Below are 57,671 nucleotides of genomic sequence, written 5' to 3' on the forward strand. Positions count from 1 at the left end.
GTACTGGCGGCGGCACTGGCGGCGGCACTGGCGGCGGCACTGGCGGCGGCACTGGCGGCGGCACTGGCGGCGGCACTGGCGGCGGAACAGGTGGCGGAACAGGTTCGACAACCACCCCACTGGTCACCGGCCAGATTGCCGGCACCCTTGGCACCACTGTGGGCAATGTCGGTACAGCGGTCGGTAACCTGGGTTCGACGTTGAATGGCGTACCCATCGTCGGCGCAACTGCTGGCGGCCTGGTCACCTCGGCAGGCACCGCCGTTAACAGCATCGGCACTGGCGTAACCGCCGGCTTGGGCTCACTGGGCACCAACACCAACTCCTTGGGCACCACGGTGGCAGGCGTAGGTAATGGCGTGGCCGACCTGGGCGGCGGCCTCTCGACCACCGGCCAAACACTGTCAACCACTCTCGGCGGAATACCTGTGGTCGGCGGCGCGACAGGCGGAGTGGGCACTGCGGTAGGTGGCGTCGTGGATAAAGTCGGCACCACCGTCACCATGCTCGGCGATACCCTCAGTACGGCCAGCACCACCGGCCCGCTGGGTTCGTTGACCAACACCTTGGGCAGCAAAGTCGTGGTGCCTGTGGTGTCGCTGGTGGAAAACACCACCGGCAACCTGGGTAACGCAACCGGCCTGGGCACTCCACTCAATGGCGTACTGGATAAAGTCGGTTCGGCTGTCACTGGCCTGGGTACTCAAGTCGCCAGCACGGGCGGCACGGGCAACCCGGTCACCGGCGTTGTCGGCACCGTACTCACTGGCGTCGGTGGCACACTGGATAAATCAGGTGGTTATGTCGCCCCAACCGGTGGCACCTCGGCTCCCGGCATTCCGGAACTGGTGGGTGGCCTGGTGGCTAACGTGGGTACCGGCCTGAACGTGGGCAATACCAACGGCACAGTCAGTGCAACGGGTGTGACCGGTGGTGCAGTCGGCGGCACCGTTGCGTCGCTGGGCACTGTGCTGGGTGGCACAGGTGTAGCAAACACCGCAGCTACCGCACCGGTCGCCACCGTAGCGGCCAATGTCGGCGCAGCGCTCAACCCTGTGACCAGCGGCGTCACCAACCTGACCCAAACCATCGGCACCACTACCGGTGTGGGTGCTCCGGTCAATGGTCTGGTGACTCAAGTCGGCGGCGCTGTGAGCAGCGTGGGCACTAACTTGACGGCAGCCAATGCCAACCCGATCACCAACGCGGTCGGCACCACCGTCACAGCGGTCGGCGGCACCGTCGCCTCGGTGGGTGGCCTGGTAACCGGCGGCGCGACTGGCGGCACCAGCGGTGGTTTGCTCGGCGGCCTGAATATCGGCACCACCGCCACAGCAACTGGCACTGCCACCACCACGGGCGGCACTACGGCCACAGGCGGTCTGGGCGGTTTGTTGAATGGCCTGACCGGCAAATAGAAATGCACCTGGCCGATTAGACGGCCTCCCCTACAGCGCCTACGCTTGGTTGAGACGAGAGACCTTTAATAAGTCTCTCGTCTTTTTTATGGGCAGCGACACCTGTGAACAGTCGCCGCCCTCCCGAACCGCGTCCCAGAACCCGGCGGGCCCGAAGCGCTGCTGCAGTTGACCATGGAGTGTCCTATGCGCGTGTTGACCCCGTTGTTATTGCTCACCCTCAGTGCTTACGCCCAGGCCGAGACCCTTCCCAGCTTTCTCAACAGCAACGACACTGTCCGCACCCTGCCGGTACCCAACCTGCCCGCGGACGCCTACCGACCACCCACGTCGAAAACCCAAGTACCCGAGGCGCCGCCGACTGCAGGCCAGCCGCTGTTGATGGACACCAAGGTCACTATTCGAAAGTTGCAGATCGAAGGAGGAACGGTCTACCCGCTCGCCGAGACGGCGCAGGTATATGCGCCGTTGATTGGACGTGAAACCAACCTTGCGCAACTGATTGAAGCGACCCGTGGCATCACCCGCCGTTATCAGGAGGATGGCTACCTGCTGTCCTACGCCTTCCTGCCGCAACAGAACTTCGAAAATGGCCTGGTCCGCGTGGTACTGGTGGAAGGCTACATCAAGGACTATCAACAAACCGGCGACATTGGTTCGGTGTCGGCCTACGTCGATAAACTCGCGCAAAAGCTCCTGGCCGAACGCCCACTGACTCGCAAGACCTTCGAGCGCTATACCACGCTGATGAGCCGCATCCCCGGCCTCAGCGTACAAGCGCAAGTACCGCCGCCAGGCACCACCGATGGCGCCACGCACATGCAGATCCAGGCCAGCCGCAAACCTTTCACCACCAGCATGAGCCTGGTGCAGAAAAGCCGTGGCGGCACGCAAGCGTTGCTGAGCGCCACCAGCAATTCCCAGACGTCCATGGGCGAGCAGCTCAGCGTCAGCGGCCTGTTCCCACCCGGCGAGGACAAAGAGCATTACTACCGCGTGGACTACAACCAATTCATCAATGCCGAAGGCACCCAACTGGCGCTCGCCGCCGAGCGCTATCGCGCCGACCCCAGCAGCAGCGTGCAACTGGACGGCGGTTTCGAACTCAAGCCGCACCAGTCCATCGACCGCTACTCCATCGGCCTGAGCCACCCGTTCATTGCCTCGCCGACCGAGTCCTTCACCCTGGGCACACGCCTGTACGCGGTCGACCAGACTACGCGCTATAAACTGGTGGGTTACCCGCTGCGTTTCGACATCGAATCCAACCTGCGCGCCCTGGCCTTCGAAGGTGATTGGCGCAAAGCCGACGCGCGACGCCTACGCATCATCAGCGGTGGCCTGTACCAGGGCATCGATGGCCTGGGCGCCAAGGCCCGCAGTGACCTGGACGTGGCTAAACCCGACCTCGACTTCTTCCGCCTGCGCCTTTCCGGCGTGCAAAGCGACAAGTTCTTCGACAACTGGCAAGGCGTACTTTCCGGCGCGCTGTACTGGAGCAACAACACCCTGCCCGACAGCGAACGCGCCACGTTCGGGGGGCAAAATTTCGGCCGCGGCTACCCGGACGACCAAGGCTCGGGCGACAAGGGCTGGGGGGTGGCGTACGAGGTCAACTACAGCTTCAACCGCGCCGGCAACTGGGTGAAAATCCTGCAACCCTACGTCGTAGTCGATCGCGCCAAATCCTGGTTCAACGACCTGCCGGTCAAGGCCAACGACATGTCGTCGGCGGCGGTAGGTTTACGCTTTGGCGACAACAAGTACTACAACATCGCGCTGGAAGCGGCCAAGCCAATGTCGGATATCGCCCTGGACAGCTTCAATCGCAGGCCTCGGTATACGCTGAGCTTCAGTTATCAGTTGTGACGAGGGCACCTGTAATCAATGTGGGAGCTGGCTTGCCTGCGATGGCGCTCTTCGGGTCGACCCTACAATTGGGTTGGAATGAGTACATATCTCGGTTACCTGCCATACCGCCTTCGCGAGCAACCCCGCTCCCACAGTTGGGTTTCGGAGTGTCAGGCAGTTAGTCGTTGACTGTTCGGCCATCATCGCAGGCAAGCCAGCTCCCACATTTAATAAGCGGTGCAGGCCCGTTACCGACCAGGTGTAGAGAGGGGAAACAGGCTGTTGAGGGTATCGAGCAAGCGCACCAGGTAGATCGGCTTGCGAAACAAGTCCAGCACCTGCAAGCGCAGCATATCGCTGACATCGTCCATTTCTGCATGGCCAGACATCACGATCACAGGCAAATGCGAGCGTGAGGTATGTTCGCGCAGGCGCTTGATCAAGGAGATACCACTTTCCTCGGGCATGCGCAGATCGGTGATGACCAGGGCGATATCAGGGTGAAGTGTCAATTCTTGCAAGGCGAAGGTGACGGAGGTCGCGGTGAAACAGACAAATCCCTCGTTTTCGAGGGATTCGGCCAACTCCACCAGCGCATCCTCCTCGTCGTCCACCAATAGGATTTGTTGGCGGGATGACGAAGGGTGGGTCATGGGCGGTACCTGATAAAAAGAATCACCGGAACGAAAGAATACCGCAATGACGGCTAAGTCGCCGCTGGCAGCGCATCGGACACTTGCTCGAAGATGCCTTTTATCTTATCGCCAAGCCCAGTACCAATACCGACGATCACCAACGCAACTATCGCGACGATAATCACATATTCAATAGCCGACGCCCCATCTCTGCGACGCAGGAATAACTGAGCGTGAACATAAAATTTCAAGAACAGGTCAAGGATCATGTTGAGATCTCCTTCATGCGCCACAAAGCGCCGATACAGCTGGCCCGCACAATGATTGCCGTGTGCCACTAGAGCATTGTCAACAAATTTAACACTCACAACTGTAAGAATGAATTAATCATAAAGTATTAGTGGCTCCATGCGCCCTGCAAGTCCGTTGTTTAAAGGCCCGATTCTAAAAACATCGATAAATTTTTCGTTCGGTAATGGCATTTCGTCCTAGCTGAGCTACCTTCAAATAGCCAAATCGTTAGTTGTTCATCACAGCCCAGTTGCGAATTTAACTCGTTTGGATTAACGGGAATAAAAGTAGTGCAACAGGATAGGGAGCGCCGTCATGAACAGTCGCATCAGCATGGTCCTGGCTGGCTTGCTGCTTATCGGAGCCCTGGTGGCAGGGTATTGGGGCCTGGTGCTCAGCCGTCCACCGGCACCTGCCGTAGCACCCTCGCCACAACCTGTCATTTCCGTGGAAAAAACCGTTGCGGTCGTGGAAGACCAGACCCGCCAGCCCGTCGTGGTACTGGTGCACGCGGTTGCGCCTTTTGTGCCCCTCACCGCTGCCGATGTAGCCGTGGAAAAACTGCGCACCGTGCCGGCAGGCAGCCTGACCAGCGTTGACCAGGCCATCGGTCGTACGCCTTTGCGGGCCCTGGGTGCCGGCACCTGGCTCAATGATGAAAGCTTCACCGCCGGCGGCCCCCTGGCCCGCATGATTCGTGCGGATGAACGCGCGCTCGCCGTCGCCGTCGACGAGGTCATCGGTGCCGGTGGCCAGTTGAGCCCCGGCGACTACGTGGATGTCTTGTTGTTCTTGCGCCAGGACAATGCCAATGCCGAGCAATCGGCGCAGGTGGTCATCCCGGCGATTCGCCTGCTCAGCGTCGGCGACCAACTGGGTTTGGCCAACGACGGCAGCCCGGCAGTACCGCCACCCGCCACCGCCGAAGAACGCGCCCAGGCGGCTCAACGTCGCACCGCCGCGCGCAGTGTGGTGCTGGCGGTGCCCGAACAATTGCTGAGTCGGTTGATGCTCGCTTCCCAAGCCGGCACGCTGCGCCTGGCCGTGCGCAGTGCCGACGAACAATTGCTCAGCCGCTACTGGGCCGGTGAAAGCGACACCCCGGACAAGGTGCAAAGCGCCAACCGCGACCTCTACCAATTCACCCAATTGGCCCTCAGCGGCCCGCCGAAAAAAATCACCCCTGCGGTGGCCGTCACCGGCCAGCGTCGGGGTATCGAAGTGATTCGCGGCGCGGCGGCAGCACAACCTACCCCCTGATTGAACAAGGATGCCTTGAATGAGCCAACGCTACGCTCAATTGGCCTTGGCCTTGATGCTGCCGTGCCTGCCCCTGGGCATGGCGATGGGCGCATCGGGCAGCTGCAACGCCCTGGGCCAATTGCCCGCCGTGATCGAGGTAGGCGAAGGCTTGCAGACCGAGCTGCAGTCGCCGGTAGCGATTACGCGCCTGGCTATCGGCGACCCGAAAATTGCCGATGTGCGGGTCAACGGCGACCGCCATTTCCTGCTCACTGGCGTCGGCAGCGGCGCTACCAGCCTGATGGTGTGGACCGGCTGCTCGACCACGCCGCGCCAGAGCATGGTGTTCGTCAAGGGCAAGGCTACTTCGGCGCTGACCAGCCAATCGCTGTCGCCCTCCGAAGACCCGACGCTGCCCAGCCAGGTGCAGACCGATATTCGCTTCGTCGAGGTCAGCCGCACCAAGCTCAAGGAAGCCAGCACCAAGATCCTGGGCATGGGTAAAAACTTCTTCCTCGGCAGCCCCGACTTGCTGTCCCCGTCAGAGGGCATTTTCAAATTGCCGGTGAGTGCCGACAACTTCAACATCGGGTTTGGCGGTGGCCGGGTCAAGGCACTGATCAACGCCCTGGAAAGCAGCGGTTTCGCCTATACCCTGGCGCGCCCGAGCCTGGTGGCCATGAGCGGCCAGAGCGCGACCTTCCTGGCCGGCGGCGAAGTGCCGATTCCGGTGCCCAGTGCCGGCAGCGATACCATCACCATCGAATACAAGGAGTTCGGTATTCGCCTGACCCTCACGCCCACGGTCATCGACCACAACCGCATCGCCCTGAAAGTCGCCCCGGAAGTCAGCGAGCTGGATTACAGCAACGCGATCCGAATCCAGAATATCCAGGTGCCGGCCCTGACCGTCCGGCGCACCGACACCAGTGTGTCACTGGCCGACGGTGAAAGCTTTGTGATCAGCGGCCTGATCAGCAGCACCAACCGCTCCACCATTGCCAAGCTCCCGGGCCTGGGCGATATCCCGATCCTTGGTGCGTTTTTCCGCGACTCCAATATCCAGAGCGAAGAGAAAGAACTGCTGATGATTGTCACGCCGCATCTGGTCCAGCCACTGGCTGCCAATGCGCAGTTGCCGTCGCTGCCCGGCGAAAAACTGCGCACCTATGACCCGAACTGGTTCCGCCTGTTCTTCCTGGAAAACGGCAACTTCGACCGTCGCAGTGGACTTTCCCAATGAGCGATAGCCTGAGCCAGACCTTCCTGGCAATCACCCGTAACAGCACCGACCTGGAATGGCTCCAGGGTGCCCTGGCCCCTCTTGGCCAAGTGATCAACGTGGGCGGCGGCAGCCTGGATGAATTGCTGGCACTGGTGGACGTGACCTTCGCCAACCTGGTGTTCGTGGGCCTGGACCGCGAGCACCTGGTAGCCCAGAGCGCCTTGATCGAAGGCGCCCTGGAAGCAAAGCCGATGTTGGCGGTGGTGGCCTTGGGCGACGGCATGGACAACCAGTTGGTACTCAACGCCATGCGTGCCGGTGCGCGGGATTTTGTCGCCTATGGTTCACGCTCCAGCGAAGTGGCCGGGCTGGTGCGGCGCCTGAGCAAGCGCTTGCCGCCCAGCGCGCCGAACGCCCATCTGGGCGGCCTCACCGTGCTCTACGGTGCCCAGGGCAATACCGATGGCGCCCTGCTGGCGAGCCACTTGGCGATGGTGGTGCAAAAGAGCGGCCAGCAGACGCTGATGCTCGACCTCGGCTTGCCCAGGGGCGACAGCCTGGCACTGCTGGGCCTGGACAGCACCTTCAATTTCGGCGACTCCTTGCGCCACCTGCGACGCCTGGACGCCACCCTGATCAACAGCGCGTTCACCAGCACCGACGACGGCCTGCGGATCCTCGCCTACGCCGCCAGCGATGACCCCTTGGAAATGACCAGCGCCGCCGAGCTGTACATGTTGCTCAGCGCCTTGCGCCAGCACTTCCAGCACATCGTGGTCAACCTCACAGGGCAAGCGGACAGCGAAGCCCTGCGCACCTTTGTCAGCCACTGCGACAAGCTGCTGTGGTGCACCGACCAGTGCGTACTCGACTGTCGGCGCAACCTGGCGATGCTGAACCTGTGGCGCGAAAAAGGCATGAAGCTCGACCATGCCAAGCTGCTCGTCGATCGCTACGTCAAAGGCTGCGCCCCCGGCACCGAAGCCCTGGAAAAAAGCTTCGGCCTGGAGTGCATCGCCGTGCTGCCCCTGAGCCCCGAAGTGCGCTTGAACGCCAAGAACCAGGGGCAAAGCCTGTTCACCCTGGCCCCCCGCGAAGCGTTGACCCAAGCCCTGCGCCACCTGGGCGAGCGCCTGGCCAAACGCACCGAAGGCCTGGATAAACCTTCGACGCGCTGGTTCGAACGCCTGCTGGGAGCGAGTCGATGAACGGCGAAAAACTCTTCGGCGCTCCGGCCCGTGGAAGTGCCGCGCACAACGACCACGACGGCCTGAAACTGGTGCTGCATCGCTACATCATCGATGCCATCGAAGAGTCGGGCCAGAACCTGCTGGAAGGCTCGCGCCAATCCCTGGCGCAATTTGTCATCGACAAAGTGGCCGAATACATCACGCGCATGCACCTGGCGATTTCGCGCTATGAGATGGAGCGCCTGGCCGAGGAAATCGTCGATGAGCTGACCGGCTTCGGCCCGCTGGAAGTACTGCTGCGCGATGTGTCGATCACCGAGATCCTGGTCAACGGCCCGCACAGGGTGTTTATCGAGCGTGACGGAGTACTCCACCAGAGCGACCTGCGCTTTATCGACGCGCACCATGTAGAACGCGTGATGCAGCGCATTCTCGCGCCCCTTGGAAGGCGCCTGGATGAGTCGTCGCCGATGGTCGATGCGCGCTTGCCGGATGGCAGCCGGGTCAATGCGATCATCCCGCCGATTGCCCTGGACGGCCCGTGCCTGTCGATCCGTAAATTTCGCAAGGACATGCTCAAGAGCAGCGACCTGGTGGCGATGCAAACCATCGACCACAACATCTTCGAGTTCTTCCAGGAGGCGGTGGGCAAGCGCTGCAATATCCTCATCAGTGGCGGCACCGGCACCGGCAAGACCACGCTGCTCAATATCCTCAGCCAATTGATCAACCCCCACGAACGCCTGGTCACCATCGAAGACGTAGCCGAGCTGCAACTGGGCCACCCCCACGTGGTGCGCCTGGAAACCCGCCCGCCCAATGCCGAGGGGCATGGCGAGGTCAAGGCCAGCGACCTGATTCGCAACGCCCTGCGGATGCGCCCGGACCGCATCATCCTTGGCGAGATCCGTGGCGTCGAAGTGCTCGACGTGATGACGGCCATGAACACCGGCCATGACGGTTCCATGAGCACCGTGCACGCCAACAATGCCCAGGACGCGTTGCTGCGCCTGGAAACCCTGGTGGGCCTGACCGGCCGGGTGGTGGCGGAGAAAACCCTGCGGCAGATGATCTGTGCCGCACTGGATGTGGTGGTGCAACTGACGCGCCTGCCCGATGGGCGCCGTTGCGTCAGCGAGGTGGTGGAAGTGGTGGGGGTGCGCGACGACGTGTATGTCACCAACACCCTGTTCCGCCTCGACCGCCGTACCGGTTTCGGCTTTCTGCGCGAAGCGCTCAACCCGGCCGGCGACAAGTTGCGGCGCGAATCGGCATTGCCGTTGTAGAGAGGGCTCATGACCGGACTTGTCTTGCTGCTCATTTGCATCCTGCTGATCAGCCTGTCCGTCTGGCTGTTCCAGCGAGGGTTGCGCCAGGCCGGCACCGACCGGGTGCTGGAGCGGCTCAGCGACGGCCAGCCGGTGCCCCAGGAGCCGAACGGCAGCTGGGTCGCGCTGGAGCGCATGTTCCAGCGCGCCGGCCTGGGCAAGCCCACCGACCGCCTGGGTTTGTGGCTGAGCGGCTGGGCGCTGGGCATGTTGCTGGGCTATCTGCTGGCCGGCGGGCTGGGACTGTTGGCCATGCTGATCCTGCCGCCGCTGCTGCTGCGGGTGTATATCGCCTGGCGCTACCAACGGCGAGTGCAGCGCATGGTCGAACAATTACCGCAGCTGCTGGACCACAGCGTGCGCAGCCTCAAGTCTGGGCGCACCCTGGCGGACGCTGTGCTGGGCGCGATCGACAGCACCGAAGCGCCGCTCAAGCAGGCCATGAGCCGCATCCAGCGCAACGTGCAAATGGGCGTGAGCCTGCCGGAGTCGGTCAGCGACTTTGCCGAGTTTTACGAGCGCGATGAATTCCGCTTGTTTGCTCTTGGCCTGAAGGTCAACCACCGCTACGGCGGCAACGCCAGCGAGCTGCTGGAAAACCTGATCAAGATGATCCGCGAGCGCGAACAGGGTGCGCGCCAACTCAAGGCCATGACTGGCGAAACACGCATGACCGCCTATGTGCTGGCGGGTTTGCCTATCGTCATGGTCGGCTACTTCCTGATGGTCAACCCGGGCTACCTGATGAGCATGTGGAATGACGGAACCGGGCGCCACCTGCTGCTGGCCGCGGTGGCGCTCGACATCTCGGGCACCTTCGTCATGTGGCGCATGTTGCGGAGTATTTGAGATGGCCATCCTGATTTGCATCCTGTTGTCGCTCGCCGCCGTCGCCTTGATCGTCGGCAACCTGCTAGAGCAAAGGCGCCGTCAACGCCTGGTCAGCCAACGCCTGCAAGGCCAACTGACCCGCGAGGACAAACTCGGCAGCCTGATGCGCCAGTTGGGCGCCAGCGCCGTGGCCCAGCGCTCGGTCAGCCTGGACAACGAAACCCAGACCCTGCTCAACCGAGTCGGTTGGCGTAAAGCCAACCAGCGCTCCATGTTTGCCGCTTTCCAGATCGGCGTGCCCATCGTGTTGCTGGGCTTGACCCTGCTCGGCCAACAGCTGCTGTTTCCCCATGCCGGCTCACCCTGGATTGCCCCGGCGATTGCCCTGGGCATCGGTTACTTGCTGCCCAAACGCATCCTCGCCCTCAGTGCGAAATACCGCCAGGAGCGTATCGCTCGGGAAATCTCCACCTTCATTCCGTTACTGCGCATCCTGTTCGAATCCGGCATGGCAGTTGAGCAATCGCTGCGGGTGTTGGGCACCGAAGCCCAGCGCTTGCTGCCAGACCTGACCCATGAACTGCGCCTGATCCTGGCAAGGGTCGACTCGGGCCTGGAACTGTCCGAAGAGCTGGGCAAGACCGCACGCCTGTTGGCCGTGGATGAGTTCACCGACACCTGCATCATCCTTCAGCAGTTGATCCACCAGGGCGGCGGCGCGATGAAATCCTTGCTGGCCCTCAAGCAGTTGCTTGACGACCGCCGCCTGACCCGCCTGCAGGAATACATCTCGAAGATGTCCGCGAAGATGTCCGTGGTGATGATGGTGTTCCTGTTTCCCGCCTTGCTGATCGTGCTGGGGGGGCCGGCCATGATCGCCATCTCCCGAGCCTTGAATAACTTTTGAGGAGCCTGCCATGAAACCACTGATCGTCGCCTTGAGCCTGCTGATGCTGGGCGGTTGTGCCAGCAACGGCCAGGTTCCGTGGGCCGGGTTGCTGGCGCCGGGCAGTTGCCCCAAGCCCAGCTCGGACCAGGAGCTGTCGCTGAACCTGGCCGATGACATGGCCAACGAAGGCAAGCTGCACGCCAGCCTTGCCAACCTGCAGAACCTGCCCAGCGCCCTGCCCCAGGTTCGTCAGCGCCAGGCCCGTGCCTATCGCTTGCTAGGCCGTCCCGACGCCGAGCCGTTGTACCGCAGCCTGCTGGGCACCTGCCTGGCCGCCGACGGTGAGCACGGCCTGGGGCAACTGGCGTCGGCCAAGGGCGACAACGGCCAGGCCATGGCTCACCTGCAACGCGCAGCACGGCTGGCGCCCACCGACGAAAAAATCCGCAACGACCTGGGCGTGGTGTACCTCGATCAACGGCGCCTTGAAGACGCGCGCTTTGAATTCATGACCGCCATCGAACTCAAGCAGAGCGATCAATTGGCGGCGGTCAACCTGGTGACCTTGCTGATCTATCAGGACAACTGGGAGCAAGCCGCGAAAGTGGTCGGCCAACTCGGGTTGAGCCCTGATCAGGTGACCCGAGCCCAGGCACGGGCGCGACACCTCAAGGACGCTGGCACGGCACCGCAGCGTCCAGTCAAAGATCAGGTAGCGGCGGTCAGCGATACGCTGCCGGCCTCTGTGAAATAAGGAGTCGATGATGAAATTCCAATACCTCGCCGGCCTTGCATGCCTGGCCCTGCCCCTCCTCGCTTCGGCCATCGAAGCGGGGCCGTCTTCACCCCGGCAGGCCGAAACGGAAAACTGGATGGCACTGCAACTGAGCGGGCGCGCAGCCTCGGCCACCCCCCAGAAAACCACGCCGGCAGAACGCGAACAGGCGCTCAAGCGCTGGCTGGACAGCAACAAGCACCCGATTCCGGAGTTCTTTGATCAGAAAATAGGCGGCACTGCGCAAAGTGGAAGCAAGTAAAGCTACTGTGGCGAGCAAGCTTGCTTGCGCTGGGGAGCGAAGCGCCCCCAAGAAAAGCCGACTCCAGCTGCGCTGTCGAGCGGGAGCAAGCTCCCTCGCCACAGAAAGATGGCTCCTGCAAGGTTTGCTTGGGCCTTTAGTGCGCAGTCACCCGCTGGCGCATCGCCGAGTTGCTCGGTGACAACGCCAGCGCCAACTGCGTGCGGTTGTGCATATGGGTCAGGCGCAGCACCTGGGACACGTACAGCTTGACCGTGTTCTCGGTAATCCCCAATTCACAGGCAATCTGGTAGTTGGTCTGGCCCTTGCCCACCAGGCGAGCCACATCCAGCTGGCGCGGTGACAGCTGATTGAAAATCGCCGGGATCTCCAACGGCCCGGCTTCATCGGCCGATGGGTCCCCGTCATGGTCCTGGAGCGTCGGGTTGCGACGCACTTTGTCCAAGTCCATATACAAGTCGTTGATGGATTCGGACAGGTACTGCAACTTCTGGTTGAGCGTGCCCAACTGCAGGTCTTTCTGCCGCTCCTCCAATGCCGCTTCCTGGCGCTTGAGGCCCTCGAGCAATTCATCGAGGTTGATCGGCTTCTGGTAGTAATCAGCGATGCCCGCACGCAGGGCCTTGATCACATCCTGCTTGTCGGCGCGCCCGGTAAGCATGATCGCTTCGAACGCGCGATGTTTGCCGGCGATGCGTTGCAGCGCCTGCACCAGCTCGATGCCGTCCATGTCCGGCATATGCAGGTCACACAGCACTAAACCGATCTGAAGGTCTTCCTTGAAACGCTGGACAGCTTGCTGGCTGGACTCGCACGGGACACAACGGTACCCGCTGCTTTCAAGAAATTCACAGAGTTCCTCCACGATCAATGGTTGATCGTCGACAACGAGCACTTTTACTGCAGACGTAAGCTTGTTCACGCGCTACTCCATGCCTGGCAAGCCAAATGATGACCTATCCTTTCTGACGAAAACTCCTACACAACTACTCATTAAACGTAGACGTACTTTCCGACTATGTACATAGCATTAATCAACTCGTGCGACTGATGGATCCAAAACCAGCTGCCGGCAAAACCTGTCAAAACGAAGGGCGCAAAGGGCTGTTTTGTTGACGCTTGCCCTGCCCGCTCAACGCGATTTGAGCTAAGCCATTGATGCATAAGTGTCCAGGCCACCATGACGATGCCGGCACCGATCAACGCCCCCAACAGGTAGTCGATATTGGAGGCCAGCCCCAAGGCGGCTAGCAACTTCACATCCCCCGCGCCAAAGCGGCCCAACGCATAGCCCGGCAAGGTCAGTACCAGTGCCAAAGCCAAGGCCAGGCCGCCCTCGCTGCGGGGCGCGCCCAGCCAGGTCGTCCCCGCCCACAGCAGGTAGATCAACGCCAGCAGGCCTACGCCCAGGGTCAGCGTATTGGAAATTTGGCGCTGGCGAATATCCTGCACAGCACATACGCCCAACCACAGCACAATCACTAGCGTCTGGATCACGTAAAAAACATCCCTTTTGGCTGAATGATTCTATGCTGATATCAAGTACTCGACTCAGGGTAGACGCAGTCATGAAATCGAGCCTCCCGAGAAAGCAAAAAGGCGCTGCGGCGATCGAGTTTGCCTTGGTCTTCGTGATTTTCTTTGCAGTGTTCTACGGCATGCTCAGCTACAGCTTGCCGCTGCTGTTGATGCAGTCATTTCACCAAGCGGCAGCCGAAGGGGTCCGCCGCAGTGTGTCCCTGGACCCCAGCACCGCAGGCTATTCGGCCCTGGTGGTGCAACGCGCCAAGGATGCCGCCCAGGCCCAATTGAACTGGATCCCCGGCTCATTGAAATTCTTGCCCGGCTATATCACCGCCACCTACACCAATAATTTGCTGACAGTGAAGATCACCTACCCCTCGGCCAATATCAAAGCGGTTCTGCCGGCCCTGGTATTGCCCGGGGTGGGCACCGTACCCAACCTGCCCACCAACCTCACTGCTACCTCGAGCCTTCAGTTTTGACGACGGGGGATAAATTGTTCGCACGCCTGCGCGGGCGCACCAGCGCCCTGGCCTTGGACGCGCCAGCAACCCCCGCGCCGGGCCTGCAACTGCAACTGGACAACCTGGGTGGGGTGCTGAACATCTCAGGCACCTTGAGGCCTTTGCTTGCCCAGCATCTTGCCAACGCGCCCAACCCGCCCTTGCAGACCTTGCTGTGTGCCGACAGCGCGCGGAGTGTCGAGGGCACGCCGCAGGAGTGGCAACGACACGGCCTGGACCTCGACTTCCAGGGCGCTGCTGGCCAGGTCCTGCATACCCGCGGCTGGATCGAGCCGGAGGGCGACGGCTGGGCCCTGCACCTGCTGGACATCACTGACCTGCTGGCCGACCGAGTACGGGTGCAGCAACGCGAACAGAACCACCAACTCGCCGCCCTGATGAGCGAACAGCTGCGCGTGTGCAGCCCCAACCGCCTGCCCGAGGTGTTCAGCGAACACCTGCGCAGCGTGGCCCAGCGTTGGCGCATCCCCTGCGTCGCCATGGCACTGCTCGACGAAGATGACCAGGGCTGGCGCATCTACAGTCACTACGCCGCTCACGACGCCCCGGCCTTGTGGCAGACCGGGCAACACCTGGGCACCAGCCTGGACAGCATCAACGGCAACACACCACTTAGCCTGGACATTGCCCAGGGGCGCAGCGACAACCCGCGCCTGCACAGTGTATTTGGCAATGCCGACGGCTTCCTGGTGCCGTACCGCGACAGCCATGGCGCCGCCGCGTGGCTGCTGTGTGGCTTCTATAACGGCCAGGCACACCACACCGGCGAGCGTGACTGGCTGAACCTGTGCGCGGCACTCGCCGCGCCGCTGCTGGGCCGTCTGCGCGAACAGCGTCACCACCAGCAACTGGAACGGGTAGAAGCCCTGCAAGGCCTGCTCGGCACTGGCTGGTGGGAACTGTTGCCCGCCACCCAGGAAATCCAACTGGCGCCACAATTGCTGCGCAACCTGAGCCTGGACGAAGGCCCCACCCGCCAACCCCTCGGCACCTGGCTCGAACTCATCCACCCCGCCGACCGTCAGGCCCTCGACAGCCGCCTGCAAGACCTGCAAGCCCTGGGCAAGCCACTGCTGACCAACGTGCGCCTGCAACGCACCGAGTCCGAGCAGTCGCCCCTGTGGTACCGCATACAAGGCCAAGTGCTGGGAGCCGGCAATGAACGGCGCTGGGTCGGCTTCATGCTCGACATCAGCGACATTCAGAACCAGCAACTGCAAGCCGCCGCCGCCCATGCGCGCCTGGACAACCTGATCGCCAGCTCACCGGCCGTCATCTATGTGCAGCGCTACGTCAACGGCGCGCTGCACCCAGCGTTTTTCAGCGCCAGCCTGTTACCGCTGCTGGGCTGGACCTTGGCCGATTGCAACCACGACACCCTGGCGGCGCTGATCCACCCCGACGACCGAGAACGCTACTTCGAACGCACCCGCCAGCTGCTGCGCGAAGGCAACGTGCGCAGCCGCTACCGCCTGCGCGACAAGCAAGACAACTACCACTGGCTGCTCGACGAAGCCAAGCTTTTGCGCGACGACCTCGGCTTGCCGGTGGAAGCCGTGGGCCTTTGGCTGGACGTCACCGAGGCGACCCTGGCCGCCGAGCAGGTGCGCCAAAGTGAAGAGCGCTACCGCATCCTGGTGGAAGACTCGCCAGCGATGATCTGTCGCTACCGTCCCGACCTGATCCTCACCTTCGGCAACACGCCGCTGGCCAATTACCTGGAATGCCGGCCCGACCAATTGCCAGGCATCGACTTGGGCCAGTGGCTGTCGGATGAACAGCGCGCTGCCTTTATGCAACGCATTCAGCAACTGACCCCGGAATTCCCGGTGAGCACCGCGGAAATCAGCCTGCAACTGCCGGGGCGCGAACATGCCTGGTGGGTGTGGTCGGACCGTGGCGTCTTCGATGAACAAGGCGCTCTGATCGAAGTGCAGGCCGTGGGCCGCGACAACACCGAAGTACGCCGCTCCCAGCAGCAACTGACCCAAAGCGCGAAAATGGCCACCCTCGGCGAAATGGCCACCGGCCTGGCCCATGAGATCAACCAGCCGCTGAACGTGATGCACATGGCCATCACCAATGTGCTCAAGCGCCTGGGCAATGGCGATGTGCAAATCGACTACCTTACGGAAAAACTGCAGCGTATCGACGCCCAGGTGCAACGCGCGGCACGGGTGGTCGACCATATGCGCGTGTTCGGCCGCCGCTCGGAAATCGAGCAGCAACCGTTCGACCCCGCGCAGGCGCTGGAGGGCACCCTGTCCCTGCTCAGCGAAGGCCTGCGCGGCAAAGGTGTAGACGTGCGCATCAGCCCTGCGGACTTCTCGGTGCAGGTCAAAGGCTATGTCGACCAGCTGGAACAGGTGCTGATCAACCTGATGGTCAATGCCCGCGACGCATTACTCAGCCGGCGAGAAAAAGACCCTGCCCTGCGCCCCTGGATTGCCCTGCACAGCGAGCACGACAGCCGCCATGTGCGTATCTGGGTTGAAGACAACGCCGGCGGGATCGACCCGCGCCTGTTGGAGCGGATTTTCGAACCGTTCTTTACCACCAAGCCAATCGGCGTCGGCACCGGATTGGGGCTCTCGGTGAGCTATGGGATTGTGGAAAACATGGGTGGGCGCCTGAGCGTCACCAACGGCGAGGCCGGCGCGAAATTCTGCGTCGAGTTACCCATCGCGCAGAACTCAATCAGCTAACCACGATGCGAAGCGAGCCGCTCTTGCTCTTGCTCTTGCTCTTGCTCTTGCTCTTGCTCTTGCTCTGCTTTTGATCTTAGGCGCCCCGTCAAACCACGCTGGCCGGAATTCGACAGTGATTTGGGGGGTAAACCGGCAGGGATGCCGGTTTAGCCGCCCCGCGCCATGGATGGCGCGTGGCGGCGGCCCCCCAAATCACTGGCGGATTGCGGGCACACCGAGCCTAGGCGAGGTGCCGAGTGGTGGGGCAAGAGCCTTTTGCTTACTTTTGGGCTCTTTTCAAAAGTGAGCCGCTGTAAAAGCGGAACCCTAAGTGGCCGTTACCGCAGGAATGGATATGTACACGTTCCAACTGTGTTGACTGCCAGGCCGCCTTCGCGAGCAAGCCCGCTCCCACAGTTGGATCGCGGGGGGTCAGGTAGATAGGCGTCGGCTGGCAGGCCGCCATCGCAGGCACGCCAGCTCCCACATTTGGAACTCGGGGAGTCAGCTAAATCACCAGATAAGCCCGGCCCATATGGCAAGAGAGATTGGCACCGACTTCGGCATTGCCCAGGTTGATGCCCAAGGCGCTGAGCAAGGTGTTGACGACAGGGTCGAGAATCGGTGACAGCACATTCTGGATCAGCCCCACCACCGCCGTGGTGATGGTCGCCAACAGCCCGGCAACCCCAGCCAACGCGCCACTGGAGACACTGCCGCTGGGCGGTGCATAAGTTACCTGCAAGCCATTAAGGGTCGCCGCCAGGCTGCCGACGATATTGGCGGTGCCCGGCGCGAACTTGTAGGTGGGCGGCGCATTCATCTCGGCCACCGGCGCAAACACCATCGTGCTGGTTTGCGCGGCAATGGTGGAGTTGGCTTTCAACAGCAAACCACCCCCCACATTGGGTGTACGGTTGGGGCTGCACAGCAGCGTCAGGACCACACAGTAGCGCTGGCCAAAATCGATCAGCCTGACCGGCTGCACATCGACTGCTGCGGAGGAAGAAAAAGCCGCCACCGGATCCACTGTACCGACCGCCAGGGTCGCCAGGGACGTAGTGGTTTTCACCGTCAAGGATTTGGAGGCCGGCGAGTCGCAATTGAAATCCGTGACATGGGTTTGCGCACTGCCGGCTTCGATGTAAATGGCCAGCGATGTGGTGACATCGACGTCAGCCACATTGCAGGCCACCAGGCACAACACACCGCCAACCACCGCCGGCAGGTTGAGGTTCAACAAGCCCTTGACCACCTGGGACACCGGCGTGCCCAGGCCCGTCAATATGGACGCCACGCCAGAGACCGCCTTGATGATCGGCGCCTGCACGGTCACCAACGTGCGCACTTGCGCGGTGCGTACAAAAATCTGATCGGTCGGAGGGGTATTTTGCAAGCCCTTCTTGGCCAACACAGGATTGCCAATCGCTGAAAGCTGCGGCGGTTCGATGACCTTGGTCTGGATCGACACATTGCCCACCAGCGGAATCGCGACCTGCGCCGCCGCACTCACCGCATTCTTGCTGCTGGACAACTGCGCCACCGCTTCCAACAGTTGAAACAATTGCACGTTGCTATTCAGCGCCGCCGTCGGCGTGCCGGTGGCGATGTCAATCAGGTCACCCACGGTCAACAGCTTGCTGTTGGGCGCAATGGCTTGAATCGAAACCACGTCATTGACGACCGCTGTGACCGCCGCACCGTTTTTCTGCAAAACCTTCACAGCAGCGTCGATCAGTTGAGTAGCCGAGACTGCGGTACTGAGCAAGGCATCGTAGTCACCGGCCTTCACGTTCAGGTTGATCGCCAGTTGGTCCAAATAACTGAGCAGGTTGACGTTGGTCTGCAGCAAGCCGTTCCAACCCGCCGCCGTGAGCGAAAGGTTGCCGCCGAGCAGATTGCCGATGACCAGGTTGAGCAGCGGGGATTTGCCTGAATCGACGCTGGCCAGGCTGCTGCGGATCGACAACTGCGCCACGGGCGGCGGTGTCGCCGCGACGGCGGTGGCGCTCAAGTTGATTTGCGGGGTAATCGGCGCACCACTGAACAGGTTCCACAGCCCATTGGCGACGCTGGTCGTCACAGTGCGGGAAGCCATCACGCGGATAGCGTCGCTCTTGGTGGCATCAGCGGTAAACACACGGGTGTTCAGAGCATTGGTCGCCAGGGTGCCGCATGTCACCGCCAGGGTGCTGCCATTACCGACCACAAAACCGTTGCGCGCCGCATTTTGCGTGGCATAGGCGTTTGCGGTGGTGTTGGTACCGCATTGGCCACCGAGACTGGCTGCCTCCAACGCCGAGGTATCGGCGACGGATTGCAGCTTGCGCTTTTCCAAATACAAGCGCCCGCTGTCGACCGCCAGCAACGTAAACACCAAGGCCAAGGCCAAAGTGCCTGCCGCCATCAAGCCAATTGCACCACGCTGTCTGGAGCCGAATCGGGGAGACATCGAAGCACTCCTGCGCTAACTCTCCGTTGCACTGGAGTGTAGACAAGGCTTCGGCAGGTTGCTGGCAACTCGCCACATTGGCGACTGGCGGAGATGCCCTGATACGCCCTGATACTGTAGGAGCGAGCTTGCTCGCGAAAAACCTACAGACGCCGCGTTGATTCAGGAAGTACGCGTTATCGTTGACGTTTTTCGCGAGCAAGCTCGCTCCTACAGTGAGCGATCAGCGCGGCGGGTAGTTGGAAAGGATCTTGGTCACGGTGCTGCGGATGGCTTTGTTGCGTTCCTCGGGGTTCGGCGTGCTGGCCATCATCTGTTCGTCGCTGCCGCGCCACACCAGCTTGCCGTCCTTGCCGTCGAGCAGGTCGATCTGGATGGTCGCGACCTTGTAGGTGATATTGCGGGTTTCGTTGTACATCGGCGCGCCCCAGTAACCATTCCACGGGCCGCCCCAGGCACCGCCATAGTTGGTGGTGACTTGCTGCTGGCGGTCTTCGACGATCAGGTAGGCCTGTACATTCAGGTCAGCCTTGGTGCCCGCCGCCGCAGGACGCATACCGCGCTGATCCAGCTGTTCGCCCACGGCCTGGCGGATGCGTTGCTCGGTGAGGTCGCTCTTGATCCTCGGGTCATCGGGACGGTACTGCAACGCTGGGTCTTTCCAGGCCCAATTACGGTAGGCGCCGAAGTCTCGGCTGGCGTCGAAATCGTGGTTGACCTGGTTGCTCTGGCAACCGCCCAGCAACATGACAACAGCAAGCGCAGCGATGCGACGAAGCATGGTGTTCTCCAAAAACAACGTGGGCCTGTAATGAGAATAGCTGCTAACTGGGCGGATAGGCAGCCATTGCCTTCTGCATCGCCTTGCGCAAGCTATCGGCGCGTTCGCTCAGGCTGCCCTGGCTGGTGGTTTCGGCACTGGTGCTCCACACCGGCTGGCGGGTGCGCGCATCAAACAGGCTGATACGCGCCACGGCCACTGTCACTTCATAGGTGCGCACCACGGGCACGCTGTTGTACATGCCGTAACCGTTGCCATAGCGGTTATAGCCGCCGTAGCCGTAACCATAATCGTCCTGGACCTGGCGCAGGCGTTTTTCCAGGCGTACATCGGCGCTCACAAGCAGGTCGGGCGCACGCTTATCATGCAAGGGGCGCAAGCCTCGCTGATCGAGGGCGCCGCTGACCGCCTCGGCAATCTGCGCCGAATCGGCCCAGGCCGTGCCCGCCGGCAACTGACCGTTGAGCCAACCCCAGCTGCGGTAGGCACCATAGTCGCGCACCGGCGCGGGGTAGGCGCTGGCATCAAAGGTAGTGGCCGCCTGGGCGGGCGCCGGCGGCATCGGTGCCGAACTGGCGATGTAAGGATTGGGGCTCGAGCACGCCCCAAGGCCTAGAGACAACAGGATTAAACCGAGACGACGCATGTCGACCTCCCACGCTGGGCCGCTTAAACCGGGCGGCAGATCCAGTGCAAATATCGCCCAAGCCCGGCAAAGCTTGGGTGACGACGGTGAGCGAGCTCCATCTCCAACAAGTCCTGCAGGTTGGCGCGAGCCTGGAATTCCACCGGCATATAGTCGTGGAACACCCGCACGCCACTTTGGCTTTCGACCTGCCACAGCCCTTCGAGTTGCGCCGCCAACTCCCGTGGGTCCAGGGGTTGTTGCGGCGTCAGGCTCTGCTTTTCGCCGGCCATGTCGTTCTTGCGCATTTTGCGGAAGTGGCCTTTGAGCAGATTGCGGTAGATCAACGCATCACGGTTGTAGAATGCCAGGGACAACCAGCCACCCGGCAGCGTCAGTTGGTGCAGTACCGGCAGGATGGCGTGGGGCTCGGCCAACCACTCCAGCACGGCATGACACAGCACCAGATCGTAAGGCTCGGTGAGTTGGCCAAGCAAGTCCTGCCACGGTGCATGAATAAAGGTCGCGCTTTGGCCCGCGTCAGCGAAGCGCTGGCGCGCACCTTCAAGCATCGGCGCCGCGGGTTCGGCCAAGGTTACCTCGTGGCCCTGCTCGGCCAGCCACAGCGACATGTGCCCCAGGCCTGCGCCGATATCCAATACGCGCAACGGCCGCTGCGGCAAGGCTTGCACCAGGTCGGCCTGGAGCACCGCCAGGCGAATCGCGCCCTTGGCACCGCCGTAGATTTTTTCGGCAAAGCGCGTGGCCAACTGGTCGAAATGACGATCACTCATGGGCAAACCGCCGTTCGCTATCGGCCAGTTTGGCGCGCACCACTTCGTTCATATCCAGCCCCAGCTCACTGCACAGCAACAGCAGGTACAGGACAATATCGCCGACCTCCTGGCCCGCATGGGCGAGTTTATCGGCGGGCAGTTGGCGGGATTGGTCTTCGGTGAGCCATTGGAAGATTTCCACCAGCTCGGCCATTTCCACGCTGGCAGCCATGGCCAGGTTTTTCGGGCTGTGGAACTGCTTCCAGTCGTTGGTATCGCGGATGCGGTGCAGGCGTTCGGTGAGGTGTTCGAGGTTCATGCGGGGGCTCCTGAATGGGTATAGCTTACCCCATGACGGGACGCGGAGCGTCCCAGGCGGCGTTCCCACGCAGAGCGTGGGAACGATCAGCGATCAGTCGACAACGCTGAACTCGAGCCTGGCGGTTTGGCCGGCTTCATCCAATACGCTGAGCTGATAGCGGCCCAGCCGTTCAAAACTGGCATTGATGCTGTCCTGGTTCGCGCTGTCGCCCAACGGCGCACCGTTGAGAAACCACCAACGCCGGCCACTGCCGCCCAGGGCGGAGATGTTCAGGCGCAAGGCTTGTTGACTGGCAGCGGGCAGGCGCAGTTGGTCGCCTTCGCGTACGCCCACGATGGACAACGGCGATGAAGCGGCCAGCGCCGGCGGAGGGCAATCCGGGTCAGGCGCAGGAATGCGCGCTTCCCGGCGTTCAATCCTTGGCAACCAGGGCTCCAGCGGCGCCGGCCACAGCGCGATGTTTTTGGGGGTTGCGCCAGGGCAATGGGCATCGACCCTCAAACCCTTGGGGTTAACCCAGATGCTTTCCATCAAGCCCACGCTCAAGGGTTGATCCAATGCCTGCAAGGTCGGCGGCGTGGTGTTGTCCAGGGTCCAGGCAAAACGCTGGCGGCGGCAATTGGGGTCGCTGCGGCTCATGGGCTGGCCCAGCGGCCAACAAATCGCTGCCACGCCGATATTGGCAGGCACCGGTTTGACTGGCGCACTGATGCCGCGCTGGCTGTCGCGGTTGGTCAGCACGTCATGCACCTGCAACATCAACGGTGCTGCCGACGCCAAGCCGAACTGCCCCGGTACCGGCGTGCCATCGGGCCGGCCGATCCATACGCCAATCAGGTAACGCGGGCCCACGCCAATCGCCCAGGCATCGCGAAAGCCATAACTGGTGCCGGTTTTCCATGCCAGCACCGGCCGTTGGACCAGCTCGGCACGTGGGTCACGGTCGGGCCGCGCCTGGCCGCTGAGGATGCGCCGCACAATCCAAGCGGCGCCGGGCGACAGCAACGGCCGCTCCCTGAGCGTATCGTCCGGCTGTAACCGCAGGCTGGCGCTCTTGCCATCACGGGCCAGGGCGCTGTAGCCACTCACCAGTTCTTCCAGACGACTGCCCGCACCGCCGAGGATCAGCGCCAGGTTCGGCTCGGCCAATGCCGGCAACGCCAACGGCATGCCACCGATGCGCATCTGTGCGGCAAAGCGCTTGGGCCCGTAGGCTTCCAGCAGTTGCACCGCAGGCAGGTTCAACGAACTGGACAACGCGGTGCTCGCCGGCACCGCGCCAGTAAAACCCATGGAAAAGTTGCCTGGACGGTAATCGCCATAGCGCCGAGGCACATCCTGCAACAGCGATTCGGAGTGAATCAGGCCGTCATCCAACGCCATCCCGTAGAGAAAAGGCTTCAAGGTGGAACCGGGCGAACGCAGCGCGCTGATCATGTCCACATGGCCAAAGCGCTTGGTGTCATTGATATCCACCGACCCCAGGTAGGCGCGCACCGCCATGCTTTCCTCTTCCACCACCAGGATGGCCGCCGAGGTGTGCTCCGGCAGGCGTGCGCGCCAGCCCAACAGCAGGTCTTCGAGACGGCGTTGCAAGGTGGCATCCAGAGTGGTGCGAATCAGTGGCGGGCTGTCGGGGCGATTCAGGCGACGTGCGAGCAAGGGCGCCAGGCTCGGTTCCAGGCGTGGGGCGAGCAACAGGGGTTCTTCCAAGGCTTCATCCACCGCCGATTGCGGCCATACCTGAAACTCGGCCAGGCGGCGCAGCACTTTGTCCCGAGCCTGCTGGGCGCGCTGCGGATGACGGTCCGGGCGCAAACGGCTCGGCGCCTGGGGCAATACCGCGAGCAACGCGGCTTCGGCGTGAGTCAGTTGTGATGGCGACTTGCCCAGGTACGCCCAACTCGCTGCCGCCACGCCCTGCAGCGTACCGCCGAAGGGCGCGCGGTTCAGGTACAGGTTGAGGATTTCATCCTTGGACAGGTGCCACTCCAACTGCGCGGTACGCCACAGCTGGCGTAACTTGCCGTGCAGGGTGCGTGAGTGCGGGTCGAGCAGGCGCGCCACTTGCATCGACAAGGTGCTGCCGCCAGAGACCACCCGCGCGCCGCTCAGGTTTTGCCAGGTCGCACGCACCAGCGCCAACGGGTTTACGCCGGGGTGTTGGTAGAACCAACGGTCTTCATAGGTGAGCAGCGCGTCGAGATAATACGGCGACACTTCGCGGGTCTGTACCGGGTAGCGCCATACGCCATTGGCATCGGCAAATCGCCACAGCGGCGTGCCATCTTCGGCCAGCACCACCCGCGCCAGGTCGTCCTGGGGCAGGGGCAAGGGCCAGATGCGATCGGCGCCCCACAGCAGCGCTATTACTAACGCCACACAACCCAAAGCCCAGCGCAATAACTGTGGGAGCGGACTTGCTCGCGAAAGCGGTGGGTCAGTTGGCAGAGATGTCACAGGCACGCCGCCTTCGCGAGCAAGCCAGCTCCCACATTGGGCCGCGTACATCTGCAGGTGATTAAACTAAAACTCAAACGGGCAAACCTCTATGCTTGCAGGGAACTCGCCTGCGTTATCGACAACCAAAGGCACAGTTACGCCCACCTTCTCATCAGGACACGCACATGCAGGTAGAAAGCTTTTTCGAATGGTTGGGCCAGGCGCTCGGTTCCGTCATCCGTTTTATCGTCGACGGGCTCAGCGGTTTGTTCGGGGCCTTGACCCACGCCGGCGGCAACTTTATCGACGGCCTGTCACGCACCTTGGGCATGGACACCTCGATCATCAGCATCATCACTCTGATCGTCGGGTTGCTCTTCCTGTACTCGGCGGTACGCGCCTTTATGCGGGCCTCGATTATCGTGGGAATCATCTGGCTGATGCTGGGGCTTTGGTTGCTGAGCTGGGTCGTACACTGATATTTCGATCCTCTCCTGTAGGAGCGAGCTTGCTCGCGAAAAACTCACAGACGCCGCGTTGATTCAGGAAGCACGCGTTATCGTTGACGTTTTTCGCGAGCAAGCTCGCTCCTACAGTGTCTTTCAGCGGCCCTTGATCACCATATCCACCGGCGTCTCGCCCACGGCCTGCCAGTTCGGCCGATACATCGACTCTACCTGCGGCGGCGGCACGCGGTAGGTTCCCGGTGTCACCGCACGCGCCAGGTACAACAAGTGCGTGGTGCCATAGCCATCCAGATTCATGGCCGCCACATAGCGATCATCCCTGAACTCCTGATGCTTGAGCGAGGCATTCTGCATCGACTCGCGCCACTCCTTGACCTGGCTACTGGCGTTCTCCAGGCTCGCTGCGCTTTGTGCCAGGTTCTGGTTTTCCAGTTCCAGGCCGGCGGGCAGCAAGTCCACCACCAGGGCATCCGGCACCCGTTGCTTGGCGCTGACGGCCAGGTGCACCAGCACCAGGTCGCCGCTGTTGAGGCTGCGCAAATTCAACGGCTGGCCATTCATGCCCAGGTATTCGCGGCGAATACTCAGGTTCTCGCCACCCGGGGCAGGCGGCACTTGTGGGTAACCCGAGATTGTCAGTTGCTGGTAGACCGGTACATCGCTTTGATTGGTCAGGCTCAAATTGCCGGAAAGCAGCTTGCCTTCCAGGTTGAGCGTCGACTGCTGATTATTCAGCTCATGCTCCCCGTCGCTGCCATCCAACAGCACCTTCCACGCCGATTCGGGCTGGGCGAAACCCAGCCGCCCGGCCAGGAACAGCGAGTTGCGCTCCTGGGTCGACAGATAGGGGCTGGCCGCCAACTGGTCCGACAAGGTAAACAGGCGCTCTTCACGCTTGCCCTTGGCCAAGTCATTTTCCTCCAGCAACGCCAGAATCATCGCCTGATCGCGCAACGGGCTGCCGTAGTCGGCCAGCCACTCCTTGGCACTGCGCTGCGCCGCCAAACCGGCAAGCAAGGCTTGATCGGCACGCGGCTGGTCGCCCATTTTCTGCAGGGCGATGGCCAACTGCACCAACGGCAAGCCGGAGCGTGCGTCGCTGCGCCGTTCGAACAGACTGCGCAACGCACCCAACGGCGCCTGCTGACTGCGCGCCAGCACCATACCGGCGTAGGCCTGTACGGCGAAACGCGTGTGCTCGGCGTTGTCGCTGTAATCCACCTCGATCAGGTTACGTTCCTGCACATACCGCAGTAGGCGCTCGCTGGCCTTCTTCAAGGCTTCAGGCGGTACGGCAAAACCCTGGTCGCGGGCGCGCAGCAGGAAGTCGGTGACATACGCAGTCAGCCAATATTCTTCCTCGCCATCAGCGCCCCACAAACCGAAGCTGCCGTTGTAGCGCTGCATCCCCAGCAGGCGCTCGATGCCCAACTCGATCTTGCGCTTACGCTCGGCATCCGGCTCGCCCTTGATGCTCAGGCGCTTGAGCAGCGCGTCGTCGGCGTACAGCGACGGGTACAAGCCACTGGCGGTTTGTTCCAGGCAACCATAGGGGTACGCCTTGAGCGCACTGATCTGCGCGCCCAGGTTCAACGGCGGCCGGCTCGACAGGCTCAACAGCGCCTCACGCCCCGAGGCATCGAACTGATCCAGCGCACCCGCCGGCAAGCTCCACGGCTGATCCTTGATCACGGCGCGGTAATGCTTGAGCAAGGCCGGGTACGCCGGGCGTACGCCCAGGGTCCACTCACGGCTGAACGGCGGCAGGTTTTCCCCCGGCAGGTCCAGGCCATTGACCGTAACCTTGACCCTGCCCTGACCGAAACCGCCCCAGGCTTGTACCGGAATGCGCAGGGTGGTGCGCTGGCCTTGCTTGAGTTCAACCGATTGCGCGTCGCTGTTGACCAGTTCCAACGGCCCTTGCGTCGTTAATTGCACATCGAGTTTCTGCGCCTTGCCCGACAGGTTGGAGAGGTCCAGGGCCAGGGTGGTCTGGTCGCCTCCTGCCAGGAAGCGCGGCGCCGACAACTCGGCAATCAGCGGGGCGGCAATCACCGTCTTGCCTTCCGCCATACCGTAGCGATCATCGCTCCAGGCTTGGGCCATCAGGCGCAGTTCGCCGTTGAAGTCGGGGATATTGACGCTGACTTCGCCCTCGCCTTTGTCGTTCAGCGTCACCGGGGCGCTTTGCAGGGCGACGATGGTTACGCTGGTGTCCGGGCGTTTGCCGCCTTTGGCCAACGCCGCGTCGCCACCAAATGCCAGACTGGCCAGGCGCCCTTGGCCGGCTTCAATCAACTGGCCGTAGATGTCGAATTGGTCGACGCCATAGGCTTTGCGGCCAAACAGGCTGGCGTACGGATCGGGCGTTGGAAATTCGGTGATATTGAGGATGCCCACGTCCACTGCCGCAAGCAGTACGTGCACCTTTTGAGGCACACTGCCATCGGCGTTTTTGGCGGCGATCTTTACCGTCAGCGGTTGTTTGGGGCGCATTTTTTCAGGTGCAGTGAGGGTCAGGCCGAGTTTGCGCTGGGTGCGATCCAGCGGCAGGTGCAGCAAGCCCACGGCGCGTTTAGGCGTGATATTGGCTTTGCGCTCGCCGGGACGAATCACCAGGGCGCTCACATACAGATCGTGGCTCGACCATTTAGGGTCGAGCTTCACCGCAAAGCTTTTGCCTTCGGCCGGCACGTCGATTTCCTGCCACCACAGCGGGCCTTCGGCAGACTCCACCAACAGGTAGCCTTTACCGGCAGCCGGTGGCGTGACGGTGACGTTGGCGGTGTCGCCATCGCCATAGGCGGGTTTGTCCAACGCTAGCTTGACCTGGTCGGGGCGCACGGCGCCGCCTTCGGTGTTGTCCTGGGCCTGGTAGCCGGCCCAGAAACGCAGGCTGCTGACCAGCCCGGTCTGCGGGTCTTCGACCTCCACGCGGTAAGGGCCCCACTCCACCTGGAAGCTGACCTTGGCGGTGTCGCCCGCCTTGATGTTCAGGCTCTGCTCATCGAGGTTGAGGAATTTCTCGTTGAAGTGGTAGCTCCAGCCGTCATTCTCCGAGTAGTTCCAGTAGTAGTCGCGGCGCTCACGCACCAGGCGCACCTTGAGGTCTTGCGCGGCCAGTTTCTGACCGTCCTGGTTGGCCACCAGCACTTCGAATTCCACCGGGCCATCGCCGTTGGTTTCCTTGCCGTCAAACAGCCCACGCAGGCCCGGCAATTGCTCGGCCGGCCAGATCGGCTGCACCAGGCGCCGGGTGATCGGCCGACCGCCGGACTCCTGCAGGCTGGCTTGCACAATCAGTTGCAACGGCGACTTGGCCTCGGCCCACTTGCTTTCCAGGGTCAGCGCTTGCTCGCCATTGGCGTCGAGTACGCTTTCGTCCAGTTCGAAATCCTGGCTCAGCTCTTCTTCAGTGACGGAACCGAACTGGTAGCCCGGCAGGGATTTGACCGCCTCACGCAGTGGCCGCACGTACACCTGGCCACTGACGCGGTTACCGGAGGCGGGCGCGCCGTAGAGGTAACGACCGTTGACCTGGATGACCGGGTTATCCGCCGGGCTCAACGCCGTGTCACTGCCCTTGAGTTCCAGCGCCAGGCGTTCGGGCAGAAAGTCTTCGACGAGAAATTCATAGAGTTGCGGCTTGCCGTCACCGAGGTCGAACACCAACTGCCAGCGCCCGGTCGGCGCCTCGCCAGCCAGCTGCAACGGGTATTGATACAGGCCCGACGCGTCGGCCTCCCACACGAACTTGCGGCTCACCTGTTCATCCGGGCGCCGCACTTCGACGCTCACCGGCTGAGGCTTCACCGCCTTGCCATCCTTGTCACGCAACAGCGCGTTGAGCAGCACGGTTTCGCCGGGGCGATACAAATCACGCGGGCCGAACACAAAGAACTGCAACGGGTGGGACGGTTGCCCGCCGATATCGAACTCCGCCAAATCCAGCGCGGCGCTGTCCAGGCGCAGCAGGCTGGTTTGCTCGCCCTGCTTGGCCAGTAACACCTGGGCTTTTTTCGGCAGCGGCAACTCGGCGTGGCCACCGTCTTCGGTCTTGCCCTGGCCGAGCACGCGGCCTTCGGCATCGAGGATTTCCAGTTCGACGCCGTTGAGTGCCTTGCCGCCTTCCAGGGCCTGGGTAAACACATCCAGGCGATTGGCGTAGCGGTGCACCGACAGGCCGATATCACTCAAGGTGAACAGGGTGGCCGGTTGCGAATAGTTGTAGGTGCCCGAAGCGCGCATCACCGCGAGGTACACGCCCGGCTGCTGCAACTGCTTGAGGCCGGCAATCGGTAGCAACAGGGTTTCGCGGGTATTGCGCGCCGGGTTCAGGTCGAAACGCCCGCCGTACACCAGTTCGGCCATTGGCAGCAGTTCACGGGACTCATAGCTTTGCAGGCTGGTATTACGCCCCCACTGCGCCAGGAACGACGGCAGGGATTCGGGTTTGATCCGAAAGAATTCCACGTCGATCTTGTCGACATTCAACGCGATCACCGGCAGGCCCTCGGCCAGGCGCGTCGGCAACAGGGTGCCACGGCTGGCGAAGCCGACGGTGGCTTGCAGGTCGCGGGTTTCCAGGCGGGCGCTGTATTCGGCGGCGAGGGTGTTGCCGTTGACCGCCTTCACCCCTGCGTCCACGGTCAGCACCAGTTTGCGCTGCGGTTCAAGGTGGCGCAGGCGCAATTCCATCAGGTTATCGGACAGTTCCCAGGCGCCATCGACCTTGCCGGACTTGCTGTCTACCAGGTGCAGCTTGTCGGCGAATTTCTGATCGGGGTCCAGCGGAATGGAAAAACTCACCGACAGCGTGCTGGCCCCATCCAACTGCACCTCGGACACATCCACCACGCTCAGCTCACGCCCGGCATAGCGTTGCTTCAACGCTGCCACGTCCACCGCCGCTTTCACCGGCTTCGGCGCTGCCGCCACGGTGGGCGCAGGCGGTGCAGCGGGTTTATCGGAAGAATCGCAAGCGCTCAGCAGGGCCAGCGCGCAGGCCAGGAACAGTCCTTTGTTAAGCATGGGGCACTCATCGTCAGAGGGAACCGAGGGGTGAACTATATATCAGCGCCGACCAAGCCGCTGCGGCGCCGGTCACATTGACCGACAGAGGGGCGGTTGGTTCTAGGAGGGCATGAAGCCAAGCCAAATCCCACAGCCACTGGAGATCAAACGGTGGGAGCTGGCTTGCCTGCGATAGCGGTCTTTCAGCCGATATCTTCACTGGCTGACCCACTGCTATCGCAGGCAAGCCAGCTCCCACATTGGTTCTGCTGTGTGGCGGGTTGACGGTTACAATGCCGCTCTACCAAGGAGCCTTCATGACCGCCCTGCTGACCGACTGGCGCCACCGCCCCACCCATCGCCGCGTCTGGGCCCTGGCCGCGCCGATGATCCTGTCGAATATCTCGGTGCCCTTGGTGGCCCTGGTGGACAGCATGGTCATCGGTCACCTGCCCCACGCCCACCAACTGGGTGCCGTGGCTGTCGGCGCCAGCCTGTATACCTTCCTCGCCTGGGCCATGGGTTTCCTGCGCATGGGCTCCACCGGGTTCGCCGCCCAGGCCGCCGGGCGCAACGATGGTGCAGCGTTGCGGCAAATCCTGTTGCAAGGCTTGCTGTTGGCGCTGGGGCTGGCGATGCTGCTGGGTACCGTGGGCATTCCCCTGAGCCATCTGGCTCTGGAATGGATACAGCCCTCGCCCGAACTGAACCAACTGACCCGCGAGTTTTTCCACACCCGCCTGTTCGGCCTGCCCGCCGCTCTCGCCAGTTATGCACTGGTCGGCTGGTTCCTCGGCACCCAGAATGCACGAGCGCCATTGGCGATTTTGCTGACCACCAACCTGGTCAACATCGCGCTTAACCTATGGTTCGTCCTCGGGCTGGACTGGGGCGTGGTCGGCTCCGCCCGAGCCTCGGTGATCGCAGAGTGGACCGGCGCCCTGCTCGGCCTGGCGCTTACGCAAAAAGCCCTGCGCGCCTATCCTGGGCATATCGCTTGGGCCGCCTTGAAACTGTGGCAAAGCTGGCGCCCGTTGCTGGCGGTCAACCGCGACATTTTTATCCGCAGCCTGGCGTTGCAGTCGGTGTTTTTCATGATCACGGTGCAAGGCGCAAGGCTGGGAGATGCCACAGTTGCAGCCAATGCCTTGCTGCTCAACGGGCTGTTACTGACGGCACATGCCCTGGATGGCCTGGCTCACGCGGTCGAGGCTCTGTGCGGCCACGCCATCGGCGCACGTGACCGGCAAGCGTTACGGCGGTCATTGGTGGTTGCCTGTGGTTGGTCGCTGATCGCCAGCGTGGGTTTCGCCCTACTGTTCACCTTCGGCGGCCATCTGTTCATCGCCATGCAAACCGATATCCCCAGCGTGCGCGAAACCGCCGATATCTACCTGCCCTACCTCGCGGTATTGCCGTTGATTGCGGTGTGGAGTTATTTGCTCGATGGGCTGTTTATCGGTGCAACGCGGGCGCGGGAAATGCGCGATGGGATGTTGCTGACGGTGATGCTGGTACTGCCGATTGCCTGGGCCTTGCAGGGCTTGGGCAACCACGGACTGTGGATAACTTTTTTGCTATTCATGGCGGTACGCAGCTTGATCCTGGGGGCGATTGCCTGGTGGCTGAGCACGCAGAATCGCTGGCTGAGCGATACCCGCTGACACGAGCCCCTACCTGTTACTTCTGACAGGTTACAAGCCGATTTTTCAAGCGTTGAATAGCGGTGGGCAACCTCCCCTGCTTACGCCAAGGAAAATCGCTATGAATATCAAACGACAAACAGGCATCGTCACCCTTTGGGTAATCGCCACGCTGACTACCGCAGGCTGCACGGCGCCATCGAACTCAACAGCGCAGCCGGCCGGGACACTGCGGGTGGAGAACCAAATGGCCGGTGAGTACACACTCGTGGTGATACATGGGACTGAACAGCACAGAATCACCAAAGGCGAATCAAAGGACCTGACAATCGATGGAAAAGAGGTGCTCCTGTCGCGCCTCAACAGTCAGGGCACAATAACGCAGATAGCCCTCAACGTTCACTCAGAGAGCAAATGCCCAGTGACGCAATGCTTGCTCGTAAGGTGACTTGATCAACGTCGTGCCAATGCGGCCGGCCTCACAGGAACTAAACGAACACTCGCTCAGTTCCGGTGAGGCCGCACGACTCAAGAAGACAAGTAAGAAGAACGAGTCAACCCAAGACGCAACGCATCCAGGAACTGGGTACGCTCGGACGCCGAGATCTTCGCGCTCGCGCACTTGTCGCGGTAGTGCGTCATCAACTCTTCCGGCGACAAGTGCACATAGCGCAGCATGTCTTCGATGGTGTCGTGAGTCTCGATCCCGGCGCTGTACACCGAACCGTCTTCACGCTGGTAGATGTTCACCGAGTCGGTGTCACCGAACAGGTTGTGCATGTCGCCCAGGATTTCCTGATAGGCGCCGACCAGGAAGATACCCAGCAGGTAGTCCTCGCCTTCGTTCAAGCCGTGAACCGGCAGGCTGGTTTCGATGCTCTGCTCGTCGACGTATTGCTTGATCTTGCCGTCGGAGTCGCAGGTCAGGTCTTGCAGCACGGCGCGGCGCAGCGGCTCTTCGTCGAGGCGGTGCAGCGGCAGGATCGGCAAGACCTGGCCGATGGCCCACGTATCCGGCAAGCTCTGGAATACCGAGAAGTTGCAGATGTATTTGTCGGCCAGCTTGTCGTTGAGTTCGTCCAACACCTGGCGGTGCGAGCGCTGGCGGGCTTTCAACGAGTTGTGCAGGCGACGGCACACCGCGAAGTAGCACTGTTCGGCCAGGGCTTTTTCGGCCAGGGTCAGCTTGCCGTCGGCGTACTGGGTGGCCACGTCGCTCATGTAGTGGGTGGCGCGCCAGTAGGTTTCGGTGACCATCTCGATGTCGGTCGGGCCCAGCAGGTCCACCAGCCATTGCACGGTTTCCGGCAGGCTTTCCTTGTTTTCGATGGTCGGGATTTCGTCGTTGTGCTTCTCGACGTCCGTCACCTGCACCACCAGCATGGCGTGGTGAGCGGTCAGGGAGCGGCCGCTTTCGGAGAAGATGTTCGGGTGCGGCAGGCTCTGCGCGTCGCAGAATTCCTTGAGCATGCCCACTACCACGCCGGCGTAGTCGTCCATGTCGTAGTTGATCGAACTGGCGTTGCGCGAGTGCGTGCCGTCGTAGTCCACGCCCAGGCCACCGCCGACGTCGATGTGGTCCACCGGCAGGCCGAGGTTGCGCAGTTCGCCGTAGTAACGAATGGCTTCCTTGAACCCGTGCTGGTAGTCGGCCAGGTTGGCAATCTGCGAGCCCATATGGAAGTGCAGCAGGCGGATGCCCTGGTCCAGGCCGGCTGCGCGGAAGCGCTCGACCACTGACAGCAACTGGGCTGCCGACAGACCGAATTTGGATTTCTCGCCACCGGTGTCCGCCCACTTGCTCGATGCCAGGGACGACAGGCGCACACGCAGGCCCACCTGCGGCTTGACCTTGAGGCTCGCCGCCTCTTCGATCACCAGCCCCACCTCGGACTCTTTCTCGATCACGATGAACACGTTGTGGCCGAGCTTCTGGCCCATCAGCGCCAGGCGGATGAACTCACGGTCTTTATAACCGTTGCAGACGATGGTGCCGCCCTTCGGCGCCAGGGCCAGCACGGCCAGCAGCTCAGGCTTGGAGCCGGCTTCCAGGCCGATGGAAACGTTCTGGGTGGCAATGATGTTCTCGATCACCGCTTCCTGCTGGTTCACCTTGATCGGGTACAGCGCAGTGTATTTGCTCTGGTATTCCAGGCGCTCGATGTTGGCATCGAAGGCACCGGTCAATTGGCGCACGCGGTCTTGCAGGATATCGGGGAAGCGCACTAGCAACGGCAACGACAGGCCGCTTTTGCGCAACTCATCGACTTGCTCGTACAGATCGACGGGCGTGCTGTTCGGGCCGTTCGGACGGACTTCTACGCGACCGGCTTCATTGATCGCGAAATACCCGGCCCCCCAATGGCGAATCCCGTAAACACTGCGGCTGTCCGCAACTGTCCATTGGCTGCCATCGTCTTTGCGTGTGCGTCGTACGGACATCGAAGTCCCCTATAAATGAAGGCGAAGGCGCCACCTCTCGCGGAGGCTGGCGCAGTCTAAAGAATGAAAATGACGATTTGCCTGCAAGGGAAGTAGACCCCACTGGCAGGACAGAGTTTAGCCACAGGTTGGGAAGAGGCTTTCAGCCGCCGGACTTCTTGGCCTTGTACCCGAGCTTGATCAGCTCGGCCAACAGCAACTCGACGTGATCGCCCTGAATCTCGATAACCCCGTCTTTCAACGCGCCACCGGTGCCACAGCGCTTTTTCAGCGAGGTGGCCAATTCCTTCAGGGCTTCTTCAGCCAGGGGCACGCCGGTGATAGTGGTCACCGTCTTGCCGCCACGGCCTTTGCTCTCGCGACGCACGCGGGCAATACCGTCGCCTTCGGGGATCAGGGTCTGTTTGCAGGTGCACGAATCCACGGGCTGACGACAGTCCGGGCAGTGTCGACCTGCGTCGGTGGAAAATACCAGGCCACCAAGGGCGGCGAAGGATGCGGCTTTTTTGGCCACCGGCAATCCTCTTGGGAGGATGAAGACTGATCGGCGCCGCACAAGGCGGTGACCGACCGCGAAGCCCCACTCAGGCAGGGGCAGCGCTACCGAACCGTCAAGGCCACCACCACTGTAGGAGCGAGCTTGCTCGCGAAGATCGTCAACGATAACGCGGGCATTCAGCCAGCACGCGGTGTCTTGGCGTTTTTCGCGAGCAAGCTCGCTCCTACAGGGTGAAACAATAGCGGTTCGGGTGAAAAGGCGCGCAGTGTAACGGCAAAAAGCCAAGTTGCTAAGAGCCAAATGGCGCCAATTTATACAACTTTAGCGACGTGAGGCGAGATAGCGCCGCAAGCCCTCTTGGGCGTCCGGGCAATAAGACTTTTGCTCGGCCTCTGCAAGCACCGTTTCAATGGATAGAAAACGCGCTTCCATGACCTCTTCAGGCTGCAAACACAGCGGGCCGTCCCATACAGCAGAGTAGGACGTACACCACAGGCGGCTGTCGCCATCTTCAAAGTAAAAATGATCGTGCTCGACCAACTCCACGCCACTCACGCCCAGCTCTTCCGCCAATTCCCGCTGTGCCGACAGGGCATAGCTTTCTCCCGCCGCCACCATCCCACCCGCCGCCGTATCCCAATACCCTGGATACAGCGCCTTGCTCAGCGTGCGCCGGTGCACACACAGCTCGCCTTTGGAATTGAACAGGAAGATAAATGTGCAACGGCCGATCAAGCCGCGCTGGCGCAGGTCGGACCTGACCAGGTGACCGAGCAGGTGGTCCTGCTCGTCGACCCAGCAGATCAGTTCAGCGTCGGAGGCCGCTCGGTGTGCGGCCTCCTTTTGAGTAGCGTCCATCATCAACCCTGGTTGAGGAGCTGACGCAAGTCGATCACTGCAGCGTTTGCCCGGGAAATATAGTTGGCCATCACCAGCGAATGGTTCGCCAGTACGCCGAAGCCACTGCCGTTAAGAATCATAGGACTCCATACCGGTTCTTGCGAGGCCTCCAGCTCACGAATGATCTGGCGCACGCTGACCGTGGCGTTTTTCTTGGCCAGTACGTCGGCAAAATCGACTTCGATGGCACGCAGCAGATGGGACAGGGCCCATGCCTGGCCGCGCGCTTCGTAGAACACGTTGTCGATCTGCATCCATGGGGTTTCCACCACTTCTTCATCGACCTGCGGCACTTCACCCGGCGCCAGCGCCTCGGTTTTCAGCGCAGTGTTCAACTTGACCCGGCCCACGCTGGCGGACAGACGCTGGGACAGCGAGCCCAAACGTGTGGCCACATCGCCCAGCCAGTTGTTGAGGTTGTCGGCACGCGCATAAAACAGCGCGCCGCGCTGGTTCGGGTCAGACAGGCGCGCTTCGTAGCGGCTCAAGGAATTGATGCCTTCCTGGTATTCCGACTCACTGGATGGCAGCACCCAACTCTTGTTGTCGAAGTTGAAGCGCGGCTCGGCCTTGGCCAAGTCAGCGTCTTCAGCCGACTGCGACTGGGAGCGGGCGAAGTCTTTACGCAGGGCGCGGGTAAGGTCACGCACCTGCACCAGCACGCCGTATTCCCAGCTCGGCATGTTGTCCATCCACAAGCCCGGCGGGAAACGATCGTTGGAGATGTAGCCGCCTGGCTTGTTCAGCAAGGTGCCAACCACGGTCTTGAGGGTTTCGACGGTGGTGTAACCCACCACCATCTGCTTGCCTTCCTTCTCGGCGGCAAGCTGGGCATTTTGCTGCACCGGAAACAGCGCCGGCTCTTGGCTCCAGTACCAACCCAGGCCACCGGTGACCAGCAGGTACAAGCCGATGATGCTGAGCAACGCCCGGCTCATCAGCAGGTTGCGAAAATAGCTGCGGTTGGCCGACTTGGGCTCAGGGGCGGGGCCTTTGGCACTGCCTTCGCGGTTTTTCCAGTCCAGCATGGCGATATCCTTTCAATCACTTGAGTTCATGCACGTCAATTGTCCGGGTGCGTTCAGACATTCCGACCACAACCCTACCCCATCGTGCCCATCGGTGCGGGGCTTTTACACGAAACTGGCGCACCAGCGCGCTTGGACTATAAAGGATGCACGCGATTTACGCTGCGCGACCCATTGGTCAATAACTGAATGGCAGGCACGCAGACTTAATTGACGTATGACACTCATCTATCAGAAAAGAGGTGCTAGCATAGAGCCATCAGTCGACCTCAGCATGCACCCTCACAGTAGTCAGGATATGACCGAGTCAGAAGACCCCAGCCGCGAGCGTCTCAAGCAGCACTTTGCCCAGCGGGTAATTCATCAGGCACGTCAAATTCTTGAGATCTGGCAGCGCCTGCAACGCAGCGAGTGGTCGAACGCCGACTTTTCCGAACTCAGCGAAGCCAACATGCGCCTGCAACGCTTCGCCGAACGCTTCGAACAGCCCGAACACACACAACTGGCACGGCATATCAGTCAATCCTTGCAGGCTGTGGACGAGAACCGTGGCCGTCTGAGCAGCCAACTGATCACCGAGCTCAACCGCTTGATGCAACGCCTGTCCCGCACCGGCCTGCGCCAGGGCGATCAGCTTGAGCAAACCTTCCTGCCGCCGATGCGCAAGCCGATCTATGTGATGCTGGCCGACCATGACCGCGCCGAACGCCTGGCCAAGCAGTTGGAGTTCTTCGGCATGGGCGCCCACGCCCTGGACAGCGTCGCCGCCTTTCGCGCGTCCATGGCCGAGCGTTTGCCGTCGGCGATCGTGATGGACGTGGACTTCTGCGGCACCGGCCTGGGCCTGAAGCTCGCGGCAGAGGCCCAGGAGGGCCTGGAGCAAAAGCTGCCGCTGTTGTTTTTCAGCCTGCACGAAACCGACACCCCGACACGCCTGGCCGCCGTACGCGCCGGCGGCGAAGAGTTCCTGACCGGCACCCTGGAGGCCTCAAGCCTGCTGGAAAAGATCGAAGTGCTAACCTGCGCGGCCCAGTACGAACCGTACAAAGTGCTGATCATCGACGACTCGCGGGCCCAGGCGCTGCACACCGAACGCCTGCTCAACAGTGCCGGCATTGTCACCCGCACATTGACCGAACCGATCCAGGCCATGGCCGAGCTGGCGGATTTCCAGCCCGACCTGATCATCCTCGACATGTACATGCCTGCCTGTACCGGCACCGAACTGGCCAAGGTGATTCGCCACAACGACCGCTACGTCAGTGTGCCGATCATTTACCTGTCGGCCGAGGACGACCTGGATAAACAGCTGGATGCGATGAGCGAGGGCGGTGACGATTTCCTCACCAAACCGATCAAGCCGCGTCACCTGATCACCACTGTGCGCAACCGTGCGTCACGTGCGCGCAACTTGAAGGCACGGATGGTGCGCGACAGCCTGACCGGGCTGTACAACCACACGCATATCCTGCAACTGCTCGAAGATTGCAGCTTCCGCGCACGCCGCGAGAACAAGCCGTTGAGCTTTGCCATGCTCGATATCGACCACTTCAAGCGCGTCAATGACAGCCACGGCCACCCCATGGGCGACCGGGTGATCAAGAGCCTGGCACTGTTTCTCAAGCAGCGTTTGCGCAAGACCGATTACATCGGCCGCTACGGCGGTGAAGAGTTCGCCATCGTGATGCCCGACACCGACCTGGAATCGGCCTGCAAGGTGCTGGACGACATTCGTCGGCGCTTTGCAGAAATCCACTACCCCGCCCAACCGCAGGATTTGTGGTGCACCTTCAGCGCCGGCCTGGTGGAGCTGTGCGACGGTTCCGACAGCTTGATGATGGCCGCCCAGGCTGACGAAGCGCTGTACCGCGCCAAGGACGCCGGACGTAATCGCGTGCAAGCCGCTCGCACATCAAAGCAAAGTGCCATCTTTTCACCAGAATCCACCGATTCGGTCATAACGCTGTAATACAAACGCAATAAATTCAGGCGCTTATCTCTTGCCGTCGGTTGAAACCCCGCATGCGCCTGAAGCTGCTGACCAATCTCAATACCCTTCTGCTGGTGGCTGTGTGCCTGGCCCTCGGGGCGACACTGTGGTGGTCGCAACGGGCGCTGGAGCGTCCGTACTTGTTGATGGAGCGCTACCTCGGGTTGTCCCAGGTCTTTCAAAACCAGGCTGCCCGTAACATCGAGGACTACTTAGCCAGCGGCGATGCCCTGCGCCTGAGCAGTGCAACCCAGAGCCTGGAAAGCCTGCAGCTTCAGCTGGGCGAACTGCCGCCCGACTTGGCGCAAAACCTGCGCCCCAGCCTCATGGACCTGGAGACTTTCAGCAAGACCGACCTGTTGGCCGCCGGTAAATTGGCTGGCGACCCGCAAGCCCTGTTGCTGCAAGCCGAGCGTGAACTGGGCGCGAACCTGGAACAATTGAGCCAGTACGCCAGCGGTGTCAATTCCGCGGAGGCTGCGCATTATATGTCGCCATTGCTCGCAGCCTCACAGCACCTGGGCAAACTGTCCCTGGCCCGCGACAAGCTAGTCAGCAGCGGGCGCGCCGAGTTGGCCGCGGATGTCGAGCGGGAAGTGACCAACCTGCGCACTCAGGCCGACCTGCTTGCGCAGCTGCCCTTATTGGGAATAAAGGCCAGCGCTGAATCCCACACCGATGATTTTTCCGCGTTGATGGGCCTGGAAAATACCGAAAAAACCGAAGCCCAGGACACCGGCGTCGACCTCAAGCGCGAACTCAACAGCCTGTTGACCCGCTACCCCGCCGAACTCCAACGCACCCGTGAACAGATCCAGCAACGCGCCGATCTCGCCGCCAGCACCCACCTTAAAATCACCAACGTACAACAGGCCATCGCCGGCCTGGAACCCGTGGTGCGTGCGCAACACGCGAAGATTCAGGGTGAAGTGCGTGTGATGCAGGGGGTGATGATTGGTCTGATCCTGCTGATCGCATTGCTGATCGATACCCTGCAACGCCGCCTGGCGGGCGTGCTGACCAACCTGGCACCCGCCTTGTCGACCTGGGCCGAAGGCGACTTCAGCCAACCGATTGCCCTGGGCAAGACCAACCGTGAACTGCACGATATCGAGGCCTCCCTTAACCGCCTGCGCGCCTACCTGGTGGATCTGGTCGGCACCATCCGTGGCAATGCCGAAGAAGTGGCAGGCAGCAGCCGCGCCCTGGCCGAACTGAGCAGCGGCCTGCACGACGGAGCCGAGCGCCAGGCCGGCGACACCGCGCAAATCCGTGATTCCCTGGGCGAGCTGGAAGCCACCATCCAGCAAGTCGCCGGGGATGCCAGCCAGGCCGCCGGGGCCAGTCGCAGTGCAGGCCAAGCCGTGGAGCAAGGCCAGCGCGTTATCGGCCTGAGCCTCACCGGGCTGCATGCGCTGGTAGGCGAAGTGCAGCAAAACGCGCAGATGATCGAGAAACTTGCCGAAGAGTCCGCCACCATCGGCGGCGTGCTCACGGTGATTCGCTCGATTGCCGACCAGACCAACCTGCTGGCGCTCAACGCCGCTATCGAAGCCGCCCGCGCCGGTGAAGCCGGACGTGGTTTCGCCGTGGTAGCCGACGAAGTGCGCTCCCTGGCCCAGCGTACTGCCGGCGCCACCGCCGAAATCCAGGGCCTGATCGCCGGCCTGCAAAGCGCCGCGCACCAGTCGGTAGAAGGCATGCGCGCCCAGGTCGAACACGCCGAAGCCACCGCCCAGCAGGCCCAGGCGGCGGATGGCGCGCTGGATGAAATCGTCGGGGCGATCCAGACCATCTCGGATACCGCCGTACGCATTGCCGATGTGACCGCGCAGCAGAGTGGCGCCGTGAGCGAGATACGCGACAACAGTGAGCGGATTCATCAATTGGGTGAGGATAATTTGCTGCGTATTGGCCAGGGCCGTAGCCAGGGCGAGCACCTGCTGGTACTGGGTGGGCAACTGACTACCGCCGTGCAAGCCTTCCGCGTCTAACCCGATCCGGCCCTCTATGAAGACCGCAATGTGGCTGATCGTTCCCACGCTCCGCGTGGGAATGTCGCCCCAGACGCTCCGCGTCCCGCTTTAAAGCCGTGACGCAGAGCGTCACTGGATGCGTGCCCACGCGGAGCGTGGGTGCGATCAGCTCCCACACTGACCAAATGCCGTCTCCCAGTCACAAATTTTGCGCAATCCTCGCTAATCGTGCCGGCTACTGCATAGAACTGGACAGTCACAAAGGCTTTGCGGCATAGTCGCCGGGTTCTGACGCACCCACACCAATAACAAGGAACAGCCAATGGCGACCTTACTGGTTCTTCACGGACCCAACCTGAACCTGCTTGGCACCCGCGAACCGGGCGTCTACGGGGCAGTGACCCTGGACCAGATCAACCTCGACCTGGAAAAGCGGGCCCGTGAAGCCGGCCACCATTTGCTCTACCTGCAAAGCAATGCCGAGTATGAATTGATTGATCGCATCCATGCCGCGCGCGGCGAAGGCGTGGACTTTATTCTGATCAATCCCGCCGCTTTTACGCACACAAGCGTTGCATTACGTGACGCGCTGCTGGCGGTGAGCATCCCATTCATCGAAGTGCATTTATCGAACGTGCACAAACGCGAAGCTTTCCGCCATCACTCTTACTTCTCCGACGTAGCGGTAGGAGTGATCTGCGGCCTTGGCGCCAGCGGTTACCGACTGGCCCTGGAGGCCGCCCTGGAACACATTGAAGAACAGGCTAAACGCCCCTGACCGACCCTTGGGAGTTGATGATTCATGGATATCCGTAAAGTTAAGAAACTGATCGAACTGCTGGAAGAATCCGGTATCGACGAGCTGGAAATCAAGGAAGGCGAAGAGTCCGTACGAATCAGCCGTCACAGCAAGACCCCGGCCCAACAGTTCTACGCGCCACAGATGCAAGCACCGGCTCCAGCCGCTGCAGCTCCGGCTGCCGCACCTGCCGCCGCCGCTGCACCTGCCGCCCCAGCCGCTCCTGCGCTGAACGGCTTCGTGGTCAAGTCGCCAATGGTCGGTACTTTCTACCGCACCCCGGCACCGACCTCGCCAGCCTTCGTTGAAGTGGGCAAGACCGTGAAAGTGGGCGACACCATCTGCATCGTTGAAGCGATGAAAATGATGAACCACATCACCGCGGAAAAAGCCGGCGTCATTGAATCCATCCTGGTAGAAAACGGTCAGCCGGTTGAGTACGACCAGCCGCTGTTCACCATCGTTTGAACCGCGGAGCGCCTTCGATGTTGAAACCTGCGAAGAAACTGCAAAAAGTCCTGATCGCCAACCGCGGCGAGATCGCGCTGCGTATCCTGCGCGCCTGTAAGGAAGAGGGCATCAAGACCGTCGCTGTTTACTCGACGGCCGATACCGAATTGATGCACGTGAAACTGGCGGACGAAAGCATCTGCATCGGCCCGCCACTGGCCACGAACTCGTACCTGAAAGTCTCGAATATCATCGCCGCGGCAGAAGTGACCGGCGCCGATGGCATCCACCCGGGCTACGGCTTCCTCGCGGAAAACGCCGACTTCGCCGAACAAGTGGAAAAATCCGGGTTTGCCTTCATCGGCCCGAAAGCCGAAACCATTCGCCTGATGGGCGACAAGGTCTCGGCCAAGGACGCCATGATCGCGGCCGGTGTGCCCACCGTTCCAGGCTCCGACGGCCCACTGCCTGAAGACGAGGAGACCGCTCTGCGCATTGGTCGCGAAGTCGGCTACCCGGTGATCATCAAGGCCGCCGGTGGCGGTGGTGGTCGCGGCATGCGCGTGGTGCACAAGGAAGAAGACCTGATCGAAGCCGCCAAGCAGACCCGCTCCGAAGCGGGCGCCTGGTTCGGCAACCCGATGGTCTACCTGGAGAAGTACCTGACCAACCCACGTCACGTGGAGGTCCAGGTACTGTCCGATGGCCAGGGCCACGCCATCCACCTGGGTGATCGCGATTGCTCGCTGCAACGTCGCCACCAGAAGGTACTGGAAGAAGCCCCGGCACCGGGCCTGGACGAGAAAGCCCGCCAGGAAGTACTGGCGCGTTGCGTCAAGGCGTGCATCGACATCAACTACCGTGGCGCCGGTACCTTCGAGTTCCTCTACGAAAACGGCCGCTTCTACTTCATCGAGATGAACACTCGTGTGCAGGTAGAGCACCCGGTATCGGAGATGGTCACCGGTATCGACATCGTCAAGGAGATGCTGAGCATCGCAGCCGGTAACGTGCTGTCCTTCACCCAGGACGACGTGAAGATGCACGGCCACTCCCTGGAGTGCCGCATCAACGCCGAAGACCCGAAAACCTTTATCCCAAGCCCTGGCCTGGTCAAGCATTTCCACGCGCCCGGCGGCAACGGCGTACGTGTGGATTCGCACCTGTACAGCGGCTACAAGGTTCCGTCCAACTACGACTCGCTGATCGGCAAGCTGATCACCTGGGGCGCCACTCGCGACGAGGCCATGGCCCGTATGCGCAACGCCCTGGACGAAATCGTGGTCGACGGCATCAAGACCAACATCCCGCTGCATCGGGATCTGGTTCGTGATGAAGGCTTCTGCGAAGGTGGTGTGAACATTCACTACCTGGAACACAAGCTGGCCAACCAGTAAGTGCTCCACCCAACAAAACCGCCTTCGGGCGGTTTTGTTGTTTATGGGCCACCGACCCCTGATCGTTCCCACGCTCGGCGTGGGAACGCCTCTTGTGGCGCTCCGCGCCACGCCTTAACAACGGGACGCGGAGCGTCCGAGGCGGCATTCCCACGCCGAGCGCGGGAACGATCGTCGGCGCAGTCGTCTTCTGGCTTGCTCTCGCGTAAACTTGCGCGCTTTCGCGGCCTGCCCGCCGCACATTCATTTTTTTCAAAGGTGCCCGCCATGCCTTGGCTGCAAGTCCGTCTCGCCATCAGCCCAGAACAAGCCGAAACCTACGAAGACGCGTTCCTCGAAGTGGGCGCCGTGTCGGTGACCTTCATGGACGCCGAAGACCAGCCGATTTTCGAGCCGGAACTCAACACCACGCCGCTGTGGTCCCACACCCACTTGCTGGCCCTGTTCGAGGACGGCACCGACGCCGCCGCCGTGCTGGCCCATATGGAACTGCTCACCGGCGGCCCGCTGCCCGAGCATCACAGCGAAGTCATCGAAGACCAGGACTGGGAACGCAGCTGGATGGACAACTTCCAGCCCATGCGTTTCGGCCAGCGCCTGTGGATCGTGCCAAGCTGGCACGCCGCGCCCGAGCCAGACGCCGTCAACCTGCTGCTGGACCCGGGCCTTGCGTTCGGTACCGGCACGCACCCGACCACCGCCCTGTGCCTGGAATGGCTGGACGGCCAGGACCTGACCGACAGCAACGTACTGGACTTTGGTTGCGGCTCGGGGATCCTGGCCATCGCCGCCCTGCTGTTGGGCGCCAAGGAGGCCGTGGGCACCGATATCGACGTGCAGGCCCTGGAAGCCTCCCGCGATAACGCCGGGCGCAACAACATTGCCGAAGGCAAATTCCCACTCTACCTGCCTGAGGACCTGCCCCAGGTTCAGGCCGATGTGCTGGTGGCCAATATCCTCGCCGGGCCACTGGTGTCGCTGGCGCCGCAACTGTCGAGCCTGGTCAAGCCGGGCGGGCGCCTGGCGCTGTCGGGCATCCTCGCCGAGCAAGGTGAAGACGTGGCTGCGGCCTACGCCAAAGACTTCGAGCTGGACCCGATCGCCAACCGTGATGGCTGGGTACGCATCAGCGGTCGTCGGCGCTAGAATGAGCGCTTGCCTGAATCGGATGGCCGCATGACCGACAGTTTCGTCACCCAGTGCCCACATTGCCAATCGCGCTTTCGCGTCAACCACGCTCAATTGAGCGTGGCCCGCGGCGTGGTGCGTTGCGGCTCGTGCCTGCAAGTGTTCAACGCCGCTCGCCAGTTGCTGGAGCAACGTGCCCAGGCGTCTGCGCCGGAACCTGAAGCGCCGACAACCCCCGAACCGATTGGCGAAGCACCTCCCGAGCCACCACGGGCCATCAGCCAGAAACAGTGGACGGCCGAAGAGCTGGACCTGGATAACCTGGACAAGGAACTGGCCAAGCTGGAACGTCGCGAGATCCAACATACCCAGGCCTTGGGTGCGGAACGTCGCCAGCCAGGTGCCGACCGTCGGCAAAAGGAAGAGTCCTTCAGCGCCAGCCGCGATACGGTCAAGGCCGAGGAAGAAAAGTGGGCGGCCAGCCTGTTCAGTGAGCCACCCCAAGAGCGCGCCCAGGCACCAGAAGAAGAGCCCGAGCCGGTTAAGGCACCTGCGTCCAAACAGCGCACCGAACCGTCCATGTCGGCCCACGTCGACGAACTCGATGACGAACCAGCTCTGCACGCCACTACCGTGGATGACGACCTCGACCCGCCGCTGATACCCACCCGCGACGAGCACGATGAACCTGAACCCGAAGACCGCGCACAGCCGCGCCGCAAGCGCGCGCGAACGGAGGCTGGTGTACACGACGAGTTGCTCCAGGACCTGGAAGACGACCCCCTGCACCTGTATGCGCAGAAGCGTCCGTCAGGCTGGGGTCGCCGTCTGGTCTGGATATTGTTGGTGGTACTCGCCGCCGCAGGCCTGGCCGGCCAGTACATCGCCTACCAATTCGACGACCTGGCCCGCCAGGACGCCTACCGTCCCTGGTTCCAGGCGTTATGCCCGAAACTGGGGTGCACCGTGCCATCGCGGGTCGACATTACCCACATAAAGAGCAGCAATCTGGTGGTGCGCAGCCACCCCGAATTCGCCGGGGCGCTGGTGGTCGATGCCATCATCTATAACCGTGCGACCTTCTCTCAGCCCTTCCCGCTGCTGGAGTTGCGCTTTGCGGACTTGAACGGCAGCCTGATTGCCAGTCGTCGCTTCAAGCCCGCCGAATACCTCAGCGGCGAGTTGGCTGGCGTCAGCGAAATGCCCTCGCAGACGCCTATCCACATCTCCCTGGACATTCTTGATCCGGGCAATAGAGCCGTGAACTACAGCCTGAGCTTCCACTCGCCCGAGTAAAACGGCGTGCCCACCGAGGTTTGACGGCGGATTATTGACTTGACCGCCGTCAACCAAACCGATGGCGATAAAAAAGTAACTGTTCAGATTTTATCCAATTCAGCCTTTAACCAGTCATCGAGAGCGGGTATCATGCCAACCCTTTTTCGAACTCTAATGATCCGGCCCCACAACAGGGAAGTCCTATGTCGGCGGTACGCATCGGCCCATACACATTGCAAAACGGCTTGATCCTCGCCCCGATGGCGGGTGTCACCGACCAGCCCTTTCGTCAGCTGTGCAAGCGTTTGGGCGCGGGTCTAGTAGTCTCTGAAATGGTTACCAGCGACATGAGTCTGTGGAACACCCGCAAGTCGCGGATGCGCATGATCCACGAAGGTGATCCCGAGCCACGCTCGGTGCAGATCGCCGGGGGCGATGCGCAGATGCTGGCGGATGCCGCACGGGCCAATGTGGAGCTGGGTGCACAGATCATCGACATCAACATGGGCTGCCCGGCCAAGAAGGTTTGCAACAAGGCCGCCGGTTCCGCACTGTTGAAAGATGAGCAGTTGGTCGCCGAGATCCTGCAGGCCGTTGTTGGCGCAGTGGATGTACCGGTGACCCTGAAGATTCGTACCGGTTGGGACCGGGACAACAAGAATGGCCTGACGGTGGCGAAGATCGCTGAACAGGCAGGCATTACAGCGCTGGCGGTGCATGGCCGTACCCGCGCCGACCTTTATACCGGTGAAGCCGAGTACGACACCATTGCCGCGATCAAGCAGGCCGTGTCGATGCCCGTCTTTGCCAATGGCGACATCGACAGTGCCGAGAAAGCCCGGCGCGTGCTGCACGCGACCGGTGCCGATGGCTTGTTGATTGGCCGGGCCGCCCAGGGGCGGCCGTGGATTTTTCGTGAAATCGAGCATTTCCTGCGTACCGGTGAAGTCTTGCCGGCACCAGAGTTGGTCGAGGTGGAACGTATTCTGCTAGAGCATCTGGCCGCCCTGCACGCCTTTTATGGGGACGTGATGGGAGTACGCATTGCTCGCAAGCATGTCGGCTGGTATCTCGCCACCTTGCCGGGCGCCAAGGAATTCCGCGCTCAGTTCAATCGTTTGGATGAAACGCAGGCACAGGTCGCCACCGTTCGTGAGTTCTTCGCCGGACGCGACAAGAGCCTGGGAACAGGGGATGGAGAAGGGGTGGCCGCATGACGATGATGACCGAGACTTTAGTGAGTGGAACAACACCCGTGAGCGACAATGTCAATTTGAAACAGCACCTCAACACGCCGAGCGAAGAAGGCCAGACCCTTCGCGGGAGTGTCGAGAAGGCGCTGCACAATTATTTCGCCCACCTTGAGGGCGCTTCCGTCACGGATGTGTACAACCTGGTGCTCTCCGAAGTCGAGGCGCCCTTGCTCGAAAGCGTGATGAACTACGTCAAGGGCAACCAGACCAAAGCCAGTGAGCTGCTGGGCCTCAACCGTGGCACCTTGCGCAAAAAGCTCAAGCAGTACGATTTGCTGTAAGCATTCAATCAAACCAGAAAGGCGCCCGCGTAAAACCGGTCGCCTTTTTTGCTGACTTCCTTTGCTTTTGATGGAAATTGAGATGACCGACCAGACCACCCGCCTGCCGATCCGCCGTGCCTTGATCAGTGTTTCCGACAAGACCGGGATCCTTGAATTTGCCCGGGAGCTGGAAGCCCTGGGTGTGGAAATCCTCTCCACGGGCGGGACCTTCAAACTGCTGCAGGACAACGGCGTGGCCGCAGTAGAAGTCGCGGACTACACCGGTTTCGCAGAAATGATGGACGGTCGCGTCAAGACCCTGCACCCGAAAATCCACGGCGGCATCCTCGGCCGTCGCGGCATCGACGACGCCATCATGACCGAGCACGGCATCAAGCCGATCGACCTGGTGGCCGTTAACCTCTACCCGTTCGAAGCCACCATCAACAAGCCAGGTTGCGACCTGCCGACCGCCATCGAAAACATCGACATCGGCGGCCCGACCATGGTGCGCTCGGCGGCCAAGAACCATAAGGACGTGGCCATCGTGGTCAATGCCAGCGACTACGCCAACGTCCTGGAAAACCTCAAGGCCGGTGGCCTGACCTACGCCCAGCGCTTCGACCTGATGCTCAAGGCGTTCGAACACACCGCCGCCTATGACGGCATGATCGCCAACTACATGGGCACCGTGAACCAAGCGGCTGACACCCTGAGCACAGAAGGTCGCAGCCAGTTCCCGCGCACCTTCAACAGCCAGTTCATCAAGGCCCAGGAAATGCGCTACGGTGAGAACCCGCACCAGAGTGCGGCGTTCTACGTGGAAGCCAAGCCGGCCGAAGTGGGCATCGCCACCGCCACTCAACTGCAAGGCAAAGAACTCTCCTACAACAACGTGGCCGACACTGACGCCGCGCTGGAATGCGTAAAGAGCTTCGTCAAGCCGGCCTGCGTGATCGTCAAGCACGCCAACCCGTGCGGCGTGGCCGTCAGCCCGGACGCTGAAGGCGGTATCCGCCAGGCGTACGAACTGGCCTACGCCACCGACACCGAATCCGCATTCGGCGGCATCATTGCCTTCAACCGCGAACTGGATGCCGAGACCGCCAAGGCCATCGTCGAGCGTCAGTTCGTCGAAGTGATCATCGCCCCAAGCGTCAGCGAAGAAGCCCGCGCCATCGTCGCCGCCAAAGCCAACGTGCGCCTGCTGGCCTGTGGCGAGTGGTCGGCAGACCGCGCCGCGGCCTGGGACTACAAGCGCGTCAATGGCGGCCTGCTGGTGCAGAGCCGCGACATCGGCATGATCGGCAGCGATGACCTGAAAGTCGTGACCAAGCGCGCGCCGACCGAGCAAGAGATCAACGACCTGATCTTCGCCTGGAAAGTGGCCAAATACGTCAAGTCCAACGCCATCGTCTACGCCAAGAACCGCCAGACCATCGGTGTCGGCGCTGGCCAGATGAGCCGCGTGAACTCGGCACGTATCGCCGCGATCAAGGCTGAACATGCCGGTTTGCAGGTGGTGGGCTCGGTGATGGCTTCCGATGCGTTCTTCCCGTTCCGTGACGGCCTGGACAACGCCGCGAAAGCAGGCGTGACCGCCGTGATCCAACCAGGCGGTTCGATGCGTGATGCAGAAGTCATCGCCGCTGCTGATGAAGCTGGCATTGCGATGGTCTTCACCGGCATGCGCCACTTCCGCCACTGATTGATCGTTCCCACGCTCCGCGTGGGAACGCAGCCAGGGACGCTCCGCGTCCCTCGGACGCAGAGCGTCCGTAGAGGCATTCCCACGCAGAGCGTGGGAACGATCATCCTAACGAGGTTTTTGAAATGAATGTTTTGATCATTGGCAGCGGTGGCCGTGAACACGCCCTGGCCTGGAAAGTAGCCCAGGACCCACGCGTGCAGAAAGTCTTCGTTGCTCCCGGCAACGCCGGCACCGCCATCGAAGCCAAGTGTGAAAACGTCGCCATCGACGTGCTGGCCCTGGAGCAGTTGGCGGATTTTGCCGAGAAGAATGTTTCCCTGACCATCGTCGGCCCGGAAGTGCCACTGGTAGCAGGCGTCGTCGATCTGTTCCGCAGCCGTGGCCTGGATTGCTTTGGCCCTACCGCTGGCGCCGCCCAGCTGGAAGGCTCGAAAGCCTTTACCAAGGACTTCCTGGCTCGCCACAAGATCCCGACGGCCGACTACCAGAACTTCACCGAGATCGAACCGGCCCTGGCTTACCTGCGTGAGAAAGGCGCACCGATCGTGATCAAGGCCGATGGCCTGGCTGCCGGCAAAGGCGTGATCGTCGCCATGACCCTGCAGGAAGCCGAAGACGCCGTGCGCGACATGCTCGCCGGCAATGCCTTTGGTGACGCCGGTTCACGCGTAGTCATCGAGGAGTTCCTCGACGGCGAGGAAGCCAGTTTTATCGTGATGGTCGACGGCAAGAACGTATTGCCGATGGCCACCAGCCAGGACCACAAGCGCGTCGGCAACGGCGACAGTGGCCCGAACACCGGCGGCATGGGTGCCTACTCCCCGGCACCCGTTGTCACCGCCGACGTCCACCAGCGCGTCATGGACCTGGTGATCTGGCCAACCGTGCGCGGCATGGCGGATGAAGGCAACGTGTACACCGGTTTCCTCTATGCCGGCCTGATGATCGACAAAGCCGGTAACCCCAAAGTCATCGAGTTCAACTGCCGCTTCGGCGATCCGGAAACCCAACCGGTGATGCTGCGCCTGCAATCGAGCCTGGTGCTGCTGGTGGAAGCCGCCCTCGCCCAGGCCCTGGACAAGATCGAAGCGCAGTGGGACCCACGACCTAGCGTTGGGATTGTGCTGGCGGCCGGTGGCTACCCCGCCGACTACGCCAAGGGCGATGTGATCGAAGGCCTCGACGCCGCCGCTGCGCTGGAAGGCAAGGTGTTCCATGCAGGCACCGCGCTCAAGGACGGCAAAGTTGTAACCGCCGGTGGCCGCGTGTTGTGCGCCACCGCGATGGGTGCCAGTGTCGATGCCGCGCAACAACAGGCATACAAACTGGCGGCGAAAATCGACTGGAAGGGCTGCTTCTACCGCACCGACATTGGCTACCGTGCCATTGCCCGCGAACGCGGTGAGAACAACTGAGCAGCTACACTTGCAGTAGCTATCCGTTCGGTTAGGTAAGGGCCTTTGGCCCTTGCCGTACCCTGTTGCCCCGCGCATAGTTAACCCGTGCATCCACCTACCGAAGGGATTTCGCCGTGCGCTGGCTCAGGATCGCCATAGGTTTCACAATCAGTCTGCTGACCCTGCTCTGCTTGCTACCGGCCCAGGCCGCTGCGCAAGGCAGTGGCTGGGCAGTATTGCTTGATGAACAGGCCGACCTGCAACTGAGCGATATCCGTTCCGCCCGCTATACCAATCAATTCAGCCCCATCGAACTGGACCGGATCACCGCCGCGCAGCCGGACGGTGCGTTGTGGGTGCGTTTCAGGTTGCAGCCCGGCAAGCACGAACAAGTGCTGCGGGTGTTCGCCCCGGACCTCTCCAGCCTGAGCCTCTATGTGCTGGACGGCGACACCCTGGTGGAGCAACAAACCACCGGCACACGCCAACCCCAGGCTGAGCGCTCGTTGCCCAGCAGTGACTTCATGCTGCCGATGCCTCAGAGCCAACGGCCACTGGAGGTATACCTGCGCCTGGTCTCGGAACACGAGCTGCGCCCTTACATCACCCTGGAACCAGCGGTGCTGGCCGCCGCCAACCAGAACCAGACGCTGATCTACGGCCTGCTGTTCGGCGTGCTGTCGATGCTGATCCTGCACAACCTCACGCGCTTCGCCTACCACCGCTCGCGCAGCAGCCTGTGGCTGGCCGCGTGCGAGTTCCTGTTGATGCTCAGCCTGGCGCTGTTGCTCAACCTGGTGGGGCCATGGCTGCCGAACTGGCACGCAATCCAGACCCCCGGTGCCTACCTGGCCCTGCTGCTGACCGCACCCTGTGGGCTGATGTTCGCCTACCGCTTCTTCATGCCCCTGGGCCCGCACCCGCTGAACAAAGTGTTGATGGCCGACATCCTGCTGATCATCCTGTGCGGCCTGCTCCTGTTGTTCGTCAACACCTTGCCGCTGAACATCATCACCTATGCCCTGGTCGCGCTGGCGGGCCTGAGCATGCTGTTTGTCTCGGCCTATCACTGGCAAAAAGGCTACCGCCCGGCGCGCTTGTTCGTGGCGGCCATGGTGGTGTTCAACATCGGCACGCTGATCATTCTGCCCGCACTGCTCGGCCTTACCCTGGTGGCGCCACAGGGGCTGATCGTCACCCTGTTGAGCTTTATCTGCCTCAGTGGCCTGCTGATGAGCCTGGCCCTCGGCGAGCGCCAGCGCGCCATTGTCGAAACCCGTTTCAGCCTGAGCCGCGACCTGGCGGCCAGCAATGCCGAAATCGCCGCCAAAGCCGAGTTCCTGGCGAAGATCAGCCACGAAATCCGCACGCCCATGAACGGTGTGCTGGGCATGACCGAGTTGCTGCTGGGCACGCCGTTGTCGGTGAAGCAACGCGACTATGTGCAGACCATCCACAGCGCCGGTAATGAGTTGCTCACCCTGATCAACGAGATTCTCGACATTTCCAAGCTCGAATCCGGGCAGATCGAACTCGATGATGTGCAGTTCGATCTCAATGCATTGATCGACGACTGCCTGAGCATCTTCCGCGCCAAGGCCGAGCAACAGAATGTCGAGCTGATCAGCTTCATCCAACCCCAGGTACCACGAGTGATCAGCGGTGACCCGACGCGACTGCGCCAGGCTTTACTGAGCCTTCTGGAAAACGCCCTGCACAAAACCGATGAAGGCGAAGTGCTGATCGTTGTCGCCCTGGATGAGCGCAGCACCAAGCCACGCCTGCGCATTGCCGTGCAAGACAGCGGCGTGCCCATGGAAGCTGCCGAACGCGACGCCCTGTTGCACAGCGAACTGCACAGCAAGAACTTCCTTTCGGCGACGCGCTTGAGCGGCCACTTGGGCTTGGTCATCGCACGCCAGCTGATCTTGTTGATGAACGGCGAGTTCGGCGTCAAGAGTGGGAGCCACCAGGGCAGTACCCTGTGGCTGACCCTGCCGCTGGACCCGGAACGCCTGGAACACCCGACCAGCGACCTCGACGGCCCGCTCAAGGACGCCCGCGTGCTGGTGGTGGACGACAACGACACCTGCCGCAAAGTCCTGGTGCAACAATGCACGGCCTGGGGCCTGAACGTCAGCGCCGTGCCTTCGGGCAAGGAGGCCCTGGCGCTGCTGCGCACCAAGGCGCACCTGCGTGATTATTTCGACGTGGTACTGCTGGACCAGAACATGCCCGGCATGACCGGCATGCAACTGGCGGCGAAAATCAAGGAAGACCCGAGCCTGAACCACGACATCCTGCTGATCATGCTCACCGGAATCAGTAACGCACCGAGCAAGATCATTGCGCGCAACTGCGGGATCAAGCGCATCCTCGCCAAACCGGTGGCTGGCTATACCCTCAAGACCACCCTGGCTGATGAACTGGCCCAGCGCAGCAAAGGCGCACCCGTGGCACGCCCGGCCCCCAGCGCACCGGCAGCCATGACCGTGCCCAGCGATTTCCGCATCCTGGTAGCCGAAGACAACAGCATTTCCACCAAAGTGATTCGTGGCATGCTCGGCAAGCTCAATCTCGACCCGGACACCGCCAGCAACGGCGAAGAAGCGCTGCAAGCGATGAAAGCCCAGCGCTATGACCTGGTATTGATGGACTGCGAAATGCCGATTCTCGATGGCTTCTCCGCCACACAGCAACTGCGGGCATGGGAAGTCAGCCACCAACGCGTGCGCACGCCAGTGGTGGCGCTCACCGCGCATATCCTGTCGGAACACAAAGAACGCGCACGCCAGGCAGGCATGGACGGGCATATGGCCAAGCCGGTGGAACTGTCGCAGTTGCGCGAGCTGGTGGACTACTGGGTCGCGCAGCGCCAACAGCGCCCTGAGCACAGCACCCTTTCCTGATGATCGTTCCCACGCTCCGCGTGGGAATGCCGCCCGGGACGCTCCGCGTCCTGCTTGAACGCGACGCAGGGCGTCACTGGATGTATTCCCACGCAGAGCGTGGGAACGATCACACCCACCGCTATCGCAGGCAAGCCAGCTCCCACATTTGATCTGTGTCGGATAGACTCCTCCACACTTTCCCCGCCCGCGAGCCGCCCTCATGCTCCATGTGTTATTCAGCGTTTACCTGAAGATGCTGGTGCTCTACAGCCCGTTCTTTGTGCTGTCCTGCTTTATCAGCCTGACCCGTGGCTATTCCAGCAAGGAGCGTCGGCGCCTGGCGTGGAAAGTTGCACTGGCCACCCTGGTATCGAGCGTGCTGCTCTACCTGTTTGGCCGGGTGATTTTCAGTGTGTTCGGCATTACCGTCGACGCGTTCCGTATCGGCGCCGGCAGCGTGTTGTTTATCTCCGCCCTGGGCATGGCCCAGGGCAAGTCGGCGGTGCAGACCGACAACGTGCAGCAGGACGTGACCATCGTGCCGCTGACCATCCCTCTCACCGTCGGCCCCGGCACCATCGGCGCCTTGCTGGTGATGGGCGTCAGCCAACCACACTGGGACGACAAGCTTACCGCCATCCTCAGTATTGCCCTGGCCAGCCTGACGGTAGGCGTGGTGCTGTACCTGTCCAACCGTATCGAACGCATTCTCGGCGACCAGGGCTTGCAGATTGTCAGCCGGTTGATGGGCCTGTTCGTCTGCGCCCTGGCCGCGCAAATCATTTTTACCGGGGTACGCGGCTACCTGGTGCCCTAGATCCGGTATTTGGCGATAGCCATTTCCACTTTGTCACCGGCGCTTTCGCGCATCAGTTGGATGGTTTTCTCGTTGACCATAGAGGTATTGAGCACCAGGCAAGTCTGCCCGCTGAACGCCTCGAACGAGGAGCTATCCCACTCCAGGAAGGGCAGGCCCACCTGTTTATCCACACCATGGGTGCTGTAGGTCACCAGCACCATGATCAACTCGCCGTCTGTTTCAGCGCAGGAGGCCAGGCCGAAATCGCCGCCCTCATGCACCGCGCAATTGCGCTTGAACAGCTCGAAAGACGCTGGCTGACGCTTCAATGCATCCAGCGCATCGGCGGCCAGCTTGGGCAAGGCGCTAAGCAGTGGCCCGAACAGCGCCGTCGACGTCAGCATCGAGGCGATGATATTCAGCGCCGCCAGTTGCACCGTCAGGCCCTTGCCCGCACGCGAGACCCGCTCAAAGCGACTGCGCAGCGGCAGCCACCCCAGGCTGACCATTACCTTGATAAATTCCTCGTACCACGCCTCGCTGCCCCGCTGGACGTTCAGCACATCGCTCACATAACTGCTGGCCAGCAGATAGCTTTTGCGTACGTATTCGCGGTTCAACGCCGACAAGCCTTCGGCAAATGAAATCACCCCGTTGTTGACCACGGCCGCATTGCAATCATCGTCGCTATCCAGCGCGCAAGCGGCCTGCCTGGCAGGTGCGCCCGGCAATTTGTAGGCGGCAATCAACTTGCGCCTTTTTTTACTGTTGATCCTTCTGTGACGTCGCTCCATTTTCTGTTCTCCACAAGCACCCCACATGGGGCTTGCTTCCACCCTAGTCCAGGGAGCATCGGGGTTTCCATGCGATAAACATCCCTTGGACTGCCCCGCCCAAAACCAGCGTCCAGCAATGACAAGGCGCGGCGGGCAGGCGTGCGGTTTTCATCGCATAAAAAAGAAAAAGCCCCGAACAACGCCAGGGGAATCCCTGGGTTATTCGGAGCTTTCCGGCAGCCAACCGGGCTGTTTTCAGGAGTTGGGTTTGTCGCCATACCAACGTGGTGTGTACACCCACTCGCCGCCACCCGCGCGCGGGAACACACAGGTGGTGGATGAACCGATCAGCACCATGGTGCGCATGTCCACCTGCTCGGGCGTCAGTTGCCCCAAGGTAGTGACGCGCAGCGTCTGGCCTGGACGGCCGATGTCACGGCCCAGCACCACCGGCGTCTGCGGCGTGCGATGCAGCGCGACGATCTCTAGGGCGCGTCCCAGTTGCCAAGGCCGCGACCTGGAGATCGGGTTGTAGAACGCCAAGGCCAGGTCGGCCTGGGAAGCCAGGTCCAGGCGTTTTTCGATGATCGCCCAGGGCTTGAGATTATCCGACAGCGACATCACACAGAAGTCATGCCCCAGCGGCGCGCCCGCCTGGGCAGCGGTGGCCAGCGAAGCGGAAACCCCCGGCAGGATTTCCAGGTCGACCTGATGCCAGGCCGGCTCGCTGGACTCGTGCAGCGCCTCGATCACCGCCGCGGCCATGGCGAATACACCCGGGTCACCAGAGGACACCACCACCACCGAGCGGCCTTGCGCGGCTAGCTCGAAGGCGTGGCGGGCGCGCTGCATTTCTTCGCGGTTGTCAGTGCAGTGTTGCACTTGGTCGTCCCGGAACGGCCCGGCCATGCGCACGTAGGTTTCATACCCCAGCACATCGGTGCAACGCGCCAGTTCCGCCTTCACCGCCGGCACCATCAATTCAGCAGCGCCGGGGCCCAGGCCAATCACCGCCAGACGCCCGCGGGGGCGCCCAACCTGTGACAGATCCAAGGGCTGCTCGGCCACGGTGATACTGATGTCCGCAACGGGTTCCAGTACGGCAAAACGCAGCGGTACACCCAAGGCCGACGCGGCTTCATGCAAGGACGCGTCAGCCATCTGCAGGTCGCTGGCCAGCAGGCAGGCCAGGGATTGCACGGCCACGCCAGCCTCCTGCAACGCCGAGCGCACACGCTCGGCCAACTGCGCACCCGGCCGGCAGGTGGCGTAGACATTCTGCGGGTAAATCAGCAACTCGTTGGCTGCCGGTGTGCGCTCGGCACTGCCCACATGAATCGCCAGGCGCGCCTGTTGATCCTGAGGCAGGTTAGCGTCCTCCAGCCATGGCGCCGCGCCTTCAATGCGCACGCTTTCGCCGGCCAGAAGGTCGCAGACAAAGCGTTTGCCCAGCTCGATGTCGGCCAGTTGATAGCCCGCCGGCGGGTTGAGCAGGCAGGTGCCAAAACGCAACTCGCCGCTGGTGGTGATGGCGGCGGACACGCCGAGCGCTGCCGCAATATCGCGCGCCATGAGGTTCACGCCCCCCAGGCCACCGAGCAACGGCACCACAGCGCTGCCGTCTTCAGCCACGGCCAGCACGGCGGGTTCTTCACCCTTTTCCAGCAGCAACGGTGCCAGGGTGCGAATCACAATGCCCGCGGCGCACAGGGCAATTAGCGGCGTGCCCTGCTGATAGAGCTGACGCAAGGTCGCGCCGAATTCGCTGTAGGTACGGTCTGCCCCCTCAACCCGTGTGGCCAAACCGTGGATCAACGCGCCGGGGTAAACCTGTTGGAGCTTGCGCGCAGTCGCCAGGCTGCCTTGACCCAGAATCACAATCGCCGGGGTCATCAACCTTGCCACCGTTCACCGGGCACGATGATCAGTGAGAAATACGGCGACGACATCGGCTCCACCTGATCCAGCGACACGATCTTCTGGTTGGCCATGGTCGCGCGTTCCACGTACAACGCCCGCTCGGCCAGACCCAGCTCTTCCAACACCTGGCGCACTTTCGGGAAGTTGCGCCCCAGCTTCATGATCACTGCGGCATCGGCATCGGCCAGGCGGCGCTTGAGATCCTCATGGGGCAATACGCCCGAGAGCACCGACAAGCTCTGATTGCGATACACCAACGGCGCGCCGAGTACCGAGGCACCACCGAGCATCGAGCACACACCTGGAATCACCTGGGCCTCGTAGCGCTCGGCCAGGCGGTCATGCAGGTACATGTAGGAGCCGTAGAAAAACGGGTCACCTTCGCAGATCACCGCCACGTCGCGGCCCGCGTCCAGGTGCGCGGCCACGTCGAGGCTGGCATTGTCGTAGAAGTCGCTGATCACCTGCTCGTAGGACAGCGGCGCCGGCAGCACTTCGGTGGTTACCGGGTACACCAGCGGCATCAGGGTCTGTTGCGGCACCAGGTGGTCCTCGATGATGCCGAAGGCGTTGCCCTTCTTGCCCTTGGCCACGAAGTACGCCACCACCGGCGATTCACGCAGCAGGCGCAGGGCTTTGAGGGTAATCAGTTCCGGGTCACCGGGGCCGACGCCCAGGCCGATCAAACGTCCGCGCACCTGCATTATTCAACCTCCGTGGCCAGGGCATTGACGGCGGCAGCAGCCATGGCGCTGCCGCCCAGGCGACCTTGCATGATCACGAACGGCACCCCACGACTATCAGCGGCGAGCATGGCCTTGGATTCGGCGGCGCCGACAAAGCCCACCGGGAAACCCAGGATCAACGCCGGTTTCGGCGCGCCGGCATCGAGCATTTCCAACAGATAGAACAACGCGGTCGGCGCGTTGCCGATCACCACCACACTGCCTTCCAGATGCGGGCGCCACAGTTCAAGGGCGGCGGCGGAACGGGTATTGCCCAGTTCCCGCGCCAGCTCCGGCACGCTGTCGTCGCGCAGGGTGCAGATCACTGGGTTATTGGCTGGCAGGCGCGCGCGGGTCACGCCTTCGGAGACCATCCGCGCATCGCACAGAATCGGCGCGCCAGCGGCCAGCGCATCGCGCCCGGCCTTGCCCGCACCTTCGGAGAATTGCAGACCGTCGATGGCCTCGACCATGCCGCACGCATGGATCACCCGCACCGCGAGTTTTTCCAAATCGGCCGGGATGCGGTCCAACTTGGCTTCCGCGCGAATAATGGCGAAGGAGTTGCGATAGATCTCCTGACCGTCGCGGATGTAATCAATCATCGGTGTTGCTCCGTGGACGAGCGCGCAACAGGGCGCCCGCCGCTTCAATGGAAAGAGTGCGCGCGTGAAGCCGGCCAAAACCAGGCTGGGTTGCATCGCAAAAATAGAGGTCGTAGTGGCCGGGGCTCACCGCCAGCAAGGTGACTGGCGCGGTGTGCGCGGCAGCGCAGGAGCGCAGGCAGCCGGACAGATGCACCTCAACGCCCGGTTGCAGAGCGGCCAGTTGCACGGCGTCGGCCTTGGTGTCGGCC

47 protein-coding genes and 1 pseudogene (1 of these 48 running past the window's edge) are annotated in these 57,671 nt (G+C 61.9%); 28 read left to right on the plus strand and 20 right to left on the minus strand.

Features of this window, described 5'->3' with window-relative positions:
- Positions 1-1,418 (plus strand): collagen-like triple helix repeat-containing protein (locus GIV26_RS21715; protein WP_236282169.1); only part of this gene is annotated, 1,418 nt, incomplete at its 5' end.
- 186 nt (positions 1,419-1,604) lie between these two features.
- Complete coding sequence (locus GIV26_RS21720) at positions 1,605-3,287, plus strand: ShlB/FhaC/HecB family hemolysin secretion/activation protein (protein ID WP_034125892.1); 1,683 nt, start codon at positions 1,605-1,607, stop codon at positions 3,285-3,287.
- A gap of 230 nt (positions 3,288-3,517) precedes the next feature.
- Here GIV26_RS21720 and GIV26_RS21725 read toward each other — a convergent pair whose 3' ends face one another.
- Both GIV26_RS21725 and GIV26_RS21730 read right to left on the minus strand, forming a co-directional pair.
- Positions 3,518-3,922 carry a response regulator gene (locus GIV26_RS21725; protein WP_034125891.1) on the minus strand — a complete coding sequence of 135 codons (405 nt, stop codon included), beginning with the start codon at positions 3,920-3,922 and terminating at the stop codon, positions 3,518-3,520.
- 53 nt (positions 3,923-3,975) lie between these two features.
- Entirely contained in the window at positions 3,976-4,173 is a 198-nt protein-coding gene (locus GIV26_RS21730) for a Flp family type IVb pilin (protein WP_034125890.1), read from the minus strand.
- Between the two features lie 337 nt (positions 4,174-4,510).
- On the opposite strand from GIV26_RS21730, the gene cpaB reads away from it, so the two are divergent.
- Genes cpaB through GIV26_RS21770 form a run of 8 tightly spaced genes read left to right on the plus strand, consistent with a single transcriptional unit; the run spans position 4,511 to position 11,937 of the window.
- Positions 4,511-5,455 carry a Flp pilus assembly protein CpaB gene (gene cpaB, locus GIV26_RS21735; protein WP_054896412.1) on the plus strand — a complete coding sequence of 315 codons (945 nt, stop codon included), beginning with the start codon at positions 4,511-4,513 and terminating at the stop codon, positions 5,453-5,455.
- 19 nt (positions 5,456-5,474) lie between these two features.
- The gene (locus tag GIV26_RS21740; protein WP_034125888.1) at positions 5,475-6,680 is read left to right on the plus strand and encodes a type II and III secretion system protein family protein; all 1,206 of its coding nucleotides are present in this window, start codon (positions 5,475-5,477) and stop codon (positions 6,678-6,680) included.
- Complete coding sequence (locus tag GIV26_RS21745; protein ID WP_236282170.1) at positions 6,677-7,870, plus strand: pilus assembly protein; 1,194 nt, start codon at positions 6,677-6,679, stop codon at positions 7,868-7,870. The genes GIV26_RS21740 and GIV26_RS21745 overlap by 4 nt, the downstream gene beginning before the upstream one ends.
- Positions 7,867-9,138 carry a CpaF family protein gene (locus tag GIV26_RS21750; RefSeq protein ID WP_054896410.1) on the plus strand — a complete coding sequence of 424 codons (1,272 nt, stop codon included), beginning with the start codon at positions 7,867-7,869 and terminating at the stop codon, positions 9,136-9,138. The genes GIV26_RS21745 and GIV26_RS21750 overlap by 4 nt, the downstream gene beginning before the upstream one ends.
- Before the next feature lie 9 nt (positions 9,139-9,147).
- On the plus strand, positions 9,148-10,029 hold the full coding sequence (locus GIV26_RS21755; RefSeq protein ID WP_105225616.1) for a type II secretion system F family protein: 882 nt from the start codon (positions 9,148-9,150) through the stop codon (positions 10,027-10,029).
- A gap of 1 nt (position 10,030) precedes the next feature.
- Positions 10,031-10,918, plus strand: a complete 888-nt coding sequence (locus GIV26_RS21760) for a type II secretion system F family protein (protein WP_106117953.1) — start codon at positions 10,031-10,033, stop codon at positions 10,916-10,918.
- Positions 10,919-10,928: 10 nt separating this feature from the next.
- Positions 10,929-11,654, plus strand: coding sequence for a tetratricopeptide repeat protein (locus GIV26_RS21765; protein WP_236282171.1), 726 nt, complete (start codon positions 10,929-10,931; stop codon positions 11,652-11,654).
- Positions 11,655-11,664: 10 nt separating this feature from the next.
- Positions 11,665-11,937 (plus strand): DUF3613 domain-containing protein, encoded by a 273-nt coding sequence (locus tag GIV26_RS21770; RefSeq protein ID WP_236282173.1) that lies wholly within the window; start codon positions 11,665-11,667, stop codon positions 11,935-11,937.
- A gap of 136 nt (positions 11,938-12,073) precedes the next feature.
- On the opposite strand, the gene GIV26_RS21775 is transcribed toward GIV26_RS21770, so the two are convergent.
- Together GIV26_RS21775 and GIV26_RS21780 are read right to left on the minus strand one after the other, a co-directional pair.
- Complete coding sequence (locus GIV26_RS21775) at positions 12,074-12,859, minus strand: response regulator transcription factor (protein WP_236282175.1); 786 nt, start codon at positions 12,857-12,859, stop codon at positions 12,074-12,076.
- Positions 12,860-12,930: 71 nt separating this feature from the next.
- The gene (locus GIV26_RS21780; protein ID WP_236282176.1) at positions 12,931-13,434 is read right to left on the minus strand and encodes a prepilin peptidase; all 504 of its coding nucleotides are present in this window, start codon (positions 13,432-13,434) and stop codon (positions 12,931-12,933) included.
- A 71-nt stretch (positions 13,435-13,505) separates the two neighbouring features.
- Between GIV26_RS21780 and GIV26_RS21785 the strand changes: the two genes are divergently transcribed.
- Both GIV26_RS21785 and GIV26_RS21790 read left to right on the plus strand, forming a co-directional pair.
- Positions 13,506-13,943, plus strand: coding sequence for a TadE/TadG family type IV pilus assembly protein (locus GIV26_RS21785; protein WP_003188217.1), 438 nt, complete (start codon positions 13,506-13,508; stop codon positions 13,941-13,943).
- The gene (locus tag GIV26_RS21790) at positions 13,940-16,690 is read left to right on the plus strand and encodes a PAS domain-containing sensor histidine kinase (RefSeq protein ID WP_236282178.1); all 2,751 of its coding nucleotides are present in this window, start codon (positions 13,940-13,942) and stop codon (positions 16,688-16,690) included. Before GIV26_RS21785 ends, GIV26_RS21790 begins: the two co-directional genes overlap by 4 nt.
- Before the next feature lie 490 nt (positions 16,691-17,180).
- On the opposite strand, the gene GIV26_RS21795 is transcribed toward GIV26_RS21790, so the two are convergent.
- The 6 genes from GIV26_RS21795 to pbpC form a co-directional block, all read right to left on the minus strand.
- The gene (locus GIV26_RS21795; RefSeq protein ID WP_236282180.1) at positions 17,181-19,124 is read right to left on the minus strand and encodes a pilus assembly protein TadG-related protein; all 1,944 of its coding nucleotides are present in this window, start codon (positions 19,122-19,124) and stop codon (positions 17,181-17,183) included.
- A gap of 223 nt (positions 19,125-19,347) precedes the next feature.
- The gene (locus tag GIV26_RS21800; protein WP_054896403.1) at positions 19,348-19,905 is read right to left on the minus strand and encodes a DUF4136 domain-containing protein; all 558 of its coding nucleotides are present in this window, start codon (positions 19,903-19,905) and stop codon (positions 19,348-19,350) included.
- 43 nt (positions 19,906-19,948) lie between these two features.
- Positions 19,949-20,551, minus strand: a complete 603-nt coding sequence (locus GIV26_RS21805; RefSeq protein ID WP_236282182.1) for a DUF4136 domain-containing protein — start codon at positions 20,549-20,551, stop codon at positions 19,949-19,951.
- A gap of 23 nt (positions 20,552-20,574) precedes the next feature.
- Complete coding sequence (locus tag GIV26_RS21810) at positions 20,575-21,324, minus strand: methyltransferase (RefSeq protein ID WP_047712475.1); 750 nt, start codon at positions 21,322-21,324, stop codon at positions 20,575-20,577.
- The gene (locus tag GIV26_RS21815; protein ID WP_003188211.1) at positions 21,317-21,625 is read right to left on the minus strand and encodes a MazG-like family protein; all 309 of its coding nucleotides are present in this window, start codon (positions 21,623-21,625) and stop codon (positions 21,317-21,319) included. The genes GIV26_RS21810 and GIV26_RS21815 overlap by 8 nt, the downstream gene beginning before the upstream one ends.
- 93 nt (positions 21,626-21,718) lie before the next feature.
- Complete coding sequence (pbpC, locus tag GIV26_RS21820) at positions 21,719-24,031, minus strand: peptidoglycan glycosyltransferase PbpC (RefSeq protein WP_268943358.1); 2,313 nt, start codon at positions 24,029-24,031, stop codon at positions 21,719-21,721.
- Between the two features lie 224 nt (positions 24,032-24,255).
- On the opposite strand from pbpC, the gene GIV26_RS21825 reads away from it, so the two are divergent.
- Positions 24,256-24,549: a hypothetical protein gene (locus tag GIV26_RS21825; protein ID WP_003188208.1), complete on the plus strand. Its 294-nt coding sequence runs from the start codon at positions 24,256-24,258 to the stop codon at positions 24,547-24,549.
- Between the two features lie 123 nt (positions 24,550-24,672).
- On the opposite strand, the gene GIV26_RS21830 is transcribed toward GIV26_RS21825, so the two are convergent.
- The gene (locus GIV26_RS21830; protein ID WP_236282186.1) at positions 24,673-29,568 is read right to left on the minus strand and encodes an alpha-2-macroglobulin family protein; all 4,896 of its coding nucleotides are present in this window, start codon (positions 29,566-29,568) and stop codon (positions 24,673-24,675) included.
- Between the two features lie 299 nt (positions 29,569-29,867).
- Between GIV26_RS21830 and GIV26_RS21835 the strand changes: the two genes are divergently transcribed.
- Both GIV26_RS21835 and GIV26_RS21840 read left to right on the plus strand, forming a co-directional pair.
- Positions 29,868-31,214: an MATE family efflux transporter gene (locus tag GIV26_RS21835; RefSeq protein ID WP_236282188.1), complete on the plus strand. Its 1,347-nt coding sequence runs from the start codon at positions 29,868-29,870 to the stop codon at positions 31,212-31,214.
- A gap of 100 nt (positions 31,215-31,314) precedes the next feature.
- The gene (locus GIV26_RS21840; protein ID WP_054896399.1) at positions 31,315-31,641 is read left to right on the plus strand and encodes a hypothetical protein; all 327 of its coding nucleotides are present in this window, start codon (positions 31,315-31,317) and stop codon (positions 31,639-31,641) included.
- 80 nt (positions 31,642-31,721) lie between these two features.
- Here GIV26_RS21840 and speA read toward each other — a convergent pair whose 3' ends face one another.
- The 4 genes from speA to GIV26_RS21860 form a co-directional block, all read right to left on the minus strand.
- A complete protein-coding gene (gene speA / locus GIV26_RS21845) occupies positions 31,722-33,635 on the minus strand; it encodes an arginine decarboxylase (RefSeq protein ID WP_034126423.1) in 1,914 nt (637 codons plus the stop codon).
- Between the two features lie 142 nt (positions 33,636-33,777).
- On the minus strand, positions 33,778-34,149 hold the full coding sequence (locus tag GIV26_RS21850; RefSeq protein WP_003188201.1) for a translation initiation factor Sui1: 372 nt from the start codon (positions 34,147-34,149) through the stop codon (positions 33,778-33,780).
- 306 nt (positions 34,150-34,455) lie between these two features.
- Positions 34,456-34,992: an NUDIX hydrolase gene (locus GIV26_RS21855; RefSeq protein ID WP_054918781.1), complete on the minus strand. Its 537-nt coding sequence runs from the start codon at positions 34,990-34,992 to the stop codon at positions 34,456-34,458.
- Between the two features lie 2 nt (positions 34,993-34,994).
- Positions 34,995-36,062 carry a DUF2333 family protein gene (locus GIV26_RS21860; protein ID WP_003188197.1) on the minus strand — a complete coding sequence of 356 codons (1,068 nt, stop codon included), beginning with the start codon at positions 36,060-36,062 and terminating at the stop codon, positions 34,995-34,997.
- A 298-nt stretch (positions 36,063-36,360) separates the two neighbouring features.
- On the opposite strand from GIV26_RS21860, the gene GIV26_RS21865 reads away from it, so the two are divergent.
- From GIV26_RS21865 to GIV26_RS21925, 13 genes and pseudogenes are all read left to right on the plus strand, one after another.
- On the plus strand, positions 36,361-38,031 hold the full coding sequence (locus GIV26_RS21865; protein WP_236282189.1) for a response regulator: 1,671 nt from the start codon (positions 36,361-36,363) through the stop codon (positions 38,029-38,031).
- Positions 38,032-39,530: 1,499 nt separating this feature from the next.
- Positions 39,531-40,046 (plus strand): annotated as a pseudogene (locus tag GIV26_RS27425) (methyl-accepting chemotaxis protein); the annotation flags it as partial.
- Between the two features lie 304 nt (positions 40,047-40,350).
- Entirely contained in the window at positions 40,351-40,806 is a 456-nt protein-coding gene (aroQ, locus tag GIV26_RS21875) for a type II 3-dehydroquinate dehydratase (RefSeq protein ID WP_003188192.1), read from the plus strand.
- 24 nt (positions 40,807-40,830) lie between these two features.
- Positions 40,831-41,295, plus strand: a complete 465-nt coding sequence (gene accB / locus GIV26_RS21880) for an acetyl-CoA carboxylase biotin carboxyl carrier protein (protein WP_003188191.1) — start codon at positions 40,831-40,833, stop codon at positions 41,293-41,295.
- A gap of 17 nt (positions 41,296-41,312) precedes the next feature.
- The gene (gene accC, locus GIV26_RS21885) at positions 41,313-42,674 is read left to right on the plus strand and encodes an acetyl-CoA carboxylase biotin carboxylase subunit (protein WP_003188188.1); all 1,362 of its coding nucleotides are present in this window, start codon (positions 41,313-41,315) and stop codon (positions 42,672-42,674) included.
- A 267-nt stretch (positions 42,675-42,941) separates the two neighbouring features.
- Entirely contained in the window at positions 42,942-43,820 is an 879-nt protein-coding gene (gene prmA, locus GIV26_RS21890; protein ID WP_034134793.1) for a 50S ribosomal protein L11 methyltransferase, read from the plus strand.
- A 30-nt stretch (positions 43,821-43,850) separates the two neighbouring features.
- Positions 43,851-45,098 carry a DUF3426 domain-containing protein gene (locus GIV26_RS21895; protein WP_236282200.1) on the plus strand — a complete coding sequence of 416 codons (1,248 nt, stop codon included), beginning with the start codon at positions 43,851-43,853 and terminating at the stop codon, positions 45,096-45,098.
- A gap of 185 nt (positions 45,099-45,283) precedes the next feature.
- Positions 45,284-46,297 carry a tRNA dihydrouridine synthase DusB gene (gene dusB / locus GIV26_RS21900; protein ID WP_034126416.1) on the plus strand — a complete coding sequence of 338 codons (1,014 nt, stop codon included), beginning with the start codon at positions 45,284-45,286 and terminating at the stop codon, positions 46,295-46,297.
- A complete protein-coding gene (fis, locus tag GIV26_RS21905) occupies positions 46,294-46,614 on the plus strand; it encodes a DNA-binding transcriptional regulator Fis (protein WP_002555375.1) in 321 nt (106 codons plus the stop codon). The genes dusB and fis overlap by 4 nt, the downstream gene beginning before the upstream one ends.
- An 82-nt stretch (positions 46,615-46,696) precedes the next feature.
- Positions 46,697-48,304, plus strand: coding sequence for a bifunctional phosphoribosylaminoimidazolecarboxamide formyltransferase/IMP cyclohydrolase (purH, locus tag GIV26_RS21910; RefSeq protein ID WP_034126415.1), 1,608 nt, complete (start codon positions 46,697-46,699; stop codon positions 48,302-48,304).
- Between the two features lie 125 nt (positions 48,305-48,429).
- On the plus strand, positions 48,430-49,722 hold the full coding sequence (purD, locus tag GIV26_RS21915; RefSeq protein ID WP_236282202.1) for a phosphoribosylamine--glycine ligase: 1,293 nt from the start codon (positions 48,430-48,432) through the stop codon (positions 49,720-49,722).
- Between the two features lie 116 nt (positions 49,723-49,838).
- Complete coding sequence (locus tag GIV26_RS21920) at positions 49,839-52,613, plus strand: hybrid sensor histidine kinase/response regulator (RefSeq protein ID WP_034126413.1); 2,775 nt, start codon at positions 49,839-49,841, stop codon at positions 52,611-52,613.
- 202 nt (positions 52,614-52,815) lie between these two features.
- Entirely contained in the window at positions 52,816-53,412 is a 597-nt protein-coding gene (locus GIV26_RS21925) for a MarC family protein (protein WP_003171467.1), read from the plus strand.
- On the opposite strand, the gene GIV26_RS21930 is transcribed toward GIV26_RS21925, so the two are convergent.
- The 5 genes from GIV26_RS21930 to cobG all read right to left on the minus strand — a co-directional run.
- Positions 53,409-54,188, minus strand: a complete 780-nt coding sequence (locus GIV26_RS21930; protein ID WP_054918794.1) for a hypothetical protein — start codon at positions 54,186-54,188, stop codon at positions 53,409-53,411. The genes GIV26_RS21925 and GIV26_RS21930 overlap by 4 nt on opposite strands.
- A gap of 237 nt (positions 54,189-54,425) precedes the next feature.
- Positions 54,426-56,063, minus strand: coding sequence for a precorrin-3B C(17)-methyltransferase (gene cobJ / locus GIV26_RS21935; protein WP_054896394.1), 1,638 nt, complete (start codon positions 56,061-56,063; stop codon positions 54,426-54,428).
- Entirely contained in the window at positions 56,063-56,794 is a 732-nt protein-coding gene (locus tag GIV26_RS21940; protein WP_054896393.1) for a precorrin-2 C(20)-methyltransferase, read from the minus strand. Before GIV26_RS21940 ends, cobJ begins: the two co-directional genes overlap by 1 nt.
- Complete coding sequence (locus GIV26_RS21945) at positions 56,794-57,420, minus strand: precorrin-8X methylmutase (protein ID WP_034126410.1); 627 nt, start codon at positions 57,418-57,420, stop codon at positions 56,794-56,796. Before GIV26_RS21945 ends, GIV26_RS21940 begins: the two co-directional genes overlap by 1 nt.
- Positions 57,413-57,671 carry the end of a precorrin-3B synthase gene (gene cobG / locus GIV26_RS21950; protein ID WP_236282204.1) on the minus strand. It continues 1,088 nt past the right edge of the window, so 259 of the gene's 1,347 nt are visible here — the last part of the coding sequence; its start codon lies beyond the right edge, outside the window; the stop codon is at positions 57,413-57,415. The genes GIV26_RS21945 and cobG overlap by 8 nt, the downstream gene beginning before the upstream one ends.

The sequence above is a fragment of the Pseudomonas sp. PA-1-3F genome, assembly GCF_021609665.1.
Taxonomy (GTDB): domain Bacteria; phylum Pseudomonadota; class Gammaproteobacteria; order Pseudomonadales; family Pseudomonadaceae; genus Aquipseudomonas; species Aquipseudomonas paracarnis.

Excerpts from the sequence above, each read along its gene's own strand:
- accB (WP_003188191.1), top strand. The coding sequence starts at position 40,831 with ATGGATATCCGTAAAGTTAAGAAACTGATCGAACTGCTGGAAGAATCC.
- GIV26_RS21945 (WP_034126410.1), bottom strand. The coding sequence starts at position 57,420 with ATGATTGATTACATCCGCGACGGTCAGGAGATCTATCGCAACTCCTTC.
- GIV26_RS21930 (WP_054918794.1), bottom strand. The coding sequence starts at position 54,188 with ATGGAGCGACGTCACAGAAGGATCAACAGTAAAAAAAGGCGCAAGTTG.
- GIV26_RS21865 (WP_236282189.1), top strand. The coding sequence starts at position 36,361 with ATGACCGAGTCAGAAGACCCCAGCCGCGAGCGTCTCAAGCAGCACTTT.
- GIV26_RS21785 (WP_003188217.1), top strand. The coding sequence starts at position 13,506 with ATGAAATCGAGCCTCCCGAGAAAGCAAAAAGGCGCTGCGGCGATCGAG.
- GIV26_RS21830 (WP_236282186.1), bottom strand. The coding sequence starts at position 29,568 with ATGCTTAACAAAGGACTGTTCCTGGCCTGCGCGCTGGCCCTGCTGAGC.
- aroQ (WP_003188192.1), top strand. The coding sequence starts at position 40,351 with ATGGCGACCTTACTGGTTCTTCACGGACCCAACCTGAACCTGCTTGGC.
- GIV26_RS21810 (WP_047712475.1), bottom strand. The coding sequence starts at position 21,324 with ATGAGTGATCGTCATTTCGACCAGTTGGCCACGCGCTTTGCCGAAAAA.
- GIV26_RS21750 (WP_054896410.1), top strand. The coding sequence starts at position 7,867 with ATGAACGGCGAAAAACTCTTCGGCGCTCCGGCCCGTGGAAGTGCCGCG.
- GIV26_RS21745 (WP_236282170.1), top strand. The coding sequence starts at position 6,677 with ATGAGCGATAGCCTGAGCCAGACCTTCCTGGCAATCACCCGTAACAGC.
- GIV26_RS21805 (WP_236282182.1), bottom strand. The coding sequence starts at position 20,551 with ATGCGTCGTCTCGGTTTAATCCTGTTGTCTCTAGGCCTTGGGGCGTGC.
- GIV26_RS21720 (WP_034125892.1), top strand. The coding sequence starts at position 1,605 with ATGCGCGTGTTGACCCCGTTGTTATTGCTCACCCTCAGTGCTTACGCC.
- prmA (WP_034134793.1), top strand. The coding sequence starts at position 42,942 with ATGCCTTGGCTGCAAGTCCGTCTCGCCATCAGCCCAGAACAAGCCGAA.
- GIV26_RS21835 (WP_236282188.1), top strand. The coding sequence starts at position 29,868 with ATGACCGCCCTGCTGACCGACTGGCGCCACCGCCCCACCCATCGCCGC.
- GIV26_RS21800 (WP_054896403.1), bottom strand. The coding sequence starts at position 19,905 with ATGCTTCGTCGCATCGCTGCGCTTGCTGTTGTCATGTTGCTGGGCGGT.
- GIV26_RS21725 (WP_034125891.1), bottom strand. The coding sequence starts at position 3,922 with ATGACCCACCCTTCGTCATCCCGCCAACAAATCCTATTGGTGGACGAC.
- GIV26_RS21855 (WP_054918781.1), bottom strand. The coding sequence starts at position 34,992 with ATGGACGCTACTCAAAAGGAGGCCGCACACCGAGCGGCCTCCGACGCT.
- GIV26_RS21815 (WP_003188211.1), bottom strand. The coding sequence starts at position 21,625 with ATGAACCTCGAACACCTCACCGAACGCCTGCACCGCATCCGCGATACC.
- GIV26_RS21755 (WP_105225616.1), top strand. The coding sequence starts at position 9,148 with ATGACCGGACTTGTCTTGCTGCTCATTTGCATCCTGCTGATCAGCCTG.
- purD (WP_236282202.1), top strand. The coding sequence starts at position 48,430 with ATGAATGTTTTGATCATTGGCAGCGGTGGCCGTGAACACGCCCTGGCC.
- GIV26_RS21925 (WP_003171467.1), top strand. The coding sequence starts at position 52,816 with ATGCTCCATGTGTTATTCAGCGTTTACCTGAAGATGCTGGTGCTCTAC.
- GIV26_RS21840 (WP_054896399.1), top strand. The coding sequence starts at position 31,315 with ATGAATATCAAACGACAAACAGGCATCGTCACCCTTTGGGTAATCGCC.
- cobJ (WP_054896394.1), bottom strand. The coding sequence starts at position 56,063 with ATGACCCCGGCGATTGTGATTCTGGGTCAAGGCAGCCTGGCGACTGCG.
- GIV26_RS21940 (WP_054896393.1), bottom strand. The coding sequence starts at position 56,794 with ATGCAGGTGCGCGGACGTTTGATCGGCCTGGGCGTCGGCCCCGGTGAC.
- GIV26_RS21740 (WP_034125888.1), top strand. The coding sequence starts at position 5,475 with ATGAGCCAACGCTACGCTCAATTGGCCTTGGCCTTGATGCTGCCGTGC.
- GIV26_RS21760 (WP_106117953.1), top strand. The coding sequence starts at position 10,031 with ATGGCCATCCTGATTTGCATCCTGTTGTCGCTCGCCGCCGTCGCCTTG.
- accC (WP_003188188.1), top strand. The coding sequence starts at position 41,313 with ATGTTGAAACCTGCGAAGAAACTGCAAAAAGTCCTGATCGCCAACCGC.
- GIV26_RS21825 (WP_003188208.1), top strand. The coding sequence starts at position 24,256 with ATGCAGGTAGAAAGCTTTTTCGAATGGTTGGGCCAGGCGCTCGGTTCC.
- GIV26_RS21795 (WP_236282180.1), bottom strand. The coding sequence starts at position 19,124 with ATGTCTCCCCGATTCGGCTCCAGACAGCGTGGTGCAATTGGCTTGATG.
- speA (WP_034126423.1), bottom strand. The coding sequence starts at position 33,635 with ATGTCCGTACGACGCACACGCAAAGACGATGGCAGCCAATGGACAGTT.
- GIV26_RS21765 (WP_236282171.1), top strand. The coding sequence starts at position 10,929 with ATGAAACCACTGATCGTCGCCTTGAGCCTGCTGATGCTGGGCGGTTGT.
- GIV26_RS21770 (WP_236282173.1), top strand. The coding sequence starts at position 11,665 with ATGAAATTCCAATACCTCGCCGGCCTTGCATGCCTGGCCCTGCCCCTC.
- GIV26_RS21860 (WP_003188197.1), bottom strand. The coding sequence starts at position 36,062 with ATGCTGGACTGGAAAAACCGCGAAGGCAGTGCCAAAGGCCCCGCCCCT.
- purH (WP_034126415.1), top strand. The coding sequence starts at position 46,697 with ATGACCGACCAGACCACCCGCCTGCCGATCCGCCGTGCCTTGATCAGT.
- cpaB (WP_054896412.1), top strand. The coding sequence starts at position 4,511 with ATGAACAGTCGCATCAGCATGGTCCTGGCTGGCTTGCTGCTTATCGGA.
- GIV26_RS21895 (WP_236282200.1), top strand. The coding sequence starts at position 43,851 with ATGACCGACAGTTTCGTCACCCAGTGCCCACATTGCCAATCGCGCTTT.
- fis (WP_002555375.1), top strand. The coding sequence starts at position 46,294 with ATGACGATGATGACCGAGACTTTAGTGAGTGGAACAACACCCGTGAGC.
- GIV26_RS21730 (WP_034125890.1), bottom strand. The coding sequence starts at position 4,173 with ATGATCCTTGACCTGTTCTTGAAATTTTATGTTCACGCTCAGTTATTC.
- dusB (WP_034126416.1), top strand. The coding sequence starts at position 45,284 with ATGTCGGCGGTACGCATCGGCCCATACACATTGCAAAACGGCTTGATC.